59 protein-coding genes and 2 tRNA genes (2 of these 61 running past the window's edge) are annotated in these 56,379 nt (G+C 74.5%); 25 read left to right on the top strand and 36 right to left on the bottom strand.

The window, feature by feature from the left end:
• From metG to GCU67_RS11720, 3 genes are all read right to left on the bottom strand, one after another.
• A protein-coding gene (gene metG, locus GCU67_RS11730) for a methionine--tRNA ligase (protein WP_163611396.1) crosses the window boundary here: on the bottom strand, positions 1–1,185 show its 5' portion. 639 nt of this gene lie to the left of the window's left edge; the window shows 1,185 of its 1,824 coding nt (coding positions 1–1,185); its start codon is at positions 1,183–1,185; its stop codon lies off the left edge, out of view.
• Positions 1,186–1,232: 47 nt separating this feature from the next.
• Positions 1,233–1,913, bottom strand: coding sequence for a hypothetical protein (locus GCU67_RS11725; protein ID WP_163611395.1), 681 nt, complete (start codon positions 1,911–1,913; stop codon positions 1,233–1,235).
• Positions 1,914–2,014: 101 nt separating this feature from the next.
• Positions 2,015–3,523 (bottom strand): amino acid permease, encoded by a 1,509-nt coding sequence (locus GCU67_RS11720; RefSeq protein WP_163611394.1) that lies wholly within the window; start codon positions 3,521–3,523, stop codon positions 2,015–2,017.
• Positions 3,524–3,679: 156 nt separating this feature from the next.
• Between GCU67_RS11720 and corA the strand changes: the two genes are divergently transcribed.
• On the top strand, positions 3,680–4,771 hold the full coding sequence (gene corA, locus GCU67_RS11715) for a magnesium/cobalt transporter CorA (RefSeq protein ID WP_163611393.1): 1,092 nt from the start codon (positions 3,680–3,682) through the stop codon (positions 4,769–4,771).
• Between the two features lie 171 nt (positions 4,772–4,942).
• The gene (locus tag GCU67_RS11710; protein WP_163611392.1) at positions 4,943–5,866 is read left to right on the top strand and encodes a DUF559 domain-containing protein; all 924 of its coding nucleotides are present in this window, start codon (positions 4,943–4,945) and stop codon (positions 5,864–5,866) included.
• 70 nt (positions 5,867–5,936) lie between these two features.
• Here the strand turns inward: GCU67_RS11710 and rsmI are convergent, their stop codons facing one another.
• Entirely contained in the window at positions 5,937–6,776 is an 840-nt protein-coding gene (gene rsmI, locus GCU67_RS11705) for a 16S rRNA (cytidine(1402)-2'-O)-methyltransferase (RefSeq protein ID WP_163611391.1), read from the bottom strand.
• Positions 6,777–6,858: 82 nt separating this feature from the next.
• Between rsmI and GCU67_RS11700 the strand changes: the two genes are divergently transcribed.
• From GCU67_RS11700 to GCU67_RS11690, 3 genes are all read left to right on the top strand, one after another.
• Positions 6,859–8,382 carry a dolichyl-phosphate-mannose--protein mannosyltransferase gene (locus GCU67_RS11700; RefSeq protein WP_163611390.1) on the top strand — a complete coding sequence of 508 codons (1,524 nt, stop codon included), beginning with the start codon at positions 6,859–6,861 and terminating at the stop codon, positions 8,380–8,382.
• Between the two features lie 71 nt (positions 8,383–8,453).
• On the top strand, positions 8,454–8,894 hold the full coding sequence (locus GCU67_RS11695; RefSeq protein WP_163611389.1) for a MarR family transcriptional regulator: 441 nt from the start codon (positions 8,454–8,456) through the stop codon (positions 8,892–8,894).
• A 17-nt stretch (positions 8,895–8,911) separates the two neighbouring features.
• Positions 8,912–10,183 (top strand): MFS transporter, encoded by a 1,272-nt coding sequence (locus GCU67_RS11690; protein WP_163611388.1) that lies wholly within the window; start codon positions 8,912–8,914, stop codon positions 10,181–10,183.
• 42 nt (positions 10,184–10,225) lie between these two features.
• Here the strand turns inward: GCU67_RS11690 and GCU67_RS11685 are convergent, their stop codons facing one another.
• From GCU67_RS11685 to GCU67_RS11645, 9 genes are all read right to left on the bottom strand, one after another.
• Positions 10,226–11,884, bottom strand: coding sequence for a GGDEF domain-containing protein (locus GCU67_RS11685; protein WP_163611387.1), 1,659 nt, complete (start codon positions 11,882–11,884; stop codon positions 10,226–10,228).
• Entirely contained in the window at positions 11,881–13,050 is a 1,170-nt protein-coding gene (locus GCU67_RS11680) for a hypothetical protein (RefSeq protein ID WP_163611386.1), read from the bottom strand. The genes GCU67_RS11685 and GCU67_RS11680 overlap by 4 nt, the downstream gene beginning before the upstream one ends.
• Before the next feature lie 65 nt (positions 13,051–13,115).
• Entirely contained in the window at positions 13,116–13,739 is a 624-nt protein-coding gene (locus tag GCU67_RS11675) for a signal peptidase I (protein ID WP_163611385.1), read from the bottom strand.
• Positions 13,740–13,777: 38 nt separating this feature from the next.
• A complete protein-coding gene (locus GCU67_RS11670; RefSeq protein WP_163611384.1) occupies positions 13,778–14,425 on the bottom strand; it encodes a hypothetical protein in 648 nt (215 codons plus the stop codon).
• Positions 14,426–14,606: 181 nt separating this feature from the next.
• Positions 14,607–14,680, bottom strand: a tRNA-Ala gene (locus GCU67_RS11665).
• Between the two features lie 111 nt (positions 14,681–14,791).
• A complete protein-coding gene (sepX, locus tag GCU67_RS11660; RefSeq protein ID WP_163611383.1) occupies positions 14,792–15,499 on the bottom strand; it encodes a divisome protein SepX/GlpR in 708 nt (235 codons plus the stop codon).
• Positions 15,500–15,739: 240 nt separating this feature from the next.
• On the bottom strand, positions 15,740–16,291 hold the full coding sequence (locus tag GCU67_RS11655) for a GNAT family N-acetyltransferase (RefSeq protein ID WP_276508514.1): 552 nt from the start codon (positions 16,289–16,291) through the stop codon (positions 15,740–15,742).
• A 67-nt stretch (positions 16,292–16,358) separates the two neighbouring features.
• On the bottom strand, positions 16,359–17,846 hold the full coding sequence (glp, locus tag GCU67_RS11650; protein ID WP_211661207.1) for a molybdotransferase-like divisome protein Glp: 1,488 nt from the start codon (positions 17,844–17,846) through the stop codon (positions 16,359–16,361).
• 99 nt (positions 17,847–17,945) lie between these two features.
• Entirely contained in the window at positions 17,946–18,878 is a 933-nt protein-coding gene (locus GCU67_RS11645; RefSeq protein ID WP_163611382.1) for a UTP--glucose-1-phosphate uridylyltransferase, read from the bottom strand.
• 26 nt (positions 18,879–18,904) lie between these two features.
• On the opposite strand from GCU67_RS11645, the gene GCU67_RS11640 reads away from it, so the two are divergent.
• The 5 genes from GCU67_RS11640 (at position 18,905) to GCU67_RS11620 (ending at position 24,470) form a co-directional block, all read left to right on the top strand.
• Complete coding sequence (locus GCU67_RS11640; protein ID WP_163611381.1) at positions 18,905–19,486, top strand: 5-formyltetrahydrofolate cyclo-ligase; 582 nt, start codon at positions 18,905–18,907, stop codon at positions 19,484–19,486.
• Positions 19,487–19,564: 78 nt separating this feature from the next.
• Entirely contained in the window at positions 19,565–20,896 is a 1,332-nt protein-coding gene (locus tag GCU67_RS11635) for an SLC13 family permease (protein ID WP_163611380.1), read from the top strand.
• Positions 20,897–20,905: 9 nt separating this feature from the next.
• Positions 20,906–22,141 carry a CoA transferase gene (locus GCU67_RS11630; RefSeq protein WP_163611379.1) on the top strand — a complete coding sequence of 412 codons (1,236 nt, stop codon included), beginning with the start codon at positions 20,906–20,908 and terminating at the stop codon, positions 22,139–22,141.
• On the top strand, positions 22,138–23,673 hold the full coding sequence (locus GCU67_RS11625; protein WP_163611378.1) for a carboxyl transferase domain-containing protein: 1,536 nt from the start codon (positions 22,138–22,140) through the stop codon (positions 23,671–23,673). Before GCU67_RS11630 ends, GCU67_RS11625 begins: the two co-directional genes overlap by 4 nt.
• Positions 23,674–23,876: 203 nt before the next feature.
• Positions 23,877–24,470, top strand: coding sequence for a hypothetical protein (locus GCU67_RS11620; RefSeq protein WP_163611377.1), 594 nt, complete (start codon positions 23,877–23,879; stop codon positions 24,468–24,470).
• Between the two features lie 71 nt (positions 24,471–24,541).
• On the opposite strand, the gene GCU67_RS11615 is transcribed toward GCU67_RS11620, so the two are convergent.
• Positions 24,542–25,567: an LLM class flavin-dependent oxidoreductase gene (locus GCU67_RS11615; protein ID WP_163611376.1), complete on the bottom strand. Its 1,026-nt coding sequence runs from the start codon at positions 25,565–25,567 to the stop codon at positions 24,542–24,544.
• A gap of 43 nt (positions 25,568–25,610) precedes the next feature.
• Positions 25,611–26,093, bottom strand: coding sequence for a MarR family transcriptional regulator (locus tag GCU67_RS11610; protein ID WP_163611375.1), 483 nt, complete (start codon positions 26,091–26,093; stop codon positions 25,611–25,613).
• A 153-nt stretch (positions 26,094–26,246) separates the two neighbouring features.
• On the opposite strand from GCU67_RS11610, the gene GCU67_RS11605 reads away from it, so the two are divergent.
• The 3 genes from GCU67_RS11605 (at position 26,247) to mscL (ending at position 27,835) form a co-directional block, all read left to right on the top strand.
• Positions 26,247–26,573, top strand: coding sequence for an FmdB family zinc ribbon protein (locus GCU67_RS11605; RefSeq protein WP_163611374.1), 327 nt, complete (start codon positions 26,247–26,249; stop codon positions 26,571–26,573).
• 106 nt (positions 26,574–26,679) lie between these two features.
• Positions 26,680–27,348 carry a Flp pilus assembly protein CpaB gene (gene cpaB, locus GCU67_RS11600; protein ID WP_163611373.1) on the top strand — a complete coding sequence of 223 codons (669 nt, stop codon included), beginning with the start codon at positions 26,680–26,682 and terminating at the stop codon, positions 27,346–27,348.
• Positions 27,349–27,388: 40 nt separating this feature from the next.
• On the top strand, positions 27,389–27,835 hold the full coding sequence (mscL, locus tag GCU67_RS11595) for a large conductance mechanosensitive channel protein MscL (protein ID WP_163611372.1): 447 nt from the start codon (positions 27,389–27,391) through the stop codon (positions 27,833–27,835).
• 66 nt (positions 27,836–27,901) lie between these two features.
• On the opposite strand, the gene GCU67_RS21150 is transcribed toward mscL, so the two are convergent.
• Complete coding sequence (locus GCU67_RS21150) at positions 27,902–28,069, bottom strand: hypothetical protein (RefSeq protein WP_170311044.1); 168 nt, start codon at positions 28,067–28,069, stop codon at positions 27,902–27,904.
• Positions 28,070–28,095: 26 nt separating this feature from the next.
• A complete protein-coding gene (locus tag GCU67_RS11590; protein ID WP_163611371.1) occupies positions 28,096–28,653 on the bottom strand; it encodes a YbaK/EbsC family protein in 558 nt (185 codons plus the stop codon).
• A 93-nt stretch (positions 28,654–28,746) separates the two neighbouring features.
• Here GCU67_RS11590 and GCU67_RS11585 point away from each other — a divergent pair, with 93 nt between their 5' ends.
• Together GCU67_RS11585 and GCU67_RS11580 are read left to right on the top strand one after the other, a co-directional pair.
• Positions 28,747–29,106, top strand: a complete 360-nt coding sequence (locus GCU67_RS11585; protein ID WP_163611370.1) for a VOC family protein — start codon at positions 28,747–28,749, stop codon at positions 29,104–29,106.
• Positions 29,103–29,966 (top strand): phosphotransferase, encoded by an 864-nt coding sequence (locus GCU67_RS11580; RefSeq protein WP_163611369.1) that lies wholly within the window; start codon positions 29,103–29,105, stop codon positions 29,964–29,966. Before GCU67_RS11585 ends, GCU67_RS11580 begins: the two co-directional genes overlap by 4 nt.
• 122 nt (positions 29,967–30,088) lie before the next feature.
• On the opposite strand, the gene GCU67_RS11575 is transcribed toward GCU67_RS11580, so the two are convergent.
• The 9 genes from GCU67_RS11575 to GCU67_RS11535 all read right to left on the bottom strand — a co-directional run bounded on the left by GCU67_RS11575 (position 30,089) and on the right by GCU67_RS11535 (position 35,863).
• Positions 30,089–31,003 (bottom strand): MSMEG_6728 family protein, encoded by a 915-nt coding sequence (locus tag GCU67_RS11575; RefSeq protein WP_163611368.1) that lies wholly within the window; start codon positions 31,001–31,003, stop codon positions 30,089–30,091.
• Between the two features lie 131 nt (positions 31,004–31,134).
• Entirely contained in the window at positions 31,135–31,443 is a 309-nt protein-coding gene (locus tag GCU67_RS11570) for a biopolymer transporter Tol (RefSeq protein ID WP_163611367.1), read from the bottom strand.
• On the bottom strand, positions 31,440–32,282 hold the full coding sequence (locus GCU67_RS11565; protein WP_163611366.1) for an NAD-dependent protein deacetylase: 843 nt from the start codon (positions 32,280–32,282) through the stop codon (positions 31,440–31,442). The genes GCU67_RS11570 and GCU67_RS11565 overlap by 4 nt, the downstream gene beginning before the upstream one ends.
• Before the next feature lie 34 nt (positions 32,283–32,316).
• On the bottom strand, positions 32,317–32,763 hold the full coding sequence (locus GCU67_RS11560; protein ID WP_163611365.1) for an SRPBCC family protein: 447 nt from the start codon (positions 32,761–32,763) through the stop codon (positions 32,317–32,319).
• Between the two features lie 24 nt (positions 32,764–32,787).
• The gene (locus GCU67_RS23125) at positions 32,788–33,225 is read right to left on the bottom strand and encodes an EAL domain-containing protein (protein ID WP_476738951.1); all 438 of its coding nucleotides are present in this window, start codon (positions 33,223–33,225) and stop codon (positions 32,788–32,790) included.
• A gap of 117 nt (positions 33,226–33,342) precedes the next feature.
• Complete coding sequence (locus GCU67_RS11550; RefSeq protein ID WP_163611363.1) at positions 33,343–34,083, bottom strand: LuxR C-terminal-related transcriptional regulator; 741 nt, start codon at positions 34,081–34,083, stop codon at positions 33,343–33,345.
• A 99-nt stretch (positions 34,084–34,182) separates the two neighbouring features.
• Positions 34,183–34,479 carry a hypothetical protein gene (locus GCU67_RS11545; RefSeq protein WP_163611362.1) on the bottom strand — a complete coding sequence of 99 codons (297 nt, stop codon included), beginning with the start codon at positions 34,477–34,479 and terminating at the stop codon, positions 34,183–34,185.
• A gap of 37 nt (positions 34,480–34,516) precedes the next feature.
• Positions 34,517–34,936 (bottom strand): hypothetical protein, encoded by a 420-nt coding sequence (locus tag GCU67_RS11540; protein ID WP_163611361.1) that lies wholly within the window; start codon positions 34,934–34,936, stop codon positions 34,517–34,519.
• 45 nt (positions 34,937–34,981) lie between these two features.
• Positions 34,982–35,863 carry an SDR family oxidoreductase gene (locus tag GCU67_RS11535; protein ID WP_163611360.1) on the bottom strand — a complete coding sequence of 294 codons (882 nt, stop codon included), beginning with the start codon at positions 35,861–35,863 and terminating at the stop codon, positions 34,982–34,984.
• Between the two features lie 84 nt (positions 35,864–35,947).
• Between GCU67_RS11535 and GCU67_RS11530 the strand changes: the two genes are divergently transcribed.
• Positions 35,948–36,526 (top strand): TetR/AcrR family transcriptional regulator, encoded by a 579-nt coding sequence (locus GCU67_RS11530; protein ID WP_163611359.1) that lies wholly within the window; start codon positions 35,948–35,950, stop codon positions 36,524–36,526.
• 28 nt (positions 36,527–36,554) lie between these two features.
• On the opposite strand, the gene GCU67_RS11525 is transcribed toward GCU67_RS11530, so the two are convergent.
• Both GCU67_RS11525 and GCU67_RS11520 read right to left on the bottom strand, forming a co-directional pair.
• A complete protein-coding gene (locus GCU67_RS11525) occupies positions 36,555–36,935 on the bottom strand; it encodes a GtrA family protein (protein WP_276508512.1) in 381 nt (126 codons plus the stop codon).
• 292 nt (positions 36,936–37,227) lie between these two features.
• Positions 37,228–37,303: transfer RNA gene (locus tag GCU67_RS11520), tRNA-Arg, on the bottom strand.
• A 196-nt stretch (positions 37,304–37,499) separates the two neighbouring features.
• On the opposite strand from GCU67_RS11520, the gene GCU67_RS11515 reads away from it, so the two are divergent.
• The 3 genes from GCU67_RS11515 (at position 37,500) to GCU67_RS11505 (ending at position 40,115) form a co-directional block, all read left to right on the top strand.
• Positions 37,500–37,820, top strand: a complete 321-nt coding sequence (locus GCU67_RS11515; protein WP_163611357.1) for a GNAT family N-acetyltransferase — start codon at positions 37,500–37,502, stop codon at positions 37,818–37,820.
• A 37-nt stretch (positions 37,821–37,857) separates the two neighbouring features.
• Positions 37,858–39,228, top strand: coding sequence for an FAD-binding domain-containing protein (locus tag GCU67_RS11510; RefSeq protein WP_163611356.1), 1,371 nt, complete (start codon positions 37,858–37,860; stop codon positions 39,226–39,228).
• A 77-nt stretch (positions 39,229–39,305) separates the two neighbouring features.
• Positions 39,306–40,115 carry an Fpg/Nei family DNA glycosylase gene (locus GCU67_RS11505; RefSeq protein ID WP_163611355.1) on the top strand — a complete coding sequence of 270 codons (810 nt, stop codon included), beginning with the start codon at positions 39,306–39,308 and terminating at the stop codon, positions 40,113–40,115.
• 60 nt (positions 40,116–40,175) lie between these two features.
• On the opposite strand, the gene GCU67_RS22440 is transcribed toward GCU67_RS11505, so the two are convergent.
• A complete protein-coding gene (locus GCU67_RS22440) occupies positions 40,176–40,484 on the bottom strand; it encodes an antibiotic biosynthesis monooxygenase (protein WP_163611354.1) in 309 nt (102 codons plus the stop codon).
• A 69-nt stretch (positions 40,485–40,553) separates the two neighbouring features.
• Between GCU67_RS22440 and GCU67_RS11495 the strand changes: the two genes are divergently transcribed.
• Both GCU67_RS11495 and GCU67_RS11490 read left to right on the top strand, forming a co-directional pair.
• Entirely contained in the window at positions 40,554–41,936 is a 1,383-nt protein-coding gene (locus GCU67_RS11495) for an FAD-dependent oxidoreductase (protein WP_163611353.1), read from the top strand.
• A 78-nt stretch (positions 41,937–42,014) separates the two neighbouring features.
• Positions 42,015–43,145 carry an aminotransferase class I/II-fold pyridoxal phosphate-dependent enzyme gene (locus GCU67_RS11490; protein WP_163611352.1) on the top strand — a complete coding sequence of 377 codons (1,131 nt, stop codon included), beginning with the start codon at positions 42,015–42,017 and terminating at the stop codon, positions 43,143–43,145.
• Between the two features lie 61 nt (positions 43,146–43,206).
• Here the strand turns inward: GCU67_RS11490 and ppc are convergent, their stop codons facing one another.
• Positions 43,207–46,008, bottom strand: a complete 2,802-nt coding sequence (ppc, locus tag GCU67_RS11485) for a phosphoenolpyruvate carboxylase (protein ID WP_163611351.1) — start codon at positions 46,006–46,008, stop codon at positions 43,207–43,209.
• Between the two features lie 55 nt (positions 46,009–46,063).
• On the opposite strand from ppc, the gene GCU67_RS11480 reads away from it, so the two are divergent.
• Entirely contained in the window at positions 46,064–46,981 is a 918-nt protein-coding gene (locus tag GCU67_RS11480) for an SMP-30/gluconolactonase/LRE family protein (protein ID WP_163611350.1), read from the top strand.
• Between the two features lie 72 nt (positions 46,982–47,053).
• Here the strand turns inward: GCU67_RS11480 and GCU67_RS11475 are convergent, their stop codons facing one another.
• From GCU67_RS11475 to GCU67_RS11465, 3 genes are all read right to left on the bottom strand, one after another.
• On the bottom strand, positions 47,054–47,920 hold the full coding sequence (locus tag GCU67_RS11475) for a tetratricopeptide repeat protein (RefSeq protein ID WP_163611349.1): 867 nt from the start codon (positions 47,918–47,920) through the stop codon (positions 47,054–47,056).
• Positions 47,921–48,051: 131 nt separating this feature from the next.
• Positions 48,052–49,257 (bottom strand): ABC transporter permease, encoded by a 1,206-nt coding sequence (locus tag GCU67_RS11470; protein WP_338104947.1) that lies wholly within the window; start codon positions 49,255–49,257, stop codon positions 48,052–48,054.
• Positions 49,254–50,162 (bottom strand): ABC transporter ATP-binding protein, encoded by a 909-nt coding sequence (locus GCU67_RS11465; RefSeq protein WP_338104946.1) that lies wholly within the window; start codon positions 50,160–50,162, stop codon positions 49,254–49,256. Before GCU67_RS11465 ends, GCU67_RS11470 begins: the two co-directional genes overlap by 4 nt.
• Before the next feature lie 143 nt (positions 50,163–50,305).
• On the opposite strand from GCU67_RS11465, the gene GCU67_RS11460 reads away from it, so the two are divergent.
• Positions 50,306–50,998 carry a UdgX family uracil-DNA binding protein gene (locus GCU67_RS11460; RefSeq protein WP_163611348.1) on the top strand — a complete coding sequence of 231 codons (693 nt, stop codon included), beginning with the start codon at positions 50,306–50,308 and terminating at the stop codon, positions 50,996–50,998.
• A 181-nt stretch (positions 50,999–51,179) separates the two neighbouring features.
• Here the strand turns inward: GCU67_RS11460 and GCU67_RS11455 are convergent, their stop codons facing one another.
• The 3 genes from GCU67_RS11455 to pdxH all read right to left on the bottom strand — a co-directional run bounded on the left by GCU67_RS11455 (position 51,180) and on the right by pdxH (position 54,522).
• A complete protein-coding gene (locus tag GCU67_RS11455; RefSeq protein WP_163611347.1) occupies positions 51,180–52,358 on the bottom strand; it encodes a glucose-1-phosphate adenylyltransferase family protein in 1,179 nt (392 codons plus the stop codon).
• 122 nt (positions 52,359–52,480) lie between these two features.
• A complete protein-coding gene (locus tag GCU67_RS11450; protein ID WP_338104945.1) occupies positions 52,481–53,764 on the bottom strand; it encodes an MFS transporter in 1,284 nt (427 codons plus the stop codon).
• A 110-nt stretch (positions 53,765–53,874) separates the two neighbouring features.
• A complete protein-coding gene (gene pdxH, locus GCU67_RS11445) occupies positions 53,875–54,522 on the bottom strand; it encodes a pyridoxamine 5'-phosphate oxidase (protein ID WP_163611345.1) in 648 nt (215 codons plus the stop codon).
• A 119-nt stretch (positions 54,523–54,641) separates the two neighbouring features.
• Here pdxH and serC point away from each other — a divergent pair, with 119 nt between their 5' ends.
• Together serC and GCU67_RS11435 are read left to right on the top strand one after the other, a co-directional pair.
• The gene (gene serC / locus GCU67_RS11440; RefSeq protein ID WP_211661201.1) at positions 54,642–55,757 is read left to right on the top strand and encodes a phosphoserine transaminase; all 1,116 of its coding nucleotides are present in this window, start codon (positions 54,642–54,644) and stop codon (positions 55,755–55,757) included.
• Between the two features lie 19 nt (positions 55,758–55,776).
• On the top strand, positions 55,777–56,379 hold the 5' portion of the coding sequence (locus tag GCU67_RS11435) for an NAD-dependent epimerase/dehydratase family protein (RefSeq protein ID WP_163611343.1). 345 nt of this gene lie beyond the right edge of the window; only the first 603 of its 948 coding nucleotides appear in the window; the start codon lies at positions 55,777–55,779; its stop codon lies off the right edge, out of view.

Genomic DNA, 56,379 nt, shown 5'->3' with positions numbered 1-56,379 from the left:
GCGCAGGAACTCCGCCCAGGTGAAGTCGGTGTCCTGGCTCTCCGGGCCGGCCGCGGCGATGAAGTAGCGCAGCGCGTCGGCGTCGTAGCGGGCCAGGAAGTCGCGCACGTAGATGACGACGTTGCGCGAGGAGGAGAACTTGCGCCCCTCCATGGTCAGGAACTCGCTCGACACCACCTCGGTGGGCAGGTTCAGCGCGCCGTAGGAGCCCGGCGACCCGCCCTTGTCGCCCTGGCCGTTGTAGCCCAGCAGCTGCGCCGGCCAGATCTCGGCGTGGAAGACGATGTTGTCCTTGCCCATGAAGTAGTAGGCGTCGGCGTCCGGCGTCTGCCACCACTGCCGCCAGGCCTCCGGGTCACCGGAGCGGCGGGCCCACTCGATCGACGCCGACAGGTAGCCCACGACCGCGTCGAACCAGACGTAGATGCGCTTGTCGTCGCGGTCGCGCCAGCCGTCGAGCGGGACGGGCACGCCCCAGTCGATGTCGCGGGTGTAGCTGCGCGGCTTGAGGTCCTCCAGCAGGTTGACGCTGAAGTTCAGGACGTTGGGCCGCCAGTTGCCGCGGGTGCCCAGCCAGTCCCCCAGCGCGCGGGCGAAGGCCGGCAGGTCGAGGAAGTAGTGCTCGCTCTCGACGAACTTCGGCGTCTCGCCGTTGATCCGGCTCACCGGGTTGATCAGGTCGGTGGGGTCGAGCTGGTTGCCGCAGTTGTCGCACTGGTCGCCGCGCGCGCCGTCGTAGCCGCAGATCGGGCAGGTGCCCTCGATGTAGCGGTCGGGCAGCGTGCGGCCGGTGGACGGGCTGATCGCGCCCAGCGTCGTCTTCGGGAAGACGTAGCCGTTCTTCAGCAGCCCCAGGAAGATCTCCTGGCTGACGTTGCGGTGGTTGACCGTCGTCGTCCGGGTGAAGAGGTCGTAGCTGAGCCCGAGGCTGGCCAGGTCGTCGACGATGATGCGGTTGTTGCGGTCGGCGATCTGCCGCGGGGTGATCCCCTCGGCGTCGGCGGCGACCGTGATCGGCGTCCCGTGCTCGTCGGTGCCGCTGACCATCAGCACCTGGTCGCCGCTCATCCGGTGGAACCGGCTGAAGACGTCGGAGGGGACGCCGAAGCCGGAGACGTGTCCGATGTGCCGCGGGCCGTTGGCGTAGGGCCACGCGACGGCGGTGAGGATGTGCCGATCTGTCACGGCACGAGGGTAGTGAGGTCGGTCCACCCGGTTCGCAGGCGGCGGGCTCAGGGGGCGCCGGTGACCGCGGCCGTCGTCGGTGCCGGGCCGTCCGCGGGGGCGCCCAGCACGGCCACCCCGGCCAGCGCCAGGCCGATGCAGGCGACCGTGACGCCGCGCAGCACGCGGTGCTCAGGGGCGACCGGTGCCCGGCGCGGGGCGCGGGGGCGGCCGCCGGCGGCGACCCAGGCCAGCGCGGACGGCGAGCTGGCCAGCAGCAGCTTCCCGGTCGGGACGGCGAGGCCCAGCAGCGCGAGCGCGGGCACCGGCAGGCCGACGTCTCCGGACACGGCGACGAGCCGCACGCCGTCGGGACCGAACAGCCCGTGGACGGCGAGGGCGAGGCATCCGCCGACCTCGGTGACCGCGACCGCGACGAGCAGCCGGCGCCCGGCGCCGTCGACGAGGACGGCGCCCGCACCGGCGGCGAGCACCACCCAGGCGGCGAGCAGCAGCAGCGTGGCGGCCACGGCCGGGCCGGGCAGCCGGGTGCCCCCGGTGAACAGGCTGCCGAGCCCGGTGAGGCCGAAGGCCAGCAGGGCGAGGGACTCCAGGACCGACAGGACACCGGCGGCGGCGACCGGCAGCGGGGTGCGCTGCGGGCGGGCCGGCCGGGTGGCGCGGACCGCCGGTGTGCCCTGCGGGGCTCCCACGGGGAGGCGGGGGGCGTCGAGGACGGCGCTGGGCACGGGGGTTCTCCTGACCGGTGACGGGCTTCACCGATCAGGTCGGGCGTTCCGGCCCCGGGCAGCAGGACCCGGGGCCGGTCCTCACCCGCAGGGGTGAGGGGTCACCTCTCGCCGCCGGCCTGTTGGCCGGCCGCCTTGCGCTCGGCGGCGCCGATCGTCGAGAAGCGCGAGTGCCGGCGGCCGTACCCGTAGTAGAAGACGACCCCGAGCGCCATCCAGACGGCGAATCGCGCCCAGGTCTCCCCCGGCAGGTTGAGCATCAGGTAGAGGCAGGCGAGGGCGGAGACGACCGGCAGCACCGGCACCAGCGGGACGCGGAAGGCGCGCGGCAGGTCCGGGCGGGTGCGGCGCAGCACGATCACGCCCACCGAGACCAGCACGAAGGCGAACAGGGTGCCGATGTTGACCAGCTCGGCCAGCACGCCCAGCGGGATGAACCCGGCGAGCACCGCCACGACGACCCCGGTGATCAGGGTGATCTTGTAGGGCGTGCCGTACTTCGGGTGCACCGCGCCCAGCGCCGGCGGCAGCAGGTGGTCGCGGCTCATGGCGAACAGCACCCGGGACTGCCCGAGCATCAGGATCATCACCACGCTGGTCAGCCCGGCGAGCGCACCCACGGAGATGGCCCCGGAGAGGAACGGCAGCCCGACGCTGCGGAAGGCGTCGGCCAGCGGGGCCTCGCTGGACAGCTCGGAGTAGCGCTGCATGCCCACCACGACCAGCGACACCGCGACGTACAGCACGGTGCAGATGACCAGCGAGCCGATGATGCCGCGGGGCAGGTCACGCGCGGGGTCCTTGGTCTCCTCGGCGGCGGTGGCGACGATGTCGAAGCCGATGAAGGCGAAGAAGACGATGGCCGCGCCGGCGAGGACGCCGCCCACGCCGAAGGTGCTGGGCGCGAAGCCGAACAGCGTCTGGATCAGCGGGGCGCTCCACCCGCTGCCGGTCTCGCTCGGCTGCGCCGGGGGCACGAACGGCGAGTAGTTGGCGGCCTTGACGTAGAAGAGCCCGACGACGATCACCAGCAGCACGATGGCCACCTTGATCGCCACGATCACCGAGGTCACCCGCGAGGAGAACTTGATGCCCAGGATCAGCACCCCGGTCATCACCGCGACGATGAAGATCGCCGGCAGGTTGACCGTGGCCTCCTCCCCGGCGATCGAGGTGGGCAGCGGGATGCCGAGGTCACCGAGCAGCTGGTTGAGGTAGCCCGACCAGCCCACCGCCACGGTGGCCGCGCCCAGAGCCAGCTCCAGGACCAGGTCCCAGCCGATGATCCAGGCGACCAGCTCACCGAGGGTGGCGTAGGAGAACGTGTAGGCCGACCCGGCGACCGGCACGGTCGAGGCGAACTCGGCGTAGCACAGGGCGGCCAGGGCGCAGACCAGGCCGGCGATCACGAAGGAGACGGCCACCGCCGGGCCGGTCGTGGTCTTGGCCACCTCGCCGGTGAGCACGAAGATCCCGGTGCCGATGATGACCCCGACGCCGAACACGGTGAGGTCCAGCCCCGAGAGGTTCTTCTTGAGCTGGTGGTCGGGTTCCTCGGTGTCGCGGATGGACTCCTCGACGCTCTTGACCCGGGCCCTGTTGGTGGCCACCGAACCCCCTCTCGGGCAGGCGGCGCGACGTCCGCCGTCCTGCTGGTGATCAACTGTGCGGGGAGCGTCCCACGGCGTGGGGCTTCCCGCAGACCTACGCTCCCCCCGCCCCCGCACGGTCGCCGACCGGGCGCCCGACCAGACCAGGAGGTGCCCGTGACGAGCACGGACAGCACCCGTTCACGGCTGCCCCAGGTGCACCGCCGTCCGCGTCCGGTCGGCCCGCCGAGCCTGCCCCCCAGCGAGCGGGAGGGCAGCGACTTCGTCATCGACTGCGCGATCTACGTCGAGGGGCAGCGCCAGGCGCCGGTGGCCTACGACGAGGCGCTGCGGGCCGCGGTCGAGAAGGGCGGCTTCGTCTGGCTGGGGCTCCACGAGCCGACCCAGGCCGAGTTCGAGGGGGTCGCCGCCGTCTACGGGCTGCACCCCCTGGCGGTCGAGGACGCCGTCGAGGCCCACCAGCGCCCCAAGCTCGACAGCTACGACGACAGCCTGTTCATGGTGCTCAAGACCGCGCGGTACGTGGAGCACGACGCCCTGACCGCCACCAGCGAGGTCGTGAACACCGGCGAGGTGATGGTCTTCCTCGGCAGCCACTACGTGATCACCGTCCGGCACGGTGACCACGGCGGGCTCAAGGAGCTGCGGCAGACCCTCGAGGGCCAGACCGAGCTGCTCCAGCTGGGCCCCTCGTCGGTGCTGTACGCCGTCACCGACCTGGTGGTCGACCACTTCGTCGAGGTGGCCGAGGCGGTCGAGGACGACGTGGAGGAGCTCGAGACGTCGGTGTTCAGCCCCTCGCGGACCGACGACACCCCGCGGATCTACCAGCTCAAGCGCGAGCTGATGGCGCTGCGCCGGGCCGTCCAGCCGCTGGAGCTCCCGCTGACCACGCTGGCCGACCGGCCCAACGACCTGGTGCCGGACGCGATGCGCTCGTACTTCCGCGACGTCCAGGACCACACGCTGCGGGTCCGCGACCAGGTGATGGGCCTGGACGAGCTGCTGTCGAACATCCTGCAGGCGGCGCTGGCCCGGATCTCGGTGGCGCAGAACGACGACATGCGCCGGATCTCCTCCTACGCCGGCCTGATCGCCGCCCCGACCCTGGTCGCCGGCGTCTACGGGATGAACTTCGACCACATGCCGGAGCTGCACTGGTCCTTCGGGTACCCGTTCGCGCTGCTGCTGATGGCCGCCCTCTGCTACCTGCTCTACCGCGGCTTCAAGCGCAACGGCTGGCTGTAGGCCCACCGTCGTGCGCTGCCAGGCATAGGTACCCATACCCGCGTCCCAGCGTCCAGGACGCAGGTACAGGTACCTATGCCTGGGACTCGGCGAGGAGGAAGACTGCCGAGTTGTCCACAGGACGGCCCCGCTACGGCACGGCCTTGCCCCCTTGCTCGCCACCCTGTGACCGTGGACTGGCGGCCAGTGATCCGGGAGATGGTCGACTGCAACGACGGCCTGGTGACTCGCCAGCACCTGTTGCAACGACTCCCTGCAGACGTGCTCGACGGGCACATCGGCCGGCGGAACCTCGTCCGGGTCTTCCCGCACGTCTACCGGCTGAGCGGTGGAGCGGATGACGACGGCACCCTGTTGCGCGCAGCGCTCCTGCACACCGGCCCCGTGGCCGCGTTGAGCCACACGACCGCTCTCGCCGTCTGGGGCCTGCGCCGACTGGAACGACCACTGCACCTGACGATCGACCAGGGCCTCAAGCGCGCGGGGGCACCTGATCTCGTGGTGCACCGTCGTCTCCGCTTCGACCCGGCCTCCGCTCAGTGCACCCAGCGGTCCGGCTTGCGCGTGACCGCCCTCCCACGCTCACTCGTGGACGCCTGGCCGCTGATGCCCCTCCCCGAACGTCGTCCACTCGCGATCGACGCCGTCCGCCGACGGCTCGTGACGGCGCACCAGCTGCGCGACTCCCTGGCCGAGCGCCCCAACGTCGCCGGACACCGGGCCCTACGGCAGACGATCGAGCTCATCGCCGACGGGTGCCAGAGCGAACTGGAGGCGCACGGCGTGCTCACCGTCTTCCACCACCGGTCGCTGCCTCCGAGCGTCGGACAGCACCCGGTCGATCTACCGACGGGCCGGGTGAGACTCGACCGCGCCTATCCCGAGGTCAGGCTCGCCGTCGAACTGGACGGCGCGGCCTTCCACACCTCGCCCGAGGACCGGGCGCGCGACCTGGCCCGCGACCGCGCACTGGCCGCGCTCGGCTGGGTGGTCCTGCGGTTCACCTACGCGGACGTCGTGCGCGATCCGCATGCCGTCCGCGCCAAGGTGCTGGAGGTCTACCGGGCTCGCCAGCACCAGCTCCGCGTCGGTTGATTCTTGGGCATAGGTACCAATACCTGCATTTCCGCCTCCGGGGCGCATGTACTGGTACCTATGCCAGGGGTCAGGGCTTCTTGGCGGCGAGGACGGCGTCGTAGACGGTGCGGCGCGGGAGGCCGGTGCGGGTGACGACGGCGCGGATGGCCTCCTTGCGGTCGGCCCCGGCTGCCTCCTCGGCGGCGACCTCCCGGGCCAGCTCCGCCGGCGACAGCGCCTCGGGGCCGGCCACCGAGCCGCCGACGACCAGGGTGATCTCCCCGCGCACGCCCTCGGCGGCCCACTCGACCAGCTCGGCCAGCGACCCGCGGCGGACCTCCTCGTGGGTCTTGGTCAGCTCCCGGCACACGGCCGCGGGGCGCTCGGTCCCGAAGGCGCCCACCGCGTCGGCGAGGGTGTCGGCCAGCCGGTGCGGGGACTCGTAGAACACCATCGTGCGCGGCTCGCGGGCCAGCGCGGCCAGCGCCGACCGCCGCTCCCCGCCCTTGCGCGGCAGGAAGCCCTCGAAGCAGAACCGGTCGCAGGGCAGGCCGGAGACGGCGAGCGCGGTGACGACGGCCGAGGGCCCGGGCACCGAGGTGACCTCGATGCCGGCGTCGATCGCGGCCCGCACCAGCGTGTAGCCGGGGTCGGAGACCGAGGGCATGCCGGCGTCGGTGATCAGCAGCACCGTGGCGCCGTCCTGCATCGCCGCGACCAGCCCGGGCAGCCGGGCCTGCTCGACGGACTCGTAGAAGCTGACCAGCCGGCCGGTGAAGGTGACCCCGAGGTCGGCGGCGAGCCGGTGCAGCCGGCGGGTGTCCTCGACCGCGAGCACCTCCGCGGTGGCCAGCACCTCGCGCAGCCGGGGGCCCACGTCGCCGGGTTGTCCGAGGGGCGCGCCGCCCAGCACGAGTCGTCCGGTCATGCACCGAGCCTGTCACGGCGATCGCCGACGACCCGCCCGCAGGGGCCGGAGGGCGGACAGGTCTCCTGGCTACCCTGACTCCATGGCGGTGCTGTCCCCCGAGCGGGCCGAGGCGGCACCCGGCACCACGCACCCCCGTCGCTGGCCACCGCTCCCCCGGCCGCGCCGCGAGGTCGTGCCGCCGCTGCCCACCGACCGGGTGCTGGCCGCGGTGCTCACCACGGTGCTGGCCGTGGCCACGCTGATCACCCGGCTGTGGGACATCCGCTACCCGGCCGAGCTGGTGTTCGACGAGGCGTACTACCCGCCCGAGGCCGCCGAGATGCTCGAGTACGGCTACGAGGCCAACCGCGGCTACACGTTCATCGTCCACCCGCCGCTGGGCAAGTGGCTGATCGCGATCGGCGAGCAGCTCTTCGGCGACAACTCGCTGGGCTGGCGGGTGCCCTCGGCCGTGGCGGGCACGATCGCCGTCGTCGTCCTGGTCCGGCTGGCCCGCCGGCTGACCGGCTCGACACTGCTGGGGCTGGTCGCCGGCCTGTTGATGGCCCTCGACGGCTTCTCCTTCAGCCTGGGCCGGATCGGCCTGCTCGACGTCTTCCTGCAGCTGTTCGTCCTCAGCGCCGTGGCCTGCCTCGTCGTCGACCGGGACGCCGTGCGCCAGCGGGTGCGCGACTCCGCCGACCGGGTGGGCACCAGCGGCTTCGCGCTCGGCCCGCGCGGGTGGCGGCTGGCCGCCGGGCTGATGTTCGGCGCCGCCTGCTCGGTCAAGTGGAGCGGCGTGTACTTCCTGGCCTTCTTCGGCCTGCTGTCGCTCTTCTGGGACCGGGCGGCCTGGCGCGAGGCCGGGGTGCCCCGGCCGACCCTGGTGGCGCTGCGCCGCGGGCTGCCCGGTGCCGCCTGGGCGCTGGGCGCGCTCCCGGTGCTGACCTACCTGGCCTCCTTCACCGGCTGGTTCCGCAGCGAGGGCGCGCAGGGCCGGCACTGGGCCGACCAGCACCCCGACACCGCGTACGGGTTCGTCCCCGGTGCGCTGCGCTCGCTGTGGCACATGCACGGCGAGTGGCTGGCCTTCCACAACGGGCTGTCCAGCCCGCACCCGTGGGAGTCCGGGCCGTGGTCGTGGGTCGTCGACGGCCGCCCGATCCTGCTGTGGAACCCGCAGGGGCTCACCGACACCGACGGTGGCCAGGTGATCCGCTACATCCTGATGGTCGGGACGCCGACGCTGTGGTTCGCCTTCGTGCCGGCGGTGCTGTGGCTGCTCTGGCGGGTCGTGGCCCGGCGGGACCCCACCGCGCTGACCGTCGCGGTGGCCATCGCCGCCGGCTGGCTCACCTGGTTCGTCAACCTCGACCGGACGATGTTCCTGTTCTACATGGCCCCGGCCCTGCCGTTCTTCGTGCTGGCCGTGGTGCTCGTGCTGGCCGACGTCCTCGGCCCGCGGGACGCCCCGGTGCTGCGGCGCCAGCTCGGGCTGGCCGCGGTCTGCACCTACATCGCGGTGGTCGCGATGACGTTCGTCTTCTTCTACCCGGTGCTCACCGGGCAGCCGCTCACCCACGGCGAGTGGCTGCAGCGGATGTGGTTCCCCTCCTGGTTCTGAGGAGGCGTCTCCCTGCGGGAGGCCGGTCAGCCCGCTTGCCGGAGAAGATAGTTGGGTTGTACAACTGAAGTGTGCACGTCGACCGTCGTGAGCTCGCCGAGCAGCTGGACGACGTCGTGCTGGGGCTGCGGCGACTGACCCTGGACCGGCAGGAGCCCAACCTCACCGCTGCCTCCGCGCTGGCCACACTCCGCCGCGAGGGCACCTGCCGGGTCACCGAGCTGGCGGCGGCCGAGGGCATCAGCCAGCCCTCGATGACCGCCCTGGCCGCCCGGCTCACCGACGCCGGCCTGGTGCACCGCCGCACCGACCCGGCCGACCGGCCGGCGGTGCTGCTCAGCGTCGCCCCGGCCGGCGCCGACCTGCTCGACCAGCGTCGGGAGGCCCGCGCCGCCCGGCTGACCGGCCCGCTGGCCACGCTCGCCGAGGACGACGTCCGCGCGATCACCCACGCACTCCCCGCGCTGACCCGTCTGGCCGGCGCGCCGACCCCTCCCGGAGGCACCCGTTGAGCGCGCACGGCGCCAGCATGTCCGAACAGCCCAGGGCGGTGTACGCCGTCGCCTTCGCCTGCGTCGTCAGCTTCATGGGGATCGGCCTGGTCGACCCCATCCTGCCGGCGCTGTCCGCCCAGCTGGACGCCACACCCAGCCAGGTCAGCCTGCTGTTCACCAGCTACCTGGTGGTCACCGCGATCGCCATGCTCGGGACGAACTGGGTCTCCAGCCGGATCGGCGCCAAGAGGACGCTGATCACCGGGCTGGGGATCATCGTGGTCTTCGCCGCCCTCGCCGGGTTGTCCGGCTCGATCAACGGCATCGTCGGCTTCCGGGCCGGATGGGGCCTGGGCAACGCGCTGTTCATCGCCACCTCGCTGTCGGTCATCGTGGCGTCGGCGTCCGGCGGCTTCGCCGGCGCGATCGTCCTCTACGAGGCGGCCCTCGGCCTGGGCATCGCCGCCGGGCCGCTGATCGGCGGGCTGCTGGGTGACATCAGCTGGCGCGGGCCGTTCTTCGGCGTCGCCGTCCTCATGGCGATCGCGCTGCTGGCCACCGTCGTCCTGCTCGACGCCACCCCGAAGCCGGCCGAGCCCACCCCGCTGAGCGCACCGCTGAAGGCGCTGCGGCACCGCAGCCTGCTGACGATGAGCGTCACCGCGCTGCTCTACAACTGGGGCTTCTTCACGATGCTGGGCTACGCGCCCTACCCGATGGAGCTGTCGGCGATCCAGCTCGGCTTCGTGTTCTTCGGCTGGGGCCTGCTGGTCGCCTTCTTCTCCGTCGTGGGCGCGCCGCGGCTGCAGGCTGCGTTCGGCACCGCCCGCTCGCTGTACGGGGCGCTGGCGGTCTTCGCCGTCCTGCTGGCGCTGATCGGGGTGTTCACCGAGGTCCGCTGGGCGCTGATCACCTGCGTCATCGCCTCGGGGGTCGTCGTCGGGATCAACAACACCCTCACCACCCAGGCCGTCATGCTGGTCTCGCCGGTGCCGCGCCCGGTCGCGTCCTCCGCCTACGGGTTCGTGCGGTTCCTGGGCGGCGGGCTGGCCCCCTACGTGGCGGGGCAGCTGGCCGACGCATTCGACCTGCACGTGCCGTTCCTGGTCGGTGCCGGGGCGGTGCTGCTGGGGATCGCCGTGCTCTCGACCGGCCACCGGATGCTCACCGCGGCCGACGCGGACATGGCCGCCTCCGGCGAGCCCGACACCGACGTCGCCGGGGAGGTCGCCGACGAGTTCGGCGGCGCGCCCGGCGCCATCGACCAGGACCTCGAGCCCGGGCTCGCGGCCCGCCGGCGGTCCTGACCCGTCCCGCGGACGGCGCCCCACCGGCGCGCCGTCCGCGGGTCAGCGGACGGCGATCCGCTCCGAGCGCGGCACCGGCACCTGGGCCGCCGTGTAGCGGGCCACCACCGCGGTCACCGGACCGTCGGTGCCGGCCAGCCGCGCCTGGTCGCGCCCGCCGTCCTTGGCCGAGTAGAGCGCCGCGTCGGCCGCGGTGAGCAGTGCGGTGCCGGTGTCCCCGGCGGTGGCGCGGGAGGCGATGCCGAGGCTGGCGGTGACGGCGCGCGGCCCGTCGATCTCCCGCAGCGCGGCCCGCACCCGGTCGGCCACCTCGACGGCGTCGTCCACGCTGGCGCCGGGCAGCACCAGGGCGAACTCCTCGCCGCCGTACCGGGCGACGACGTCACCGCGCCGGACGCAGGAGCGCAGCGCGGCGCCCACCGCCCGCAGCACGTCGTCCCCGGCCTGGTGGCCGAAGGAGTCGTTGAGCGACTTGAAGTGGTCCAGGTCGATGATCACCACGGCCAGCGCCGAGTCGGCCCGGACGGCGTTCGCGACCTCCCGCTCCAGTGCGTCGTCGAAGGCCCGGCGGTTGGCGACCCCGGTGAGCCCGTCGGTGAGCGCGCTCTGCTGCAGGTGCTCCAGCAGCGCGACGCGGGCAAAGGCGGTGGCCGCGTGCGCGACCGCCTGCTCGGCCACGCCCACCCGGCGCTGCTCGATGCGCGAACCGCTGCGGGCGTCGTCGGCGAAGCTCAGCGTCCCCGACCCCTGCCCCTCGAGCGCGAACGGGACGACGACGACCCGCGCGGCGCCCTCGAGCACCTCGTCGACCCACGGGTCGGCGGCGGTCATGGTGGCCAGCACCGTGCTGCCCCGCTCCTGGGCCAGGTGCAGCAGCGTGCCCGGCTCCGGCGTCCCGCCCGGCCGCAGCGTCTCCGCCGCCCGGTCGGCGTGCATGCGGACGGCGAGGTCGACCGAGGGCCGGCCTCCCCCGTCGGGCAGGTGGTACTGCACCGCGGCGATCGGGGCGTCGGCGGCGTCGACGGCGAAGTCGAGCAGCGCCTCGGCCACCTTCGCGCCGGTGTCGGCCTCGTGCAGGGCGGCCGACAGCCGGCGCAGCGCCGCCTCGTCGTACCGGCGGCGGCGCAGCTCGCGCTCGTTCACCGCGCCCAGGCCGGCCGTGGTCACCGCGGTCACCCAGACCACGACCAGGAAGATGCCGAACCCGACCTCGTCGAACCCGGCGATGCCCGGCTGCGCGGGGAGCAGCCCGGTGGCCACGCCCTCCAGCACGCACATCACGACGAGGGAGTGCCACAGGGCGATCCGCAGGCCGCTGCGGAACGAGCCGAGCAGCGACACCGCCAGCACGTGCAGGACGACGACGTAGACGACCGGCCCGTCGAGACCGCCGGCGAGGTACATGGCCAGACCCAGGTGGACGGCGTCCAGCAGGGCCGGGACGGTGAGGGCCACGACCGCCCAGCGCCGGCCGAGGGCGGACATCTGGCTCAGCACCAGCCCGGTGGTCAGCACCACCACGCCCGACACCGCCGGCACCCACACCGACCCGACGGTGCTCGGGGCGTTCGACCGGGTCACGACCCAGGCGAGCAGCGGCAGCGTGAGCACACCGATCCGGACGGCGAGCATCCAGCGGAGCCGGTCGGCCAGCGGCAGGATGTCCAGCGAGCCGTGCGAGGAGCTGGGCGCCTGTGTCATGACGGTGCCCTCCGCGGGCTCTCGGGGAAGTCGGGGAAGCCGCTGAGGTCGTGCCGGACCGGGGCCAGGGCGAGCTTGGGGTCCCGGCGGTCCAGCCGGCCCTGAACGGCCACGAAGCCGATCACGACCGCCACCAGGGCGAGCGGGAACTGGCTGTCGTCGGCCACGGCGAACGCGACCTGGGCCATGGCGGCGGCGACCTCGACGAACGAGGACGGTGTGGTGTCGATCGGGGGTGCCAGGAGCACGTCCCCGGAGGTGCCGCCGCGCCGGGGGAAGCTGCCGGGGACGGAGCCGGTGCGGGTCGCCGGGGCGGCCGGCCCGACGGACGGGGCGGGCTCGGCGGACGGCGCCGGCGGCACGGCCGGTGCCGGGACCGCGGCGGAGGTGCGGACGGGAGCGGGCACCGGGACAGGACGCGCGGTGGGCACCGCGGGGGGTGCCGGGACCGGTGTCGCCGAGGGGACCGGCGCCGGCACGACGGCGGGCACGGGGGCGGGCGCGGGCACCGGCGTGGGCTCCGCGACGACCACCGGCGCCGGGACCGGGGTCACGTCGAGGGACCAGACGAAGGACGCGCGTGCGGTGAGCCCCTGCGCCCCCGGGTCGTCGAGCACGCCGACGGAGAAGCGGAACACGGCCCGCTGGTCGACGCCGGGCTGCCACCCGGTCGACACACCGGTGGCCGGCGTCCCGGGGAGCTGGGCGAGCGTGCCGGTCCACACCTGCTGGCCGCTGAACGTGTCGCACCGCGTGGGGTCGGCCAGCACGCCGCGCTCGACGGTGAGCGAGAGGTAGGGGGCGAGGTCGGCCCGGGGCACGACGGCGCTGAGGTCGACGCCGCCGAACGACTGCGCCGACCCGGTCACCGCGAGGGCCACGCAGCGCTGCTCCACCTGCCCGGGCACCAGCCCGGTCGAGGTGAACAGCGCGCCCCCGGCGCGGTCGTCGACCAGCCGCACGGACGTCGAGCTCTCGGCGGCGGGCACGAGCTGCGTGGGCAGCCACCCCACCGACGCCTGGGCGAGCAGCGCCGCAGCAGCCACCCAGCCCGCGGCCTGGGCAGCGCGACGGGAGCGCCGTCCCCCTGCCCGGGCTGCTCTGGACACCGTGCTCCCCATCTCGTCGACGAGCGCCCCGCCGGGTCCGGCGGCCGGTGACGACACCGGTGCTCCGCTCTCGTCATCGGCCGGAGCGGGCACATGTTGAGTTGCGTGCGACATGGAGCTCGTCAGCCCGGTGGCACCGGCACCGGGCCGGTGCGGTGGCGTCCGAGGCGAGGGGCGTCCAGCTCCGGCTCGCGACGGCGGGTGACCCAGACCGTCACGCCGGCGAGCAGCGCGGTGGCGAGCACGGCGGCGCCCCGGTCCCCGGTCCGCCACCAGTACGCCGGCAGCCCGATGGAGGGCACGCGCAGCTGCGCCCGGCCGACCACGCTCGCCGCCGGGACCGGGAGGGGGTCGTCGCTGGAGTTGGCGTCGCCGCGGGTCACCAGGTCGCCGTGCACGTCGAAGGCGACCAGCCGGTGCAGCAGCGACCGGCCGGGGTCCGCGGGGTCGGGGAAGAGCAGCACCTGGCCCGGCTGGAGCTGGTCCGGCGTCACCGCCGTGGTGAGCACGACGTCCCCGGGGGCGATCCGGGGCTGCATGGACCCGGAGACGACGACGTCGGCGCGCAGCCCGACGGCCTGGGCGACGAGACAGAGCGCCAGCATCCCGGCCAGGGCGACCAGGACGGCGAGGACCGCGGCGCGGGCCAGGGCCGAGGACCAGGAGCGCACGGCCGCAGCCGTGCCCTCGTCCGCGGGACGGTGCCGGCCGCCGCGGCCGGTCGCCGGGTGGACGGGCTGCGGCACGGTCGCGATCGGCCTGGGCGCGGTCCGGGGCGGCGCGGTCACCTGTTGTGCGCTTCCCAGGTGAAGGTCGCGCGGGACTGCGAGCGCTGGGCCGCGTCGTCGTCGGCGACCGCGTAGGTGACCCGGAACGTGAGGTGGGTGTCCGGCGCGGTGGCCGGGGCCACCTGCAGGCCGGTGGCGAAGTCGTGGTGGAGGTCCTTGAGGTCGGCCAGCGTGCGGTCGGCCCCGGCGGCCGGGTCGTCGGCCCGGGCGGTGTTGTAGGCCAGCGTCGCGGGGGTGAAGCCGCTGCTGCAGTCGGGGTCCACGAGGGCACCGGCGGCCACGTCCGTGCCGCGCTCGACGCTCATCACCAGGTAGGGGTCCAGCGTCGAGGGGGCGGCCGTCGGCGTGCTCACGTACAGCCGGACGTCGGCGGGGACGTCACCGGTGTAGTCGACCCTGATGCACCGGGACCGGGTGGACCCCGGCTGCAGGTCGTCGTCGGCCGGGCCGGAGAACAGCGCCCCGCCCGTCCCGCCGGCGGCGAGCACGACGCTGCCGCTCCGCCACGTGTTGTCGGCGTTCTGGGCGGTGGCGGAGAACGCGGCGTGGGTGGACTGCCAGGTCAGTGCGCCGCCGAGCACCAGCCCCACGGGGACGGCGACGGCCAGGAGGGTGCGGCGTGACCGTGCCGTGGACCGGTGCACGTGCGCTCCTCGGGCCCGGGGCGCAGCCGATCTGCACCCGTTGTGCCCGACATCGGCACGGGTGCACGCCACCTGAGCAGCGACGGCGGCGCCCTCACCCTCCCGAGGGGTGCCGTGCCGGCGGGTGCACGGACCCGGGAACGCGTCAGGCCGGGTCCGTGAGGACCCGGCCTGACCAGGGTGGAGCTGAGGGGAATTGAACCCCTGACCCCCTCGATGCGAACGAGGTGCGCTACCGGACTGCGCCACAGCCCCTTGCGTCGGACAGCTTACCGTCCGACTCCCCCGCCCCCGTCACGGGGGCGGGTAGGCCCCTTGCAGGGTCCCACCACGAGCCTGCGAGTGGTGGGGGCAGGGGGCCTCCCTTCAGCCGTTGACGACCCGGCGCGGGGCGTAGGTGTCGATCTCGGCGAAGCCGATGTCGTCGTCGTCGAGCCCGACGACGGCGCTCTGCTGCCACCCGGCCGGGGCCGGGGTGCGGGCCGCGACGACCCGGCCCGGACGCAGCGGGTGCACCGGGGCCAGCGGCAGGCTCGGGTGGACCGGGCCGGTCTCGGTGACGACGACCGGGGCGGCCGTCGGGGCCGACCGCGGGGCGGGTGCCGGGGAGGCGGCGCGGCGCGGGGCGGGGGCCCGCATCGGCGGACGCTGGGCGAGCCGGGCGGCGCGGCGGGCGGCGGCACGGCGCTCCCGCTTGGCCGCGGCGCGCAGCACCATGAGGTAGCCGACGACCGCGACGTCCAGCAGGACCTGCGGCGCCCACATCCACGACCGGTAGGCCAGCGCGCCGACCAGGGCGAGCACGGCGAGGGCGACCAGGCCGGCCAGCGTGCGCCGGCGCACCGCGTGCACGTCGACCTTGAGCTCGCCGCTGCTGCGGAGCTGCGCGCGGTCGATGGTCACCCGCTCGGTCTCCATGTGGACCACCGGGTCCACGGGACGACGACGCTGCAGGGTCCGTCCCGAGTCGGCGGCACCGGTGCCGGCACGGGAGTCGCCGCGCGTGACCACCATCGGCACGAGGACCACGAACCACAGCACGACGAGAGCGGCCAGCAGAACGCCCGAACCCATCACGAACACCTCGATCCATCCCTGGCACACCGGAAGGACCCCATCCCTGGGGCACCACGAGTCACATCAGTCACTCGGGAGTCACGGTAAGGGCGGCGACTGCCGATGTCGGGGACGCGCCCGGTGTGTCGGCGTGGTCCGCACGACGATCCGGCGTGCTCCTGTCCACATCCGGTCTCGGACCGGTGACGGGTGGTCAGGAAGCCGGCACGCTGCGCACTCGAGGGTGCGCCCAGGCGATCAGGACGGGACGCCGGCCCGCCACCGGGCGAGGACGCCGCCGGGCACGTCGCCGGCCAGCAGCGCGTAGCCGAGGTGGTCCCGCCACGCACCGTCGATGTCGAGGTAGTCGCGGAAGAGCGCCTCCTGACGGAAGCCCAGCCGCTCGACCAGCCGCCGGCTCGGCCCGTTCTCGGGGCGGATGTCGGCCTGCAGCCGGTGCAGGCCGGCCGGCCCGAACGCGTGGTCGCAGACCAGCGCGACGGCCAGCGAGGCCACGCCGCGGCCGGCGACCGCGGAGTCCACCCAGTAGCCCAGGTGCCCCGACCGCAGCGCGCCGCGCACGATGTTGTCCACCGTCACCTGGCCGACCAGCCGGCCGTCGTGCCGGACGGCGAAGGGCAGCGTGGTGCCCGCGCGGGCGCGGGCGGACATCGCCCGGCGCATGCTGCGGTAGACCGCCGGGGTGTGCCGGTCGGCCCACGGCACGGTGCCCGAGGGCTCCCAGGGGGTCAGCCAGGCCTCGTTGGCCGTGCGCAGCCGGGACCACTCCCGCGCGTCGGACCGCTCCAGCGGCCGCAGCTCGACCGGCCCCCAGGCCAGCCGGGCCGGCCAGCCGGGGTGCAGTGCGGGGTCCAGCTCAGCCGCCGAGCAGCATGGGCATGACGGTGACCAGCCCGCCGGCCGCGACCTCGGTGACGTCCTCGTCCACCACGATCAGGCAGTTGGCGCGGGCCATCCGGGCGAGCATCGCCTGGTCGCCGTCGCCGATCGGCTCGACCACGTAGCCACCGTCGGGGTGCCGCATGACCTGTCCGTGCAGGTACTGCCGGTAGCCCAGCGGGGAGAGCAGCTGCTCGGCCGAGACCGCCTGCACCGTGCGCCGGAAGAGCTGGCGCTTGCCCAGCATCAGCCGGATCGCGGGACGGACGAACACCTCGAAGGCGACCAGCGCCGCGACCGGCTCGCCGGGCACGCAGATGACCGGCACACCTTCCGGGCCGAGCCGGCCGAAGGCGTGCACGGGGCCGGGGTGCATGGCGACCTGGGTGAAGGCCAGCCCGCCGAGCTCGGCGAGGGCCTCCTGCAGCAGGTCCGGGCCGCCGTTGGCGAAGGTGCCGGCGATGAGGACGACGTCGCTGCGCAGCATCTGCCCCTCGAGCAGCTCCACCATGCGGCGGCGGTCGTTGGGCATGATGCCGGCGCGGTAGGCCTCGGCCCCGGCGTCCCGGGCGGCGGCGGCCAGCGCGTAGCTGTTGACGTCGACCTGCTGGCCCGGGCCGGCGATCCGCCCGACGTCGACCAGCTCGTCACCGGCGCACAGGACGGCGATCCGCGGCCGGGGGCGCACGGCGACCCGCTCCCGGCCGACGGCGGCGAGCAGGCTGATCTGGGCCGGCCCGATCGGGGTGCCGACCTGCACGGCGACGTCCCCGGGGGCGACGTCGTCGCCGATCCTGCGCACGTAGCTGCCCGGTGCCAGCGCGGCGTAGACGGCCACCCGGGCCAGGCCCTGGTCGGTCCACGCGGCGGGCACCACGACGTCGGCGCCGACGGGCATCATCGCGCCGACCGCGACCTTCCACGCCAGGCCCGGGCCGATCGCGGTGGCGTCGCCGGAACCCGCGGCGCTCTCCCCCACCACGTGCAGGGCGACCGGGGTCTCGACCGTGGCGGTCGCGACGTCGGCCGAGCGCACGGCGTACCCGTCGAGGCCGGCCTGGTCGAAGGAGGGCAGCGCCCGCTCGCTGGTGACCAGCTCGGCGCAGAGCAGGCCCTGGGCGTCCAGGACCGCCAGCTCGATCGGCTCGGGGGTGGGCACCGCGCCGAGGATCTCGTCCAGGTGGTGCTCGACGGTGCGCAGCCGGACCCCGGAGACGTCGACCGAGCCGGTGTCGGCCAGCGGGTCCGGCGAGCGGTCGCCGGTGGCGATCGCCGGGGAGGGCACCCGGTCGGAGGCGAACACCGACCGGTCGACCTGCACGGTGTCGTGGGTGACCGTGGGCGCCGGGCCGGAGACCTCGTGCACCTCTCGCGGCTGTGGGACGAGACCGCCCTGCTCCAGGTCCAGCTGGGTCGTGTCCCGGCTGGACCTGGAGAACCACCCACGTGTCGTGTCGTCGGTCATGCCCGCCACCGTCGTCGCTCCCTCCGCGGCCAAGGATCGGCCAGGACCCGCCAGTCGACGGACCTCTTCGGGAGCGATGGTGCCTCCTGACCCGGTCGGTCAGGCCGGCGACGCGCCCTCGACGGGCAGGTCTGTGACGAAAGACCGCAGCCACGGCCCGAAGTCCGGACCCAGGTCCTCGCGCTCGACGGCGAGCTGGACGACGGCCTTGAGGTAGTCGAGCTTGTCACCGGTGTCGTACCGGCGGCCGGAGAAGACCACGCCGTGCACCGGGACGCCGTCCTCGACGAGCTTCAGCAGCGCGTCGGTCAGCTGGATCTCCCCGCCGCGGCCGGGCGGGGTGGCGCGGATGGCGTCGAAGACCTCGGCGGGCAGCACGTAGCGGCCGATGATCGCCAGCGAGCTCGGCGCCTCGGCGGCCGGGGGCTTCTCCACCATGCCGGTCACCCGGAAGACCTGGTCACCGTCGCCGGCGACCTCGACGTCCTCGACGGCGACGGCGCCGTACTTGGAGATGTTCTCCGCACCCACGTCCAGCAGCGCGATGACCGCGCCGCCGTGCTCGGCCTGGACGGCGAGCATCTGCTCCAGCAGCAGGTCGCGGGCGTCGATGATGTCGTCACCGAGCAGCACCGCGAAGGCCTCGTCGCCGACGAAGGCGGCGGCCTGCAGGACGGCGTGGCCCAGGCCCTTGGCCTCGCCCTGACGGACGAAGAACACCTGGGCGACGTCGGTGGACTCGTTCACCGCGTCGATGCGCGCCTGATCGCCCTTCTTCTCCAGCGCCGCCTCCAGCTCGGGCGTGCGGTCGAAGAAGTCCTCGATGGCGCCCTTGTTCCGCCCGGTCACCATGAGCACCTCGGACAGGCCCGCGCGGGCGGCCTCCTCGACGATGTACTGCAGGGCGGGGCGGTCGACGACGGGCAGCAGCTCCTTGGGCACCGCCTTCGTCGCGGGCAGGAAGCGGGTGCCCATCCCGGCGACCGGGATGACGGCCTTGACGGTCGGACGCGGCTCGGAAGGGCTCGACATGCGGCGAGGGTAGCTAGCCTGCCGCCGTGGCCGACTCCCCCGTCGTGGTGAACGCCAAGGCGACGCTGCGCACATCCGTCCTGGCCCGGCGTGCCGCCCGCCCGGCCGGTGAACGGGCGGCTGCCGCCGACGCCCTCGCCGAGGCGCTCGTCGCGGCCCCCGCCGTCCGGGCCGCCACCGTGGTCGCCGGGTACGTGCCGCTGGCCGAGGAGCCCGGCGCCGGGCGGCTGCCGGCGGCGCTGCCCGGGCGGGTGCTGCTGCCGGTGGTGCCCGACCAGGGGCGGGAGCTGTCGTGGGTGGTGGCCGGCGGCGCACTGGTCCCCGGCCGCTTCGGGCTGCTGGAGCCGGCCGGCCCCCGGCTGCCGGCCGGCGCCCTCGCCGAGGCCGACGTCGTGGTCGTCCCGGCGCTCGCGGTCGCCGCCGGCGGTGCCCGGCTGGGCCGTGGCGGCGGGTTCTACGACCGGGCGCTGCAGCACGCGCGCCCCGACGCCGTCCTGGTGGCGCTGGTGTTCGACGACGAGCTGGTCGCCGCGCTGCCCGTCGGGGAGCACGACCGGCGGGTCGACGCCGTCGTCACGCCCTCCGGGGGCTGGCTGTACCTGAGCTGAGGACCGGTGCCGATCATGAGAGGGTGACCCACGTCTCCGGGCGACAGCCGTCCGCAGCGCCGTCGCCGTAGGAGCTCCGTGTCCGCCGAGATCATCTCCATCCTCGCCCTCGTGGCGATCTTCGCGATCGCCACCGTGCTGCCGATCAACATGGGCGCACTGGCGTTCGTGGCGGCCTTCCTGGTCGGCACGCTCGCCGTCGGGATGACGACCACCGACATCCTCGACGGCTTCCCGGCGGGGCTGGTGCTGACGCTGATCGGCGTCACCTACCTGTTCGCCATCGCCCAGAACAACGGCACCGTCGACCTGCTGGTGCGCGGGGCGGTGAAGCTGGTGGCCGGCCGGGTGGCCCTGATCCCCTGGATCATGTTCGCCGTCACCGCGGTGCTCACCGCGATCGGCGCGCTCTCCCCCGCCGCGGTCGCCATCGTCGCGCCGATCGCGCTCGGGTTCGCCGCGAAGTACAAGATCAACCCGCTGCTGATGGGCATGATGGTCGTCCACGGCGCCCAGGGCGGTGGCTTCTCCCCGATCAGCGTCTACGGCGTGACGGTGAACGAGCTCGTCGACGAGAACGGCCTGCCGGGCAGCCCGCTCACCGTCTTCCTGGCCAGCCTGGGCTTCAACATCGCCATCGCCGTCGTGCTGTTCATGGTGTTCGGCGGCCGGCAGCTGATGGGCCGCCGGGTCGGCGAGGAGGAGGTCGCGGCCGAGCGGGAGCTCGCCTCGACCGGCGGCGCCGGCACGGTCGTCAAGGGCCACGGGGTGCGGACCACCGGCGACGCCGACGACGAGCCGTCCACCGGGCGGATCACCGCCGAGCAGGTCCTCACCCTGGTCGGGCTGGTGACGCTGGCGGTGCTGGCGCTGGCCTTCGACCTGGACATCGGCTTCGTCTCCATCACCATCGCCACCGTGCTGGCGCTGTTCTCCGCCGCCCGCCACAAGGGCGCGGTCATGCAGATCAGCTGGTCCACCGTGCTGCTCATCGCCGGTGTGCTGACCTTCGTGTACGTGCTGCAGGAGGCCGGCACGATCACCTACGTCGGCGAGTCGGTCACGAAGCTCGGCAGCCCGCTGCTGGTGGCGCTGCTGCTGGCCTACATCGGCGCGGTCGTCTCCGCCTTCGCCTCCTCCACCGCCATCCTCGGCGTGGCCATCTCCCTGGCGGTGCCGTTCCTGCTGAGCGGGGACATCGGCGCCGTCGGGGTGGTCGCCGCCCTGGCCGTGGCCGCCACGATCGTCGACGTCAGCCCGTTCTCCACCAACGGCGCCCTGGTGCTGGCCAACGCCCAGGACATCGACCGCGACCGGTTCTACAAGCAGATGCTGGGCTACTCCGGGGCGGTGGTGGTCATCGGGCCGCTGGTGGCCTGGCTCGTCTTCGTCGTCCCCGGCTGGCTGTAGGAGGCTCCCGTGACCGGACCGCTGGACGACGTCCTCGTCGTCGACCTGACCCGGGCCCTCGCCGGCCCGCACGCCGGGATGATGCTCGGCGACCTGGGCGCCCGCGTGATCAAGGTGGAGAGCCCCGGCAGTGGTGACGACAGCCGCGGGTGGGGCCCGCCGTTCGTGGACACCGACGCCGGCCGGGAGTCGACGTACTTCTTCTCGGCCAACCGCAACAAGGAGTCGATCACCCTCGACCTCAAGGACGACGCGGACAAGTCGGTGCTCACCGAGCTGGTGCGCCGGGCCGACGTGCTGCTGGAGAACTTCCGCCCCGGCACCCTGGCCCGCCTCGGCTTCGGCACCGACGTGCTCGCCGAGCTGAATCCCCGGCTGGTGCAGCTGTCCATCAGCGGCTTCGGCCACGACGGCCCCGAGGGTCAGCGGGCCGGCTACGACCAGATCGCGCAGGGCGAGGCCGGGCTGATGTCGCTGACCGGCTCGGGCCCGGACGACCCGCAGAAGGTCGGCGTCCCGATCGGTGACCTGCTGGCCGGGATGTACGGCGCCTACGGGGTGCTGGCCGCGCTGCTCGAGCGCGAGCGCACCGGTCACGGCCAGGTCGTGCGCACCTCGCTGCTGGCCGCCGTCGTCGGCGTGCACGCCTTCCAGGGCACGGCCTACACCGTGGCCGGCAAGGTCAACCGCGGTCAGGGCAACCACCACCCCTCGATCGCCCCCTACGGGCTGTTCCGGTGTGCCGGCGGCAGCGTGCAGCTGTCCTGCGGCAGCGAGGGTCTCTGGAAGCGGCTGTGCACCGAGTTCGGGCTGGACCCGGCGGCCGAGGGCATGGCGTCCAACGGCGAGCGGGTCGAGCACCGCGACGAGGTCATCGAGCTGCTGGAGCGCACGTTCGCCGAGATCCCGGCCCCCGAGCTGCTGGCCCGGCTCGACGCCGCGGGCGTCCCGGCCGGCAAGGTGCGCACCCTCGACGAGGTCTACGCCTGGGAGCAGACGCTGTCCCAGGGCCTGGCGATCACCGTCGACCACCCGACCGCCGGGCAGCTCACGCTGCCCGGGCCGCCGCTGCGCTTCTTCGCGCCCGGCCCGGACGGCGAGGTCGAGACCACCCGCCGCGAGCACACTCCCCCGCCGGTGCTCGGCGCCGACGGGGAGGCGCTGCGCGCCTGGCTGTCGACGCCGGACGGCGTCCCGCAGCCCGAGGGCGAGGACGGCGACGTCGAGGACGGGCACGCCACGTGACCACCCCCCGGCTGGACGCCCGGTCGCTGCGGGACCTCGTGCTGGACGCGGGGTCCTGGCGGTCCTGGGACACCCCGGTGCCGCCGCGCGAGGTCGACGACGCCTACGCACGCGAGCTGGCCGGGGCCCGGGACAAGACCGGGCAGGACGAGGCGATCGTCACCGGCGAGGGCACGCTGCGCGGCCGCCGGGTCGCGGTGGTGGCCGGTGAGTTCGGCTTCCTGGCCGGCTCCATCGGGACTGCCACGGCCGAGCGGCTGATGGACGCGATCGAGCGGGCCACCACCGAGGGGCTGCCACTGCTGGCCGCCCCGGTGTCCGGCGGCACCCGCATGCAGGAGGGCACGGTCGCCTTCCTGCAGATGGTCGGCATCACCGCCGCGATCGCCCGGCACAAGGAGGCGGGGCTGCCCTACCTCGTCTACCTGCGCGGCCCGACGTTCGGCGGCGTGCTGGCCTCCTGGGGGTCGCTGGGCCACGTGACCATCGCCGAGCCGGGTGCGGCCATCGGCTTCCTGGGCCCGCGGGTCTACGCCGCCCTGTACGGCGAGCCGTTCCCGGAGGGCGTGCAGACGGCGGAGAACCTGGCCGCCCACGGGCTGATCGACGGCGTCGTCCCGCACGCGGAGATCGCCGACGTCGCCGACCGGGCGCTGCGGGTGCTGTCGGCCCGGGCGACCTGGCACCGGGACGCACCGGTCGCCGCTCCCGACCCCGACGACGGCACCGACGCCGACGACCCCGAGGACCACCGCAGCGCCTGGGACGTCGTCACCGCCTCCCGCCGTCCCGACCGCCCCGGCGTGCGCGAGTTGCTGCGCGCCGCGGCCAGCGACGTCGTGCCGCTCAACGGCACCGGCGCCGGCGAGTCCGAACCGGGGCTGCTGCTGGCGCTGGCCCGGTTCGGCGGCGCCCCGTGCGTGGTGCTCGGTCAGGACCGGCGCGACCAGTCCCCCACCGCCCCGCTGGGCCCGGGCGCACTGCGCGAGGCCCGCCGCGGGATGCGGCTGGCCGCCGAGCTGCGGCTGCCGCTGCTCACCCTGATAGACACCCCCGGCGCCGCGCTGTCGGTGGCCGCCGAGGAGGGCGGGCTGGCCGGGGAGATCGCCCGCTGCCTGTCCGACCTGGTCACGCTGCCCGCGCCCACGCTGGCCGTGCTGCTCGGGCAGGGCACCGGTGGCGGCGCGCTGGCGCTGGTGCCGGCCGACCGGGTGCTGGCCGCGGCCAACGGCTGGCTCGGCCCGTTGCCGCCGGAGGGCGCCTCGGCCATCGTGCACCGCACCGTCGACCGGGCCGATGAGATGGCGGCCTCCCAGGGCGTGCGGGCGACCGACCTGTGGCGGGCCGGGATCGTCGACCGGGTGGTGCCCGAGCGGCCCGACGCCGCCGACGAGCCGGTGGAGTTCTGCCGTCGGCTGGGCCGCGTGCTCGCCCAGGAGCTGGCCGGGCTGCTGGGCCGCGACGACGTCGAGCGGATGCGCAGCCGCACCCGCCGCTGGCGCCACCTCGGCGGTCCCACCGGGATCAGGTGACCTGATCGTGCGTGCTCCTGGCTCACCATGTGCCGTGAGCCAGGAGCACGCACGGTGAGCCAGGACGGACGGCGGACGGGGTGGACTCGGTGGCCCACAACGGGGTTGCCGGTCAAGAGCAGCGGGCACGGTCCCCGGAGGGCCGGGGAGACCGTCCGGCCACCGCAGCGGCCCCTCCGGGGCCGAGCCCTCGAGGAGACCCCATGTCGAACGACCAGCACACCGTCCTCCGCTCCATGCACGACCTGGGCCTGGCCGCCTGGTTCGGCGGGAACCTGATGGGCGCCATCGGGCTGAACAAGGCCGCGGCCGCCGCCAAGGACAGCACCGAGCGCACCCGGCTGTCCTCGATCGGCTGGGGCGCCTGGGCGCCCGTGCAGGCTGCCGCCATCGGCGCCCACCTGATCGGCTCGGTCGGCATGCTGCGCGCGGACCGTGGCCGGGTGGCCACCGACTCCGGCGCCACGCTGAACACCGTGCTCAAGAGCGTGCTCACCGTCTCCGCCATCGTCACCACCGCCACCAGCGGCGCGTTCGGCGCGAAGATCGGCTCCAAGTCGGTCGACGGCGGGGTGCCCAGCGCGACCGCCACGGAGCCCTCCGCCGGCACCCCGGCCGACGTCGCCTCCGCGCTGAAGGCGCAGAAGCCGCTGCAGTGGGCCAACCCCGCGCTGACCGCCGTGCTGATCGTGCTCGCCGCCCAGCAGGGTGAGCAGCAGCGCACCGCCTCCACCGTCCGCGGCGCCTTCGGTGCCGGGCTCACCAGCCTGAAGGCCGCCGTCCTCAAGGCCGCCTGACGGAGGCCGTCGTCCGCCTCGCCCTCGCACGTCCGGGGCGGGGCCGGACGGCACCGACGCGCGGGCTGCCGTCAGGCGGCGGCCTGCCCGGCCGGGGCGAGACCCCACGCGGCCGCCAGCAGCTCCAGGCTGCGCACCCGCTCGGCGACACCGTGGGTGGACGCGGTGACCATCAGCTCGTCGGCACCGGTCTCGGCGGCCAGCGCCCGCAGCTCGGCCACCACCCGCTCCGGTCCGCCGATGACGGCGTTGCTCGGCATGTTCTCCGCCGCGGACCGCTCGGGGTGCACCGCTGCCTCCTCGAGGCTGGGCACCGGGCGCAGCCGGCCGGTCCGGATCGACAGCCGCATCAGCTGACCGGGCAGTGCCAGCCGCGCGGCGTCGGCGTCGGTGTCGGCGACCAGCGCGTTCGCGGTGACCACCGCGTAGGGCTGCGCCTGGTGGTCCGAGGGCACGAACGCGTCCCGGTAGACCTCCAGCGCGGCCACGGTGTGCGGGCTGCCGAAGTGGTGGGCGAAGGTGAAGGGCAGGCCCAGCTGCCCGGCCAGCTGCGCGGAGAAGCTGCTGGAGCCCAGCAGCACGACCCGCGGCGCGGTGACCGCCGCCGGGGTGGCGCTGAACCGCTCGGCCAGGCCGCCCTCGACACGGGCGTCACCGAACAGCCCGAGCAGGTCGACCACGTTCTGCGGGAAGTCCTCGGCCGACAGCGCCGCCGGGTCGCGGCGCAGCGCGAGCGCGGTGTGCTGGTCGGTGCCCGGCGCGCGGCCGATGCCCAGGTCGATCCGGCCCGGGTGCAGGGCCTCCAGCAGCGCGAACTGCTCGGCGACCACGAGCGGGGCGTGGTTGGGCAGCATGACCCCGCCCGAGCCGACGACGATCCGCTCGGTGGCCGCAGCCAGGTGCGCGATCAGCACCGGCGGGTTCGTGCTGGCCACCGCCGGCATGTTGTGGTGCTCGGCGACCCACAGCCGGCGGTAGCCCAGCCGGTCGGCGGCCCGGGCCACGGCCGTGGTGTTGGCCAGCGCGTCGGCGGTGGTCTGCCCGGTGCCGACCGTGGCCAGCTCGAGGACGGACAGGGACAGCGGGGTCTCGGACATCACAGGCGGCAACGCCGCCCCGTCCGGGACGCTTCCCGGCCGGTCAGCCGGCCTCGGGCACCCGCAGCGTCGCGTCGGGGTCCAGCCGCTCGAGGACGGCGGTGAGCGCGACCTCCAGCAGCTGGGTCTGCTCGGGGGTGAGCGCGGCGAACAGGCCCTCCTTCACCGCGGCGACGTGCCCGGGCGCCACCCGCGAGACGACCTCCTGGCCGGCGTCGGTGAGGACGGCGAGGTTGCCGCGGCGGTCCTCGGTCGCCCGCTCGCGGCGCACCCAGCCGCGCTCCTCGAGCCGGGCCACGGTGTGCGACAGCCGGCTCTGCGACTGGTTGGCCACCCGGGCCAGGTCGCTCATCCGGCGGCTGCGGTCGGGGGCCTCGGACAGCATCGCCAGCACCACGTAGGCGGGGTGGGTCAGGCCGGCGTCGCGCTGGAGCTGGGCGTCGAGCGCGCGCGGCAGCAGCTCGGTCACGGCCAGCCAGGCCCGCCACGTGCGTTGTTCCTGCTCGTCGAGCCACTGCGGGACCACGCCGGAACCGTACCGCCGCGCCCGGAGCACCCCGTGTGAGCGGGGGCTCGCCCGCTCGGCGTGGACGCCGGGTGGGCCGACAGCGCATGATTGGCAGTCGCCGGGGCAGAGTGCCAGCCCCGGTCCGGATCGGATCGAGGAGCTCGCAGCACCGTGCCCACGTACCAGTACGTCTGCTCCAACCCCGAGGGCAAGCACGAGTTCGAGGTCGTGCAGTCGTTCACCGACCCTGCGGTGACCACCTGCCCGCAGGACGGTTCGCCCGTGCGGAAGGTCTACGGCTCGGTCGGCGTCGTGTTCAAGGGCTCGGGCTTCTACCGCACCGACAGCCGCAAGGCCGAGAGCGCGACCAGCGCACCGGCCCCGGCCAAGGAGTCGACCGCGAAGAAGGAGTCCTCGGGCAGCGCCGGCAAGGAGTCCAGCTCCCCGGCCCCCGCGGCGAAGTCCTCCACCCCCAGCGGCGGCAGCACCGCGGGCTGACCCACGGACGACGGCGGCGCGCTGCCGTCCGTCCACACCGGGGTCCGCGGTCCACAACCCGCGGCGGGGTGCGCCGGTCGCCCGCTCCGCCGCGGAGCATGACCGCGTGCCGCTCCCCCGACTGCGCCGTCCCCGCTCACCGGTGCACCTGCTCCGGCAGGTCGCCGCTGCCGCGCTCGCCGGCCTGGCCCTCGTGCTGGCGCTGCAGCCACCCCCGCCCGTGACCGGCCCGGTCACCACGACCGTCCCGGTGGTCGTGGCCGCGGCCGACCTGCCCGCCGGGGCCGCACTGACCGCCGGTGACCTGGTGGTCGCCCAGCTGCCTGCCGACGCCGCGCCGGCCGGGGTGGTGGCCGACGTGCCGCAGCTGACCGACGCGGTGCTGGCCTCCCCGGTGCGGTCGGGCGAACCGGTCACCGACGTGCGCGTCGTCGGCGCGGGGCTGTGGTCGGCGGTGCCCGCCGGTCAGGTCGCGGCCCCGGTGCGGCTGGCCGACCTGGCGGTGTCGACGCTGCTGCGGGCCGGGGACCGGGTCGACGTGCTCGCCACCGGCGACGTCGCGGCGGGTGATGCGGGTGGCGGCCCGGCCGTGCAGGTGGTCGCCTCCGGTGCCCTGGTGCTGACCGCGCCGGCCGCCCCCGGCGGCGACGCCGCGGTGGGCGGTGCACCGGAGCCGGACGGGCTGCTGGTGCTGGCCGTGACCCCGGAGACCGCCGGCCGGCTGGCGGCTGCCGCCGCCTCGGCCACGCTCACCGTTACCCTCGGCCGGCCGTGACCCCCGGGCAGCCGCCCGGCACGACACGAGAGGTGCAGACGTGCTCAAGGGCTTCAAGGACTTCCTGCTGCGCGGGAACGTCGTCGACCTCGCGGTGGCCGTGGTCGTCGGTACCGCGTTCACCGCCGTGGTCACCTCGTTCACCACGTCGTTCCTCCAGCCGCTGATCGGGCTGGTCGGTGGCGGTGGCGCCACGGGTGGGACGTCCGTCGTCAACGGGCAGGTCTTCACCTGGGGGGCGTTCCTCAACCAGGTCATCACCTTCGTGCTGACCGCCGCGGTCATCTACTTCGTGGTGGTCGTGCCGATGAAGATCGTCGTCGAGCGGCGCCGGCGCGGCGAGGAGGCCGGCCCGGTCGCCCCGACGCAGGTCGAGCTGCTGGCCGAGATCCGCGACCTGCTCCGCGCCCAGCAGGGCCTCGACCCGGTGACCAGCGACGACGGCGGCCGGCACGCCCACACCGGCGAGTTCCCCCGCCCGGTGTGACACCGGGCCGGCCCAGCTGGTCGGCCCCTCTCCAGGGGCCTGCGGGTCGTGGGGGCAGCGGGTCCTTCAGTCGCTGCCCCAGTGCGGCGGGCGGTCCTCCAGGTAGCGGCGGTCGTCGTCGTCGGGGTCGGTGAGCCGCTCGCCCCAGCCGACGTCGCTGTCGTCGGGGGCGCGCTCGGGTCGCCCGGAGGCGGGCGCGCGGTCGTCGCCGGCAGGCTGCTGTGGTGCGGACACGTCCTCGAGCCTAGGCCGGGACGGGGTCAGTCCAGCGGCTGACCGAGGCCCTCGAGCACCTCGGCGCCGGGCAGCGCGGCGAGCACCGCACCCGGCACCGCGAGCTTGCTGCCGCGGGTGCCGGAGCCGACCACCAGCAGCTCGCTGGCGGCCACCGCGGCGTCGACCAGCACCGGCCAGGACGCCGGCAGCCCGACCGGGGTGATGCCCCCGTAGGCCATCCCGCTCTCGGCGACCGCGACGTCCTGCGGGGCGAAGGAGGCCTTGCGGGCGCCCAGGTGCCGGCGGACCAGGCCGTTGACGTCGGCCCGGGTGGTGGCCAGGACCAGGCACGCGGCCAGCGTCGTCTCCCCACCCCGCCGCGCGGCGACGACCACGCAGTTCGCCGAGGCGGTCAGCGGCACCTCGTAGGTGTCGGTGAACGCAGCGGTGTCGGCGGCCGTGTCGTCGATCTCGGCCACCCACGCCGGGCCGGACAGCCCGGCGATGGCCGCCGCGACCGGGTCGCCCAGCAGGTGCCGGTGGTCAGCGGCCGGCAGCCAGGTGAGCGTGCCGAGCTGGGGTGCGGTGTCCGGTGCGGCCATGCGCTGATCGTGCGACACCGCGATCGGCGACCGGCGTCCGGGGTCCGGGGTCTCGCATTGTCGCGCGTGCACGGCTGCCGCGAGGATGGCCGGGTGATCGGTCAGCTGCACTCCATCGTCATCGACGCCCCCGACGCCCACGCCCTGGCCTGCTTCTACGCCGAGGTGCTCGGCATGGAGGTGAAGGGCTCCCCCGGCGACGACTGGGTGGTCGTCACCGGCGCCGGCTACCGGATCGCCTTCCAGCAGGCCCCCGACCTGCAGGCGCCCGAGTGGCCCGACCCCGACCACCCGCAGCAGTTCCACCTCGACATCCGGGTGGCCGACGTGGAGGAGGCCGAGCCGAAGGTGCTGGCCCTCGGCGCCCGGCGGCTGCCCGGCGGTGGCGGCGACTTCCGGGTCTACGCCGACCCGGTCGGGCACCCGTTCTGCCTCGTCTGGGACGCCGTGTGACCGACCGGGCGGTCGCTGCGGCGGTCGCGGTCGCGCGGGCCCACGGGCTGGCCGTCGTCGACCCGGTGGTGCTCTCCGACGGCATCAACCTGGTGGTGCACCTGCGGCCGGCGCCCGTGGTGGCGCGGATCGCCACGTACCTGCCGCTGGTGCGCCCCGACCCGGCCCGCGCCCAGCGCCGTGACCTGCTGCTCGCCGCCGCGCTCGCCTCGGCCGGTGCCTCGGTGCTGCGGCCCACGGACCTGCTGCCGCCGGGCCCGCACACCCAGGACGGGTTCACGATCGCGTTCTGGCAGTGGGTCGAGCTGCTCCCCGAGCGGCCCACCGCCGAGGTCGCCGGGCGCACCCTGGCCGACCTACTGGAGGTGCTCGGCACGGTCGACCCCGGCTGGTCCGGCGAGCCGCTGGACACCCCGCTCGACGACCTGGCCGGGTTCGCACGACGCGGGGTCCAGCTGGGTGCCCCCGCCGACCTGGTGGCGCGGACCGCCGAGCTCACCGAGCAGCTGCGCCCGCTGCTGGGCGGAGAGGTGCAGCCGCTGCACGGCGACGCGCACCCGGGCAACCTGCTCCGGACGCCGGCGGGCTGGGTCTGGGCCGACCTGGAGGACACCGCGCTGGGCCCACGCGGCTGGGACGTCGCCTGCCTGCGTCACACGCAGCGGCTGGACGGCCGGGCCGCGGTCGACGCGATGCCCGCCCCGATGACCGACGAGGAGCTCCGCCCCTTCCTCCTGCTGCGGCGGCTGCACGCCACGGCCTGGTGGTTCCCGCACGCGGCGCGGGTCCCGGCGGACCTGTCCCTGGCCCGCACCCGGCTGGCCGAGGCGGTCCGGGAGGTCGGCGCCGCGCTGGGCTGACCCGCACCACCGGACGTCGAGCCGTGCCGTGGCGCGGCTCCAGGTCCGGCGCCCCGGCTCGACCCGGACGGACGGACACCGGCCCGGCACCGTCCGGGCTGCGCCGACGGGGACAGCAGGGGTCAGCGCAGGCCGGGCGGGACGGCGTCCGGGTCGAGGGTGACCCGGAACAGCGCACGCGGGTCCTGCAGCGTCGCCGGCGGGCGCGCCGCCGAGCGGGGCACGACCGCCTCGAACCGGGCCGGACGACGGTGCGGCAGCAGCTCCCGGCCGTGGAAGGAGTAGTCGCCGACCACCCGGCCGAGCAGCAGCCCGGCGCCCACCTCGATCGGCAGGCCGACCAGGTCACCGGGCGCGACCTCGTCGAGGAAGGCGATGAGCTGGCGCAGGTCCTTGGCCGGGCGCTTGCCGGACAGCTCCTTGGCCAGGGCGCGCAGCTCGGCCGGCGTCTGCCCGGTGGCGTCAACGTCGATGCCGGACTGCGTGCCCAGGCCGACGAGACCGCCGAACAGCGCGGCGCCCAGCTCGTTGTGTGCCCGCGGGCGCACGACCCAGACCGGCACGCCCTCGGGTGCGGGAGCCGGCGGGACGTCGTCGGCACCGGGCCACTTGTAGGGGAGGTCGTCGGGGTCCTCAGGAAATCGCGACCGGTAGGTCTCCGGCTCCTTGGCCAGCAGGTTCGACCGGTGCGACAGGTGCAGCTCCTCGTCACCCACCCAGCTGGGCAGCAGCCCGGCCGCGGCCGCCTCCGCCTGGGTCATCCTCGCGGCCTCGGGGGCGAACTCGGAGATGAGCGCCTCGGTGGAGTCGGCGAACCCGCGCTCCTTCCAGACCCGCACCATGGCCAGGGAGTAGACGACCAGGCCGGCGGTGTACCCGCGCCACATGATCACGACCGGGTGGTTGGCCCAGCCGTAGTCGGGCAGCTCGAGGGCGCGCAGCACCTGCAGGCACTCCACGCGCTGCTTGCCGAGCCGGGGGTTGTCGAGGAGCCGGGCGGACTCGGTGAAGTCCTGCACCGGGAGGAAGGTCTGCATCGCCGTTCATCCTGGCCCAGCGCTCACGGCCTCGCTGCAGGGGCCCGCCGCGAGCTCGCGAGGGGTGGGGGGCAGCGAGGTCGTTCAACAGCCGCCGGGCTCCCGAGGGGCCGTGTTCGCGAACATGGCCATCAGGCGTCCAGCTGGTCCAGCTGCTCCAGCGCCGACTCCCAGCGGGCCCGGCGTCCGGCCTCGTCCTGGTCCCACCAGGCGGTGCCGCGCTCGCCCAGCCCGGTCTTGGCCAGCTGCACCCGTGCCCGGGCCGCGGCCACGGCGGCGTCGTCCCCGCGGGCGGCGCGCACACCGGAGCGGCCCACGCCCAGGTGGTGCAGCAGCCGCGCCCGCACGTCCTCGGGCAGCGACGGGTCCGCCGTCCGCCAGCGCCGTCCGTCGACGACGATCCAGCGGCCGTCCGCGGTGTGCTCGACCTCGCGGGTCACGCCAGCCGGCCGGCCAACTCGGGCAGCACGAGACCCAGCGGTGCGTCGACCCGGATCGTGGCCTTCGCGTCGCCGCGCGTGGGGCCTGCGTTGACGATGGCGACCGGGATGCCGCGCTTGGCCGCGGCGATGACGAACCGGTAGCCGCTCATCACGGTCAACGACGAGCCCAGCACCAGCAGCGACCCGGCCTCGGCGACCAGGTCGAAGCAGCGGTCGACCCGGTCCCGCGGCACGGTCTCGCCGAAGAAGACGACGTCGGGCTTGAGCGGGCCGCCGCCGCAGGCCAGGCAGTCGACCATCACGAAGCCGTCGAGCGCCTCCTCGGGCAGCTCGACGTCGCCGTCGGGGTTGACCTCGTCGCCGACGTCGGGCCGGAAGCCGGGGTTGGCCGCCCGCAGCCGGACGTCGAGGTCGGCGCGGGAGGCGACGTCGCCGCAGGCCAGGCAGACGGTGCGGTCCAGGCCGCCGTGCAGCTCGAGCACGTCGCGGGCACCGCCGGCCTGGTGCAGCCCGTCCACGTTCTGGGTGATGACCTCGCCCACGCACCCGGCCTGCTGCAGCGCGGCGACGGCGCGGTGCCCGGCGTTGGGGCGGGCGTCCCCGATCTGCCGCCAGCCGACGAAGCTGCGCGCCCAGTAGCGGTGCCGGCCCCGGGGGTCGCGGGTGAAGGTCTGGTAGGTCATCGGGGTGTGCCGGCGCAGCGACCCGGTGGCGCCCCGGTAGTCGGGGATGCCGGAGTCGGTCGAGAGACCGGCGCCGGAGAGCACCAGGGCCCCGCCGTCGGTGAGGAGGTCGGTGAGCTCGGCGACGCCGGCGAGCGTGGCGGGTGCGGTCACCCCTTCATGGTCCCTGCCGGGACGCCGTCGCGCCTCAGCCTGCGGCGACCGCGTGCTCCAGCTTCTCCAGCAGCGCGCCGTGGATGCGGGCGAGGCCCGTGGGCGCGAAGGTGCGCTCGAAGAACCCGCCGATGCCGGTCGCCCCGGTCCAGGTGGTGCGCGCCCGCACGGTGCTCACCCCGGCGTCGGCGGGGTGCACGGTCCAGGTGGTCACCATCGAGGAGTTGGTGTCGCTCTCCACCAGCGCGCCGTCGGGCCCGGCGGTGACGACGACGTCCTGCACCCGCACCCGCTTGGACGTCGCCTGAAGCTTCCAGTGCACGCGCGTGCCCGCTCCGGTGCCGCCCTCGGTCACCCGGTACTCGCTGTACTGCTCGGGCAGCACCGCGGGGCGGGTGGTGGTGTAGTCGGCGAGCGCGGCGCGGACGACGTCCGCCGGTGCCCGCACGACCCGTTCGGCTGTGGCGACGACCTGACCCATGCCGCCCATCCTGCTCTCCCCGGCTCAGCCGGGGAGCAGCGCCCCGGAGACCAGCAGCGCCGTCGCCTCGGCTGCCGGGACCGGCCGGGAGAACAGGTGGCCCTGGGCGCTGCGGCAGCCCAGGGACAGCAGGCAGGCCCGCTGCGCCTCGGTCTCCACGCCCTCGGCGACGACGTCGAGGCCCGCCGCCTCCGACAGCGGGAGGACCGCCCGCACGATGCCGACGCCGATGCCCTGCCGGCGGTCGCCGGTCGCGTCCCCCAGCCCGGCGACTGCCCCCCTCAGCCGCGGACGGACGCCGGCGGGGCGATCTGGGTCCGGGGCGGCTGAGGGAGCTGGCGGCCTGCGGGAGGTCGGCGGGCAGCCGGGAGGAGTGGGCGGCCGGGTGCGCGGCCAGGGAGGCGTGCGAGAGCGTCGTGCCCGAGTGCGGGCGACCGACCACGGAGACCCGCTACAGGGCACCGGCGTCGTCCAGCACCGAGGCGACCCGACCCCGGTCGAGGACGTCGGCCGCTCGGTGGCCGGACGCGCCGATGCCCCGTGGCCACGAGGGGGCACGGGGCATCGGCGGTGGACCGGTCAGGCGTCGGCGGGCGCGGCGCTGACCGGGGAGGTGGTGGGGGCGCCGGTGAGCACGTGGACGCCGCAGGTGCAGGCGGCGGGGTTGCGGGCCGACAGGACCAGGGAGACCGCGTGCGCCCGGTCGCGGGCACCGAGCTTGCGCAGGATGGCCTTGACGTGGGACTTGACGGTGTCCTCGGAGATGAAGAGGTTCTTGCCGATCACCCGGTTGGACTGGCCCTGGATGAGCTCGTCGAGGACGTCGGACTCGCGGCGGGTCAGCGGCACCTCGAGGGTGAGCTCGCGGGACACCGGCTCGATGTGGCCCTCGCCGCGGCGGATCTGCGGGTCGACCACGGTGCGCCCGGCGCGGGCGGCCAGCACGGCCCAGCCCAGCAGCGTGGGCGATGTGTTCATGAGCAGGTAGCCGCGGACGCCGGCGGCCAGCGCCTCGTTGACCACACCCGGGTCCTCAGAGGTGGCCAGGGCGACGATGGCGATCTGGGGGAAGCGGCGGCGCAGGTCGCGGCAGGCGTTGAGGGTGGCGGCCCGGCCGGTGCCCAGCTCGACGATCACGGCGTCGGGGTGGGCGGTCTCGGCCAGCGTCAGCGCCCGGCGGGGCTCCCCGGGGGTGCCGACCGCCTGGAGACCGGCGGTCTCGTTGACCATGCCGATCAGGCCACGGCGCAGGACCGGAGCGTCGGCGAGGATGAGCACGCGGGTGACGCTGCGGCTGGCGCTGACCAGGGGGGTGGACACTGTGGGACTCCGCTCACGTTCGGTGACTGCTGACAACCAGTAGATCGACCGGGTGAACGGGGTCCTTGAGCACTTTTCTCAGCTGCGGTCCAGGTCAGCTCAGGGTCGCGGGTTGGTGCGGGTCCAGCCACGCTCGTCACGGCGTGCTCCCAGCCCGGCCGCGCACCGGCGGCAGACCGCCTGCACGCCCTCCGCGTGCCGCCCGGACTCCGGCTGCACGTCGGCCCAGCCGACGTGGGGGAACCGGGTCAGCCCGGACCTCGACAGGGACAACCCGCAGACCGTTCCGTTGTGCCCCTGCACCCAGCCGTGCACCTCACCGGCCGGGTAGCGGACGCCGTCCTCGGGGTCGACCCACTGGTCGGCGGCCGCGACCGCCGAGCTGCGCACTGCCATGCGGCGGCCGTACCCGTGACCGGGCCGGCCACGCGCCTCAGCGGCGGTAGCGCGCCGGGCGGCGGACGGTGTCCGGGCGGGCCCAGGCCGTGTCGCCCCAGGTGACGCTGGCGGGGTCCGGCACCGGCAGCGGGTCGCCGTGGGAGGTGACGTCCAGCCGGGCCAGCCGGCCGTCCTCGACGAAGAGCAGGACGCCCCCGGTGGGCCGGCCGTCGGGCCCGTGCACGGTGCCCTCGACCGGCGCGGGGCCGGCGACCCCGGCGTTCGGGGCGGTGCCGGGGACGTGCAGGTCGATCGTGCCGCAGCCGCAGGTGCAGCCCGGTGTCGCGGTCGCGGTGTCCAGCTGGGCGCGGAGGACGTCGGCGCCGGTGAAGTCGTGGGCGAGCAGCGCGTCGAGCAGTGCGCGTTCGGTGCCGGTCAGCGGTCGGGGTGCCCGGTCGGCGGAGGGAGCTGCCATGCCCCCAGTGTCGTCGACGGCCCGGACCGGGCCGTCGACGGGCGGTCAGGGCTGGAGCTCTTCCAGGTCGGCGAGCAGGCCCGGGTGGGTGGGCTGCCAGCCGAGCGCCTCGCGGGTGTGCGCACTGGACGCCGGCTGGTCCATCGCGAAGATCGGGCCGAAGGGGCCGAACTCCTCCACCGGCCGCGCCTCCACCGGCAGCCCCAGCCGCCGGCCGATGACCGTGGCGATGTCGGCCACCGCGTCACCTTCGTCGGCGACGGCGTGCCACGCGGTGCCGGCCGGCGCGGACTCCAGGACGAGTCGGAACAGGACGGCGGCGTCCCGCGCGTGCACGGCCGGCCAGCGCTGGGTCCCGTCGCCCGGGTAGCCGGCCACGCCGGCGGCGCGGGCCATGTCGGTCAGCAGGCCGGCGAACCCGCCGGTGCCGTGGTCGTGGACCGTGCGCGGCATGCGCACGGCGGCGCTGCGCACCCCGTTCGTCGCCAGGGCCAGCAGGGCCGCGACCGACACCGCCCGGCCGGCGACCGGCCCCTCGGTGGGCAGCGGGTCGGCCTCGGTGGAGGCGCGGCCCGGGATCCACGGCGTGCCGGAGACGGCGACGATCGGGCGGTCGCTGCCGACGAGCTCCTCCCCCAGTGCGGCCATGGCGGCGCCCTCCTCGGCGATGCTCGCGGCCACGGCCTCCGGCGTCCCGTAGTCGCGGCCGAAGGCCAGGGTGACGACGCCGTCGGACTGCGCTGCGCCGGCCCGCAGGACGTCGAGGTCGGCCAGCCCGCCGCGCAGGGTGTGGGCGCCGGCGGCCTCGAGGGTCTGCGCGGAGCGCTCGGAACGGGCGAGCCCGAGCACGGTGTGGCCGTGGGCCAGCAGCTCGGTGACGACGGCGGAGCCGATGGTGCCGGTGCCCCCGGTGACGAAGACGCGCATGAGGTGCTCCAGACGAGTGATGGGACTGTTGTCCCGTCAGCGTACACAGTGATGGGACTGCTGTCCCATCGCTAAGCTGGGCCCATGGGCCGATGGGAACCAGGAGCGACCCAGCGGCTCGTCGTCGCGGCCGTCGACCTGTTCACCGAGCAGGGGTACGACGCGACCACGGTCGCGCAGATCGCCGAGCGCGCCGGGGTCACCCGCAGCACGTTCTTCCGACACTTCTCCGACAAGCGGGAGCTGCTGGTCGCCGGCCAGGAGACGCTGAGCCGGCTGCTCGCCGACGGAATCACCGAGGCGCCCGCGTACGCCAGCCCGATGCAGGCGGTGGCCGCCGGACTCGAGCGCGCCTCGAGCGAGATGGGCCCGGCCAACCGAGAGCTGGGCCCCCGCATCCACGCCGCGATCGCCGCCAGCACCGAGCTGCAGGAGCGCGACGCCCTCAAGAGCGTCGGCATGGCCGCCGCGATGACCGATGCCCTGGTGGCCCGGGGCGTGGCCGACCCGACCGCACACCTCGCGGCCGAGCTGGGCGTGCTGGCGTTCAAGCGCGGCTACGCCCAGTGGGCGGCCACCGACCGCGACGACGGCACCGGGCTGGCCCAGCACGCGCTGGCCGCCCTCGAGGAGCTGCGCGCAGCGACCGCCTCGCTGGGCTGACCTGCGCGTCCCGCAGGCCGAGGGACGCTCAGGCGGTCCTGGGCGTGCGGCCGGTGAAGGCCCAGCGCAGCCCGGCGAAGCGGCCCAGCCCCACCAGGCCGGTGACGGTCGTGACCAGCAGCAGCTGGGGCACCGGACCGGTCGACCCGACGGCGGTCTCCGCCCAGGCGAGGACGGCCGCGGTGAGGGCCACCCCGGCCAGGGCCATGCCACCGCCCTGCAGCTGCGCGGCGAGCCGGCTGACGTGCCCCCCGGCGCGGAAGGTGAGCCGGCGGTGCAGCTCGTTGGCCAGCACGGTCGAGGCCAGCGACCCGACGAGGTTCGCCGGCTGCGTGCCGAGGCCCTGCAGGAGCCAGAGGACGAGGCCGTAGAGCACCATCGAGGTGCCGCCGACGGCGACGAAGCGCAGGAACTGCCCGACCCCGTCCTCGCGGCGGAGCAGCCCGACCGCTCCCCCGTCGGCCTCGACCGGCCCGCTGACGACCCGCTGCGGTTCCTCGACGCCCGCTGCGGTTCCTCGACGCGCTGCAGGAGGCAGGTGCTCACGGGGGTCACGGCTCCGGACTCGGGGACCGGCGCGGCCGCTGGTCGTCGTCCTCGAGTCTGGCCGCCGGGGACGCCGGGCGGATCGTGCTGCAGGAGGAGATCGGTGTACTGCGTGAGGAGGACACCGTCAGGCGGGGCGCGCGGCCGACACCCGGTGGTGCCCCCGGCAGGATTCGAACCTGCGGCACACGGTTTAGGAAACCGATGCTCTATCCCCTGAGCTACGGGGGCTCGTCGGGTGCGCGAGCAGCGCTCCCGACCGGGGTGTGCGGGGACGAGGCTAGCGGGCCGCCACGCGGGAGCAGGGAACCTCCCCACGGGTGAACGCGTCGGAGGAGATGCGGGCGACATCGTGTCGCAACGGTTACCTTGTCCAACACGCACATGCCCGGCAACGAGGCCGGAGCCGCGGGAGGTGGGAGCACAGATGGAGATCACGGTGGTCGACGTCCCCGAGCGGGGCCGTTTCGAGATCCGCGACGACGACCGCGTCGTCGGCTTCGCCACTTACCACGTGGACGGCGAGCTGATGACCCTCCCGCACACCGAGGTCGACCCCACGATGGGCGGGCGCGGTCTGGGCACGACGCTGGTCACCGGCGTGCTCACCTCCGCGCGCGAGCGGCACCTGCACGTGCTCCCGTACTGCTCGTTCATCCGCAAGTACCTGCTCGACCACCCCGGCGACCTCGACCTGGTCACCGAGGCGGACCGCCCCACCTTCGGCCTGGTCACCGCCGACAGCTGATCTGCGGTGTGCAACCTGGTTGCCTAGGCTCACCCCCGTGCCCACCGCTGTCCTCTGGTTCCGCCGCGACCTCCGGCTGACCGACCACCCGGCGCTGCTGGCCGCGATCGAGGCGGCCGGTCCTGACGGCAGCGTGCTGCCGGTGTTCGTCTTCGACCACCGGCTCTACGGCCCCGCGGGCGACCCCCGGCGCGCCTTCCTGCTCGACTGCCTGGCCGACCTGCGCGAGCAGACCGGCGGGGCGCTGGTGTTCCGCAACGGCGACCCCGCGCAGGTGCTCCCCCGGCTGGTCGAGGAGCTGGGTGCGGGGTCGGTGCACGTCACCGCCGACGCCGGCCCCTACGGCCGGCAGCGTGACGCGGCGGTCGAGCAGGCGCTGGGTGACGTCCCGTTCGTGCGCACCGGCTCGCCGTACCTGGTCGCACCCGGCCGGGTCGTCAAGCGCGACGGCACCCCGTTCCAGGTGTTCACGCCGTTCTCCCGGGCCTGGCGCGAGCACGGCTGGCACGCCCCCGCACCGCGCCCCGACGACGTCCCGTGGGCGACCGGGGTGCGCACCGACGACCCGCCGCCGCGGCCCGAGCTGGACGGCGTCCTGCTGCCCCCCGCCGGGGAGGCGGCCGGGCTGGAGGCGTGGGCGCACTTCCGGGACGAGCGGCTGCTCGGGTACGCCGAGGGCCGCAACACCCCGGGCACCAACGGCACCAGCCGGCTGTCGGCCTACCTGAAGTACGGCTGCGTGCACCCGCGCACGCTGGTCGCCGACCTGGACGCGCACGACGACGGTGGTGAGTCCGTCCGCCGCTACACCGACGAGCTGGCCTGGCGGGACTTCTACGCCGACGTCCTCTGGCACCGCCCCGACTCCGCCCACGCCTACCTCAAGCCCGAGCTGCAGTCGATGGCCTACGACTCCGGCCCGCACGCCGACGAGCTGCTCGAGGCCTGGCGCACCGGCCGCACCGGCTTCCCGATCATCGACGCCGGCATGCGGCAGATGCTCGGCGAGGCCTACGTGCACAACCGGGTGCGGATGATCGTCGCGTCGTTCCTGGTCAAGGACCTGCACCAGGAGTGGACCGTGGGCGCCAAGGTCTTCATGGAGCACCTGGTCGACGGCGACCTGGCCAGCAACCAGCACGGCTGGCAGTGGGTGGCCGGCAGCGGCACCGACGCCTCGCCCTACTACCGGGTGTTCAACCCGGTCACCCAGGGCAAGAAGTTCGACCCCGACGGCACCTACGTCAAGCAGTGGGTGCCCGAGCTGCGCGACCTGGACCCGGAGTACGTGCACGAGCCCTGGACTGCGCCCGGCGGCGTCCCGGCCGGCTACCCCGAGCCGATCGTCGACCACGCGCACGAGCGGCTGGTCTCCTTGGACCGCTACAACGCCGTCCGTGCCCGCTGAACCGGTGTCGGCTCTCTCACCCGCTCCGTCCTGGCAGGGCCGCGGCAGCGCGGGAAAGCTGGACGGGGTGATCGAGAGTGCCTGAGGGCCACACCCTGTTCCGGCTGGCCCGCGAGCAGCAGGCCGCCTTCGCCGGCCGCGAGGTGCACGTCACGAGCCCGCAGGGCCGCTTCACCGGGCAGGCGGAGATGCTCGACGGCCGCGTGCTCGACGACGTCACCTCGTGGGGCAAGCACCTGTTCGCCTCGTTCGGCCCGGACGTCGTCCACGTCCACCTCGGCCTGTACGGCAAGTTCACCTCCGGCACCGGGCTGCCGCCCGAGCCCCGGGGCGCGCTGCGGATGCGCTGGGAGGGGCCGGGTGAGGACGGCGAGGGGGTCTGGACCGACCTGCGCGGCGCCACCGCCTGCGACCTGATCACCGACGGCGAGGTGCAGCTGATCCTCGACCGGCTGGGCCCGGACCCGCTGCGGCGGAAGTCCGACCCGGCCAAGGCGTTCGCCCGGATCAGCCGCAGCAAGGTGTCGATCGGCGCGCTGCTGATGGACCAGGCCGTGCTCGCCGGGGTCGGCAACGTCTACCGGGCCGAGATCCTCTACCGGCAGCGGATCAGCCCGTTCCGCCCCGGCAAGGACGTCGACGCCGACGCGTGGGCGCGGCTGTGGGCCGACCTCGTGGTGCTGATGAAGGCCGGGGTCAAGGCGGGCCGGATCGTCACCACCGAGCGCGAGGACCGGGAGCGCCGCCGCGGCCCGGCCCTGCGCGAGGACGCGCACTACGTCTACCGCCGCCAGGGCCTGCCCTGCCGGATCTGCGGCACCGAGGTGCGCACCGAGGTCATGGTCGGCCGCAACCTCTTCTGGTGCCCCACCTGCCAGGCCGTCTGACCTGCCACACCCTCGTGGAGTCCCAGCGCTCGGTTCCTGCTGCGCTGGAACTCCATCAGCTCACAGCTGACCCTTGGCCGGGTCGCCGGTGGGCAGCAGGTCGAGGATGCGCACGGCGGGCGGGCCGGCCAGGTCGTCGTTCGCCGCCGCCATCATGGTCAAGAAGGGCTCGCCCTGCTCGCGGGCCAGCCGAGCCTCCTCGCTCTCCCAGCGCTCGAGGAAGACGAAGCCCTCCTCGTCCTCCTGGATCGCGTGACGCTCGCAGCCGGCCTCGGCGTGCACCTTCGGGACGGCGGTCAGGAACACCTCGCGGAGGGCGTCCCGGCGTCCGGGGTCGGGGGTGAAGCTGGCGACGATGATGTGCGACACGAACGCTCCTGGGGATCTGGGCCGCCGGACGGCGGCCACCTCTGGCGCCTGCCCCCGGTGAGGACGACGATGCCGGACGTGGCCGATCCCGCACGACCCCTGCGGGTGGCGGTGGTCGGCGCCGGCCCGGCCGGCATCTACGCCGCCGACGCGCTGGCCTCCCAGGACGACGTCCCGGTGGCCGTCGACCTGGTCGACCGGCTGCCCACGCCCTTCGGCCTCGTCCGCTACGGCATCGCCCCGGACCACCTGAAGATGCGGGCGCTGCGCGAGACGCTGCACCACGTGCTCGACCACGAGCGGGTGCGCTTCGTCGGCAACGTCGAGATCGGCGCGGACCTGTCCGTCGACGAGCTGCGCGGCCACGTGGACGCCGTCGTCTACACCTACGGCGCCGCCGGTGACCGCACGCTCGGCATCCCCGGTGAGGACCTGCCCGGCAGCCTCGCCGCCACCGACCTCGTCGCCTGGTACACCGGCCACCCCGATGCCGACGTCGCGCGGGTCGAGCACCTGCTGGCCAGTGCGCGGGACGTCGTGGTGGTCGGGGTCGGCAACGTGGCGCTGGACGTCGCCCGGGTGCTGGCCCGCTCCCCCGCCGAGCTGCACCCCACCGACATGCCGCAGCACGTGCTCGACGGGCTGGCCGCCGCACCCGTCGAGCGGATCACCGTGCTCGGCCGCCGCGGCCCGGCGCAGGCCACCTTCACCACCCAGGAGCTGCGCGAGCTCGGGCACCTGGCTGCGGCCACCGTGCTCGTCGACCCAGCAGACCTCACCGACCCCGGCGACGGCGCACTCGCCGCCGAGGACCGCCACGTGGCCCGCAACCTCGCTGCGCTGGCCGACTACGCCGGGCACGAGCCGGCGCCCGGCACGGTGAGCGTGCGGCTGCGGTTCCACGCCCGCCCGGTGCGGCTGCTGGGCACCGACCGGGTCACCGGGGTCGAGGTCGAGCGGACGACGGTCGACGCCGACGGCCGGGCGGTCGGCACCGGTGAGCTCGACGTCGTCCCGGCCGACCTGGTGGTGCGCTCGGTCGGCTACCGCGGGCACCCGCTGCCCGGGCTGCCGCTGGAGGGCGGCACGGTGCCGCACCAGGCGGGCCGGGTCCTGCGGGACGGGGTGCCCAGCCGTGGCGAGTACGTGGCGGGCTGGATCAAGCGCGGGCCGACCGGGGTCGTGGGCACCAACAAGCACGACGCCCGGGAGACGGTGGCCTCGCTGCTGGCCGACGCCGCCGCCGGCACGCTGGCCCCGCGCGGGGACGACGACTGGATCGGCGCCCTGCGCGCCCGGGGCGGGCACCCGGTGCTGCTGTCGGACTGGCGGGCCATCGACGCCGCCGAGATCGCCCTCGGGGCCACCCGCGGCCGGCCCCGGACGACGATCCACGACCGGTCCGAGCTGCTCGCCGCCGTCCGCGCGGCCGCCGCGGCCACGGAGGGCTGAGGCACCGCTGCCGGGGCGGGGGCCGTCCGGCGCCGGAGCCGTCAGCCGCGCGGCGCCGCGTGCGGCAGACTCGACGGCGTGACCGGCACAGCACAGACCTCCCCGGCGACCACGATGATCTCCTTCGCACGCGGCGCCCCCTCCACCGACATCGTCGACGTCGAGGGCCTCAAGCAGGCCGCCGTCGCCGCCTTCGACAACGACCCCGCCGGCGTCACCGGCTACGGCACGGCGGTCGGCTACGTGCCGCTGCGGAAGTGGATCGCCGACAAGCACGGCGTCCCGGTCGACCACGTGCTGGTCACCAACGGCTCGATGCAGGCCGACGCCTTCCTCTTCGACGAGCTGGCCACCTCCGGCGCGGCCGTGATCACCGAGCGGCCCACCTACGACCGCACCCTGCTCGGGCTGCGGAGCCGGGGCGCCGACGTGCACCTGGTGACGCTGGAGGAGGACGGCATCGCCGTGGAGGAGGTTGCGGCCCTGCTGGACGGCGGCCTGGAGCCGACGATGGCCCACGTCATCCCGAACTTCCAGAACCCGGCGGGCTACACGCTGTCGCTGGCCAAGCGGCACCGGCTGCTCGAGCTGGCCCGCGAGCACGACTTCGTGCTGTTCGAGGACGACCCCTACGTCGACATCCGGTTCAGCGGTGAGCCGCTGCCCCGCATGCTGGAGCTCGACGGCGGGCCGATGAGCGAGCACGTCGTCTACGCGTCCTCGTTCTCCAAGACCGTCTGCCCCGGCGTGCGCGTGGGCTACCTGGTCGGGCCGCCGGCGATCATCGAGCGGATCCGGGTGCGGGCCACCAACACCTACATCGCACCGAACATGGTCGCCCAGGCGATGGTCTACGAGTTCATGCGCGGCGACCGGTTCCCGGCTGCGCTGGAGACGGTGAAGACGGCGCTGGCCGAGCGGGTCGGGCTCCTGGACACCGCGCTGCGCACGCACCTGCCGCAGGCGACCTTCCGCCGTCCCGAGGGCGGCTACTTCCTGTGGGTCTCGCTGCCCGAGGACGAGGGCCACGACGTCGCCCGCATCACCGCCGAGGCCGCCGCCCGTGGGGTGGCGATCGTGCCGGGGACGGACTTCCTGCTCGAGGGCGGCGAGAACTCGTTCCGGCTGGCCTACTCGGCCGTGCAGCCCTCCGACGTCGACGAGGGCGTCCGCCGCCTCGCCGCCGCCATCGAGGCCGCCCGCCGCTGACCGGCCCTGATGGAGTCCCAGCGGTGCGTCTTCCGCGCGCTGGGACTCCATCAGCCGTGCGTCAGCCGGAGTTGCGCAGGGCGGTGGCGACGCCGTTGATGGTCAGCTGGATGCAGCGGCGCACCAGCTCGTCGTCGTCCCCGGCGCGGCGGCGGCGCAGCATCTCCACCTGCAGGTGGTGCAGCGGCTCCAGGTAGGGGAACCGGTTGCGGATCGACCGGCGCAGCGACGGGTTGTCAGCCAGCAGCTGGTCGTCGCCGGTGACCGCCAGGAGCATGCGCACGCTGCGCTCGTGCTCGGCGGTGATCTGGCCGAACACCAGGTCGCGCAGCTCGGCGTCGGGCACCAGCGAGGCGTAGCGGGCGGCCAGGTCCAGGTCGGTCTTGGCCAGCACCATGCCCATGTTCGACAGCACCGTGCGGAAGAACGGCCACCGCTTGTGCAGGTCCTGCAGCCGGGCGAGACGCTCGGGGTCGCCGTCGACCCACGACTCCAGGGCCGACCCGGTGCCGTACCAGCCGGGCAGCATGATCCGGGCCTGCGACCAGCTGAACACCCACGGGATGGCGCGCAGGTCGGAGATGTTGTCCCCGGCCTTGCGCGACGGCGGGCGGCTGCCGATGTTCAGCTCCGCCAGCTCCCGGATCGGGGTCGCCGCGCGGAACCACTCGACGAAGCCCGGCGTCTCGTGCACCAGCGCGCGGTAGGCGCCCTGCGCGCGGGCGGCCAGGTCGTCGAAGAGGGCGTAGACGTCCTCGGCGTCGGAGCCCAGGCCCTCGATGTCCAGCAGCGTCGACTCCAGGGTCGCCGCCACCAGCGCCTCGAGGTTGCGGCGGGCGCGGTCCGGCGAGGCGTACTTGGCCGCGATGACCTCACCCTGCTCGGTGATCCGCAACGAGCCGGCCACCGAGCCCGGCGGCTGCGCCCGGATCGCCTCGTAGCTGGGGCCGCCGCCACGGCCGACGGTGCCGCCGCGGCCGTGGAAGAGCCGCAGCCGGATGCCGTTGGCCCGGGCGACCTCCACCAGCGCCAGCTCAGCCCGGTACAGCGCCCACTGGGCGGCGAGGTAGCCGCCGTCCTTGTTGCTGTCGGAGTAGCCGAGCATGACCTCCTGGGCGTCGCCCCGGTTGGCCACCAGCGCCCGGTACAGCGGCGAGGCCAGCATCGCGGTGAGGATCGCGCCGGAGGCCTGCAGGTCACCGATCGTCTCGAACAGCGGCGAGATGCCGACGCTGGAGTGCGGCCGCCCCTCGGCGTCCAGCTCCAGCAGGCCCACCTCCTTGAGCAGGACGGCGACCTCGAGGACGTCGCTGACCGACTCGCACATGCTGATGACGTAGTTGGGGATGGTGCGCGGGCCGATCAGCCGGACCTGCTCGGCGGCGGCGATCACCAGGTCCAGCTCGCCGCGGGCCAGCTCGGACAGCTCGGCGTCGGCGCGGACCAGCGGGCGGCGCAGCTGCAGCTCGGCGGTCAGCAGCGCGACCCGGGCGTCCTCGTCCAGGGCGGCGTAGTCCTCGCACACCCCGGCCCAGGCCAGCAGCTCGGCCAGCACCTCCTCGTGCACCGAGGAGTTCTGCCGCATGTCCAGGCCGCACAGGTGGAAGCCGAACACCTCCACCGCGTCGCGGAGCCGGGCGAGCCGGTCATCGGCCAGCGCGCCGGCGCCGTGGCTGCGCAGCGAGGCGTCCACGGTCGCGAGGTCGGCGAGCAGGTCCTCGGGCAGGGCGTAGGGCGGCAGGACGACGTCCGGCTCGGCACCGGGCACGGAGCCGAGCACCCGCAGCGCGGTGGCGGCGAGCCGGTCGTGGATGCCGCGGATCGCCCGGCGGTAGGGCTCGTCGGCGCGGAACGGGGAGCCGTCCTGGGCGACCTCGGCCAGCGCGTAGAGCGCGTCGGTCGGGACCACCAGCCGGTCGCTCATCGACAGCTCGCTGCCCAGGGCGTCCAGCTCGGACAGGTGGTGGCGCAGCGCCGTCTCGGCCTGGCTGGTGGTCGCGCGGCGGACGGCGTCAGCGGTGACGAACGGGTTGCCGTCGCGGTCACCGCCGATCCACGAGCCCGGCTGCAGCATCGGGGTGGGCAGCAGGTCGGCGTCGGGCCAGCGCTGGCGCAGGGCCTGGCGCAGCTCGGTGTTCAGCGCCGGCATGACCTCGAACAGCGACAGCTCGTAGTAGCGCAGCGCCTCCTCGATCTCGTCGGCCAGCCGCAGCCGGCTCAGCCGCAGCAGCGCCGTCTGCCAGAGGGTGAGCACCTCGCGCCACAGGTGGGCGGCCCAGGCACCCTCGTCGATGCCGTCGGGGCCGGCGTTGTCGCGCTGCCGGATCAGCTCGCTGACCTGCGTCTGCACCGCGGTGATGGTGCGCCGGCGGGTCTCCGTGGGGTGCGCGGTGACCACCGGGACGACGAGCGCGCCGGCCAGCTCGGCGGCCACGGTCTCACCGTCCAGTCCGGCGGCGTCCAACAGCTCGAAGGAGGCCGCCAGGCTGCCCTTCTGCGGCGGGGAGCCCTCGCGGCGGTGGTGTCGGCGGCGCCGCTCGTGGTGCACGTCCTCGGCGATGTTGGCCAGCAGCGAGAAGTGGCTGAAGGCGCGGATGACGTGGTTGGCCGACCGCGGGTCCAGCGCCGCGAGCCGCTCGGCCAACTCCGACCGGTCGACCTCGGAGCGGCGGATGCGAAAGGCCTCGACCCGGGTCTGCTCGACCAGGTCCAGGACGTCGGCACCGGCCTGCTCGCCGATCACCTCGCCGAGCACCCGGCCGAGCAGGCGGATGTCGGCGCGCAACGGGTCGTCGGTGCGCTCATCGGGCTCGGCTCCGCCCGGGGTGCGGAGGTCGGCGACGTCGACGGTGGCTTCTGACACATGCGCAGTATCGGGGGTGCGTGTGACGGGTCGGTTGCCTGGGGACCATGGGCGCGTGATCCGACTGACAGCGACCCCGGCCAGCGCCGCCCCCGCCGAGCACGGGGAGGGGCCGATCTGGGACGCCGCCCGGTCCGAGCTGGTGTGGGTGGACATCACCCAGGGGCAGGTCCGCCGCGGCCGCGTCGAGGGCGACGACGTCGTCGACCTGGCGTCCCACCGCGGCGGCGACACCGTCGGGTTCGCCGTCCCCGCGGCCGCCGGCGGGTGGCTGCTGGGCGCCGGCGCGGGGATCAGCCGGCTCACCGAGGACGGCGGGGCGCACGTGCTGATCGAGCTGACCGGCGAGGGCGGCTCGGAGGAGGCCGGCGGCACCCGGATGAACGACGGTGCCTGCGACCGGGCGGGACGCTTCTTCGGCGGCACGATGGCCTTCGACGAGCGGACCGGCGGCGGCACCCTCTACCGCCTCGACCTCGACGGCACCGTGCGCACGGTGCTCGACGGGCTCACCGTCTCCAACGGCATCGGCTGGTCGCCGGACGACCGCACGATGTACCTGTCCGACTCCGGCGCGAAGGCGGTCTGGGCGATGGACTACGACCTGGAGTCCGGCGTCCCCGGTGAGCGCCGCGTCCTGCTGGACTTCTCCGACGACCCGGACGGCGTGGCCGACGGCCTCACCGTGGACGACGAGGGCTGCCTCTGGACGGCGCTGTGGGGCGGGGCGCAGGTGCGGCGGTACTCCCCCACCGGCGAGCTGCTGACCGTGGTCGACGTCGACGCGCAGAACACCACCAGCTGCGCGTTCAGCGGCGACCTGCTGGTGATCAGCACCTCGGTGCACGGCCTGGACGAGGAGGCGAAGGCCGCCCAGCCCGACGCCGGGAAGCTGTTCACCGTGCGCACCGGCGTCACCGGCCCCGGCGCCCACCCGTACCGCGGCACGCTCGAGTCGCTGTCCCAGCTCTGACCTCCGCGGTGCACGCCGTCCGGTCGCAGTGCACGCGCTGCAGCACGTGCGATGCGACCGAGGAGCGTGCGATCAAGGGCCGTCGTCGCGGAGGGCCGTCAGGTTGGCGGCGGCCTTGGCGTCCCCGTTGAGCTCGCCCAGCATGAACTCCTCGGCCGCGCCCACGACGTCGCCGCGATCGCGCAGCAGGACGCCCAAGTTGTTGTGGCAGAAGGCGTCTCCAGCCGCGATGCCCAGGCGATAGGCCTGCTCGGCGGCGTCGTCGTCCTCCAGGTCGTCGCGGAGCAGGTTGCCCAGCGGCAACATCGACGCGGACTCCCCGAGCTGGACGCCGTGCTCCAGCACCGTCCTCGCCTCGTCCAGACGGCCGCTCTGACGCAACAGGGCACCCAGGTCGGCGCGGGCGTCCGGGTAGTGATCGGCGCCAGCTCGCAACGCGGGCTCGAGGGCCGGGTCACGAGTGGCGTCCCACCGCCAGCACGCGAGCACCGCTGCGGCCAGTTCGCTGCCCGCCCTGGTGCCGGCCGTCAGCGCCTCGGTTGCGCGACCGCCATCGCCGAGCAGGCGCCACAACCACGCTTGGTGCACCCACCCCTCGACGTCACCAGCGGCGGCCGCCTCTTCGTAGGCCCGCTGTGCACCGGCGAGGTCGCCGATCTGCTCAAGGGCCACCCCTTGATGCAACCAGCCCGCCGATTCCCCCGCCGCGACTGCGCGCTCGAAGGCCAGCGCCGCGTCCCGCCACCGCTCCTGCGCTGCCAGCGACCATGCGAGCTCGAAGAGCGCGGCCCCATCGCCGTCGCGCGCAGCCCGACGGAAGCACTGCTCGGCGTCGCGGTCCCGGTCCGCCTCGTGCAACGCACGCCCCAGGTCGAGGAGCGCGTCGACGTCGTCCGAGCCGTCCAGCGCGGCGAGCCGCCGGTCAAGGTCGTCGTCCACCGGCCCATGGTGCCGGAGCGGGCAACCGGGTTCCATCGCTCCGACGTCTGGGCTCACCGTGGTTGCTCCTGGCTCACCGTGTGCCGTGAGCCAGGAGCACTCACGATCAGGTCACCTGATCCCGGCCGCGGTCAGCTCTCCGCGCGCAGGGCGTCACGGAGCTTGACCTTGCCGCCGGTGCGCAGCAGCGCGCCGGCGTAGATGCGGCCGCCGATCCGCACGATCACCGCGATCGAGACCAGCATGATCAGAACGGCCACCGCGACCTCCCACAGCGCGGCCTCGCCGGCGGACTGGCGCACGGCCATGACCATCGGCGAGAGCCCGGGGACGAAGGACGTGACCCGGGCCAGGGTGCTGGTCGGGTCCTGGGCGGCCTGCAGCGCGATGACCAGCCCGACGACGGGCAGCAGGGTGGCCGGGGTGAGCACGCTGCCCAGGTCCTCCTGCCGGCTCACCAGCGACGCGGCGGCGGCGAAGATCGAGGCGTAGAACGCATAGCCGAGGACGAACCAGGCCACCACGGTCAGCACGGTGCCGATCAGCCGCCCGGGCAGCTCGACCACGTCGAAGGCCAGCGCGCCGGCCACCCCGATCACCGCGATGACCAGCATCTGCGCCAGGCCGAGCAGCCCCAGCCCGATGATCTTCCCGGACAGCAGCTGCCAGGGCTTCATGGTCGCCAGCAGCAGCTCGACGACCCGGCTGGACTTCTCCTCGACCACGCCCTGGGCGACGAACTGACCGAACAGCAGCAGCAGGCTGTAGAGCACCACCACGCCGACCAGCGCCACGATCGCCGCCTCGAGGTCGGCGTCGGCGTCGGGGTCCAACGGCACGACCTCGACCTCCGGCGGCGCCTCCAGCTGCACCCCGGCGTCGGACAGCTGCCGGTCCAGCGCCAGCCCCTGCACCGCGCCCTGCACCAGCGTCTCGACCTGGCCACCGCCGCTCTCCACGAGCAGCTCGGGCTGGACGCCGGACGGGCTGAGCAGGGCGCCCTCGACGTCGCCGTCCTCGACCGCGGTGCGGGCGGCCGCCTCGTCGCCGTAGTCCACGACCTCGACCTCGGTGCCCAACGCCTGGCCCTGGGTCCGCAGCGCCTCGCCGACCGCGGCGTCCCCGCCGACGACGCCGACCCGGGTCGTGTCGGTGCCGCTGTTGATGGCCACCTGGAAGACCAGCATGCCCAGGATGAGCACGATCAGGACGGCGGAGCCGATCAGGAACCCCTTGTCCCGGATGCGCGTGGAGATCTCCCGTCCGGCGACCAGCCGGACCATCCGGGCCGGGCTGTTGGGCGTCACGTCGGAGTGCGCGGGGGCGGGGGCGCTCACGCCGCCACCACCGGGGTGGCCGTGACGGCGTCGCGGAACAGCTCGACGAGCGTCGGCTCGCGCCAGGCGAAGTGGGCCACCCGGCCGGTGGCCAGCGCGGCGGCGAGCACCTGCTGGTCGTCGGCGCCCGGGGCCAGCTCGAGCACGGTGTCACCGCGCTGCTCGGACACGACCCGCACCCCGGGCAGGGCGGAGGCCCAGTGGTCGGGGGCGTCGGGGGCGACGACCCGCAGCTGCCGGCCGACGGCGCCCGAGCGCAGCTCGTCGACGCTGCCGCTGGCCACGATCGAGCCGCGGGCCAGGATGCCGACGGCGTCGCAGAGCCGCTCGACGAGGTCGAGCTGGTGGCTGGAGAAGACGACCGGCACGCCACGGCGGCACTGCGCGAGCAGCGCCTCGGCCAGGGAGTCCACGCCGACCGGGTCCAGCCCGGAGAACGGCTCGTCGAGGATCAGCACGTCGGGCTCGCTGACCAGGGCGGCGGCGAGCTGCACGCGCTGCTGGTTGCCCAGCGACAGCTTCTCCACCTTGTCGTTCCGGCGTTCCCCGAGCCCGAGCCGCTCGGCCCAGTGCTCGGCGGCGCGGGCAGCGGGGGCGGCGTCCATGCCGTGCAGGCGTGCGAAGTAGGTGAGCTGCTCGCCGACCTTCATCTTCGGGTAGAGCCCGCGCTCCTCCGGCATGTAGCCGATCCGCCGGCGGACGGCGTCGTCGACCGGACGGCCGGTCCAGCGCACCTCGCCGGCGTCGGCCCGGGCCAGGCCCATGGCGATCCGCATCGTGGTCGTCTTCCCGGCGCCGTTGGAACCGCAGAAGCCGAACATCTGCCCGGGCGCGACGGAGAAGGACACCCCCTTGAGCACCTGGTTGCTGCCGTAGGCCTTGACCAGGCCGTCGATCTCGAGCACTGCGCCTCCGCTTCGTCGACGTGCGGATCCTGCTCCGACGACCTGAGACTGTCGCATCACTTTCCAACTCGTCAAGTGACAATGACTCTCCGCGCGTGGCGTTCCACGCTGCGGACCGGCACGACGTCCTGTGTCATCGACCCATGAGCACCGAGAACCACCCGGCCCAACCGCCCACCGGGGTCGGTCTGGCCGGCCTCCGCGAGGCCGCCGCCGGCTGCCGCGCCTGCGAGCTGTGGGAGCCGGCGACCCAGACCGTGTTCGGCGAGGGCCCGGAGACCGCCCGGATCGTCTTCGTCGGCGAGCAGCCCGGCGACCAGGAGGACCGGGCCGGCGAGCCCTTCGTCGGCCCGGCCGGCAAGCTGCTGGACCGCGCCCTGGGCGACGCGAAGATCGACCGCCGGGACGCCTACATCACCAACTCGGTCAAGCACTTCCGCTTCACGCCCACGCCGAAGCGGCGGATCCACCAGTCCCCGGGCGCGGAGCACATCCGCGCCTGCAAGCCGTGGCTGGAGGCGGAGTTCTCCGTGCTGCAGCCGGAGATCGTCGTCTGCCTCGGCGCGGTCGCCGCCAAGGCGCTGATCTCACCGTCGTTCAAGATCACCAAGGAGCGCGGCCAGCTCCTGCCGTGGACGCCGCCGGGCCGCCAGCTCACCCTGCTCACCGAGCCCGATGCCGACGGCGACGAGCCGGAGGAGGAGGTCCCGGCGCAGACCTGGATGCTCGCGACCGCGCACCCCTCGGCCATCCTGCGGACGCCGGACGACGCCCGCGCCGCCGCCTACGACGCCCTCGTGGCCGACCTCATGGTCGTCGCCGGCGCCCTCGCCTGACGCCTCGGGGCGGACGCGGCCGCGTCCGCCCCGGGTGTGCTCGTCCGTCGTGCGCTGGATGCTGCCTCCGGGTCGCCGAGACGACCTCCGGCGCACACCGCCGCGCCTCCCCGTCCCACGCGGAGCCGTCGCCGGCGAGGCCGACGCAGGGGCGGACGTGGCCACTTCCGCCCCTCGGTGGTCAGCGCTCGGGCTCGGGGAGCCGCGTGCCGGGGACCAGGGTGCTGCCGGCCTCGACCTCGGTCTCGCGGCCGACCAGGGTGATGTCGCCGTCCCCGCCCACGGTCGCGCCCTCCCCGATCACCACGTTGTCGTCGAGCACGGCGCGGGTCACCGTCGCCCCGGCCCGCACCCGGACGCCGGGCAGCAGCACGGAGTCGGTGACGCTGGCCCCGGCCTCCACGACCACGCCGGGCGAGAGCACCGAGCCCCGGACGTTGCCGGAGACGCGGGTCCCGCCGGAGAGCAGGCTGTTCTCGATCTGCCCGTCGTCCAGCACCCTGGCGGCGCTGTGCCGGCCACCGCGGGTGTGCACCGGCCAGCCCGCCTCGTCCAGGTCGATCGGCGGCTCGGCGGACAGGAAGTCCTGGTTGGCCTGCCAGTAGGACTCGATCGTGCCCAGGTCGCGCCAGTAGCCGTCGAACCGGTGGGCGCGGGCCTTGCCGTCGCGGGTCTGCGCGGGCAGCAGGTGGTTGCCGAGGTCCTCGAGCCCGTCCTCGCCGGCGTCCCGGGCGAGCTGCTCCAGCCGGTCTAGCGTGGGTCCGGGGCTGAAGACGAAGACCTCGTTGGTGGCGGTGGTCGTCGCCGGCTCGTCGGGCTTGTAGACGTAGTCGGTGACCCGCTCGCCGTCGACCTGCACGATCCCGTAGCGGCTGGCGTCGTCCGGGTCGACCTCGGTGGTCACCATCGTGACCTCGGCGTCGGAGGCCAGGTGGCCCTCGACGACCTCGCGGTAGTCGAGCTTGTAGACGGCGTCGGAGCTGACGACCACCAGCGCGTCGGGGGCGAACTGGCGGATCAGCTCCGCCTGGCGCCACAGCCCGTCCGCGGTGCCCGTCGTGAACCCGCCGCGGTCGCTGCCGGACTGGAACGGCGGCAGCATCATCAGCCCGCCGGTGGTGCGGTCGAGGTCCCACGGGCGGCCGTTGGCCAGGTGCTCGTTCACCGACTGCGGCTGGTACTGCACCGACACCCACACGTCGGCGATGCCGGAGTGCTCGCAGTTGGACAGCGGGAAGTCGATGAGCCGGTAGACACCGGCGAAGGGCACCGCGGGCTTGGCCCGGGTCTCGGTGAGCAGCTGCATGCGACTGCCCTTCCCACCGGCGAGCACGAGCACGAGGATCTTCGGGAGGGCCATGACGCTCCGCTACCCGCACGCCACTGGTGCAAGCACCAACGGCTCCCGCCGGCGACTGTGCTCTCAGCGGGGTCCCGAGGCGTTCGAGGTCCCCCTGGGCGCACGGTCGGCGCCCAGCGGGGTCAGTCGGCCATCCTCCGGCGGGCGGCCTCGGCGAGCTCGTCGGCCTGCGAGGCGCGGAACAGCCAGAACGACGGGACGGCGACCGCGACGACTGCCATCGCCACCACGATGACGATGCCGCCGGACCACATCGCCGCGCTGACGCCGACGCTGCTGGCCAGCACCCCGGCGCGCAGGTCGCCCAACCTCGGGCCGCCGGCGACGACCACGATGAACACGCCCTGCATCCGGCCGCGCATCTCGTCCGGTGCCGCGGTCTGCAGCATCGAGGAGCGCAGCACGGCACTGACCATGTCCCCCGCACCGGCCACCGCCAGGCACAGCACCGACAGCCACAGCGCCGAGGACAGCCCGAACCCGATGATCGCCACGCCCCACACCGCGATCGCGGCCAGCACCACCGCACCCTGCCGGTCGACCCGGCTGACCCAACCCGAGGTCAGGCCCATCAGCAGCGAGCCGATCGAGACCCCGGCGAACAGCCAGCCCAGGCTGTTGGCGTTGCCGGCGTAGGTGGTCTGGGACAGCTCCGGGAACACCGCCTGCGGCCAGGCGAACAGCATCGCGATGACGTCCACGACGAAGGTCATCAGCAGCACCGGCTGGGTGCGCAGGAAGGAGAACCCCTCCCCCACCCCGCGGACGGCGGCGCCCAGTCGCAGCGGCCCGGAGACCCCGGCCGGCGGCAGCGACGGCAGACCGCGCAGCAGCAGGACGGCGAGCACGAAGCCGATCGCGTCGACGGTGTAGAGGATCGACAGGTCACCGAGGCCGATGAGCAGCCCGGCCAGCAGGGGTCCGACGATGACGCCCGCCGAGCGGACGGTCATCGACAGGGCGTTGGCGGCCGCGACGTCGTCCGGCCCGACGATCGCCGGGATCACCGCACTGCGGGCCGGCTGGTTCACCGCGGCGAACGCCGACACGGCGGCGGCCAGCAGCCACAGGACGCTGATGTGGCCGTCCCCGGGCAGCAGCGCCTGCACGGCGAGCAGCGCACTGGTCACCGCCGCGCCCACCGACGTGATGATCATGAGCCGACGCCGGTCCATCGCGTCGGCGATCGCGCCGCCGAGCAGGCCGAACACCACCAGCGGCACCAGCGCGACCACCGACGTCAGCCCGACCATCAGCGAGGAGCCGGTCAGCTCGTAGACCTGGTACGGGACGGCGACCAGCGTCATCTGCTGGCCGAGCATGGTGACCGCGACCCCACCGAACACCCGGCGGAAGGCGCGGTTGCGCAGCGGCGTGGTGTCCAGCGCCCAGCTGCGGCGGCGCACCGGCGGCGGCTCCTGGACCGGCCCGCCGGGCTCCACCGGGTCGACCGGGCTCAGCCGAGGGCCGTGTTCGCCGCCATGGCCCTCGGAGGCGTCCGGGGCAGCGGGGTCCTTCACGGGGCGAGGCGCTGCACGAACCAGCCGCCGCCCTCCTCGTCGTCCCGCACGAACACCAGCCGGTCGTGCAGGCGGTCGTGCCCGCCCTGCCAGAACTCGACCTTGTCCGGCAGCACCCGGTAGCCGCCCCAGTTCGCCGGCCGCGGCAGCTGCCCGGGCGGGGTCTGGGCGTCGAGCTCGTGGAACCGCTGCACCAGCTCGTCGCGGGACTCCACGACCGTCGACTGCAGCGAGGCCGCGGCGGCCAGCTGCGCACCCCGGGGCCGGGGGTCCCACAGCGCGTCGGAGGCGGTGTCGCCCACCCGCTCGACGGTGCCGGTCACCCGGACCGACCGCTGCAGGTCGTGCCAGGGGAACACCAGCGCCGCGCGCGGGTTCACCGCCAGCTGGGCGCCCTTGGCCGAGGCGTAGTTGCCCACGAAGAGGAAGCCGGCCTCGTCGTAGCCCTTCATCAGCACGACCCGCGCGTCGGGCACCCCGTCGGCGTCCGCGGTGGCCACGACCATGGCGTTGGGCTCGGTCAGCTCGGCGGCCACGGCGTCGGCGAACCAGCGGTCGAACTGCTCGACCCAGGTGGGCGCCAGGCCGGCCTCGGTGAAGCTGCCGTCGTCGTAGTCCCTGCGCATGCGGATCAGGTCGGGCACCACTCCATGCTGTCACCGTTGCCTCGCGCACCGCCGGGTGACCGGCTGCCCGACTGCTCACACCGGCCGCCGGACCCCTAGGTTGGGCCGGACGCCCGCCTGCGCACGTGGAGGACCCCATGCCCATCACCATCCCGACCGACCTGCTCCCCCGGGACGGCCGTTTCGGGTGCGGCCCGTCCAAGGTCCGCCCCGAGGCGCTGCAGGCGCTGGCCACCGTGGGCGCCGGCGTGATGGGCACCTCGCACCGCCAGGCACCGGTGAAGGCCCTGGTCGGCCGCATCCGTGAGGGCCTGACCCAGCTGTTCGACCTGCCCGACGGCTACGAGGTCGTGCTCGGCAACGGCGGCTCGACCGCCTTCTGGGACGTCGCCACCTTCGGGCTGATCCGGCAGAGGAGCGCGCACGGCAGCTTCGGTGAGTTCTCCGCGAAGTTCGCCTCCGGCGTGGCCGAGGCACCGTTCCTCGACGCCCCGGTCGTCACCACGGCCCCGGCCGGTCAGCTGGCGCTGCCCACCGCCGAGGCCGGCGTGGACGCCTACGCGTGGGCGCACAACGAGACCTCGACCGGGGTCATGGCCCCCGTCGTCCGCCCCGACGGGATCGACGCCGACGCCCTCGTGCTCATCGACGCCACCTCCGGCGCCGGCGGCCTGCCGGTCGACGTCAGCCAGACCGACGTCTACTACTTCGCCCCGCAGAAGTCCTTCGCCAGCGACGGCGGGCTGTGGGTCGCGCTGATGTCGCCGGCTGCGCTGGCGCGGGTGGCGGAGATCAAGGCGTCGGGCCGCTGGACCCCGGGCTTCCTGGACCTGTCGATCGCGGTCGACAACAGCTCCAAGGACCAGACCTACAACACCCCCGCGGTCGCCACGCTGTTCCTGCTGGCCGACCAGATCGACTGGATGCTCGGCCTCGGCGGGCTGTCGGGCGCGGTCGCCCGCAGCCAGGAGTCCTCCCGCCGGCTGTACGAGTGGGCAGAGCGCACCAGCTACACCTCCCCCTTCGTCGCCGAGCCGGACCAGCGCTCCCTCGTCGTCGGCACCGTCGACTTCGACGACGCCGTCGACGCCGCGCTGATCGCGAAGACGCTGCGCGCGCACGGCGTGGTCGACGTGGAGCCGTACCGGAAGCTGGGCCGCAACCAGCTGCGGGTGGGCATGTTCCCGGCCGTCGACCCCGACGACGTCACCGCGCTCACCGCGTGCGTCGAGCACGTCGCCGGACAGCTCTGAGCGCCCCGCCGGTCCGGGCATGAGCTGGCTGGTCACCGGCGGGGCCGGCTACGTCGGGGCGCACGTCGTGCACGCCCTGGCCGCCACCGGTGCGCAGGTCGTCGTCCTCGACGACCTGTCCACCGGGGACGCCGGCCGCCTGGACGCGCTGCCCGCCGTGCCGGTGGTCGTCGGCTCGGTCCGCGACCGGGGCCTGGTGCGCCGGGTGCTGCGTGAACACGCCGTCCAGGGGGTCGTGCACCTGGCCGCACGGGAGCAGGCCGAGGAGTCGGGAGCTGACCCGCTGACCGCCTGGACGGAGAACGTCGAGGGCCTGGTCGCCCTGCTGGAGGGCTGCCGGGCCAAGGGCGTGAGCCGGTTCGTCCTCACCAGCAGCACCGCCGTGTACGGCGAACCGGACACCGAGCCGCTGACCGAGGAGGCCCCGTGCCGGCCGCTGTCGCCGTACGGGCGGACGAAGCTGGCCGGTGAGTGGTTGCTGCGCGACTGCGCCGCCGCGTACGGGCTGGCCGCCGTCTCGCTGCGCCTGTCCGACGTCGCCGGGGCGGCCGACCCCCGGCTCGGGGACACCAGCACGGCGCACCTGTTGCCGCGGGTCTTCACCGCCCTGGACGCCGGGACA

It is taken from the genome of Modestobacter muralis (assembly GCF_010682105.1).
In the GTDB taxonomy this organism is placed as follows: Bacteria; Actinomycetota; Actinomycetes; order Mycobacteriales; family Geodermatophilaceae; genus Modestobacter; species Modestobacter muralis.
This window is presented reverse-complemented; position numbering and strand designations above follow the sequence as displayed.

Coding starts and splice junctions, on each gene's coding strand:
- GCU67_RS11545 (WP_163611362.1), bottom strand. CDS start 34,479: ATGGCAGTGCGCAGCTCGGCGGTCGCGGCCGCCGACCAGTGGGTCGAC.
- GCU67_RS11495 (WP_163611353.1), top strand. CDS start 40,554: ATGCCGGACGTGGCCGATCCCGCACGACCCCTGCGGGTGGCGGTGGTC.
- GCU67_RS11690 (WP_163611388.1), top strand. CDS start 8,912: ATGTCCGAACAGCCCAGGGCGGTGTACGCCGTCGCCTTCGCCTGCGTC.
- sepX (WP_163611383.1), bottom strand. CDS start 15,499: ATGGGTTCGGGCGTTCTGCTGGCCGCTCTCGTCGTGCTGTGGTTCGTG.
- GCU67_RS11620 (WP_163611377.1), top strand. CDS start 23,877: ATGTCGAACGACCAGCACACCGTCCTCCGCTCCATGCACGACCTGGGC.
- GCU67_RS11590 (WP_163611371.1), bottom strand. CDS start 28,653: ATGGCCGCACCGGACACCGCACCCCAGCTCGGCACGCTCACCTGGCTG.
- GCU67_RS11530 (WP_163611359.1), top strand. CDS start 35,948: ATGGGCCGATGGGAACCAGGAGCGACCCAGCGGCTCGTCGTCGCGGCC.
- GCU67_RS11535 (WP_163611360.1), bottom strand. CDS start 35,863: ATGCGCGTCTTCGTCACCGGGGGCACCGGCACCATCGGCTCCGCCGTC.
- GCU67_RS11455 (WP_163611347.1), bottom strand. CDS start 52,358: ATGGCCCTCCCGAAGATCCTCGTGCTCGTGCTCGCCGGTGGGAAGGGC.
- GCU67_RS11575 (WP_163611368.1), bottom strand. CDS start 31,003: ATGCAGACCTTCCTCCCGGTGCAGGACTTCACCGAGTCCGCCCGGCTC.
- GCU67_RS11540 (WP_163611361.1), bottom strand. CDS start 34,936: ATGGCAGCTCCCTCCGCCGACCGGGCACCCCGACCGCTGACCGGCACC.
- GCU67_RS11615 (WP_163611376.1), bottom strand. CDS start 25,567: ATGTCCGAGACCCCGCTGTCCCTGTCCGTCCTCGAGCTGGCCACGGTC.
- GCU67_RS11700 (WP_163611390.1), top strand. CDS start 6,859: ATGGCGGTGCTGTCCCCCGAGCGGGCCGAGGCGGCACCCGGCACCACG.
- GCU67_RS11685 (WP_163611387.1), bottom strand. CDS start 11,884: ATGACACAGGCGCCCAGCTCCTCGCACGGCTCGCTGGACATCCTGCCG.
- GCU67_RS11645 (WP_163611382.1), bottom strand. CDS start 18,878: ATGTCGAGCCCTTCCGAGCCGCGTCCGACCGTCAAGGCCGTCATCCCG.
- GCU67_RS11460 (WP_163611348.1), top strand. CDS start 50,306: ATGAGCACCGAGAACCACCCGGCCCAACCGCCCACCGGGGTCGGTCTG.
- glp (WP_211661207.1), bottom strand. CDS start 17,846: ATGACCGACGACACGACACGTGGGTGGTTCTCCAGGTCCAGCCGGGAC.
- GCU67_RS11560 (WP_163611365.1), bottom strand. CDS start 32,763: ATGGGTCAGGTCGTCGCCACAGCCGAACGGGTCGTGCGGGCACCGGCG.
- rsmI (WP_163611391.1), bottom strand. CDS start 6,776: ATGACCGGACGACTCGTGCTGGGCGGCGCGCCCCTCGGACAACCCGGC.
- GCU67_RS11515 (WP_163611357.1), top strand. CDS start 37,500: ATGGAGATCACGGTGGTCGACGTCCCCGAGCGGGGCCGTTTCGAGATC.
- serC (WP_211661201.1), top strand. CDS start 54,642: ATGCCCATCACCATCCCGACCGACCTGCTCCCCCGGGACGGCCGTTTC.